We start from the raw sequence: 55,292 nt of genomic DNA, 5'->3' as shown, positions 1-55,292 counted from the left end.
CCGCACGCTCGGCTTGGCCTGCGGCAGCAAGGTACTGGTCGGCTCGCCGGAGACGGTCGCCGAGCAGCTGCTGGACCTGCACCGCGAGACCGGCGTCCGCGGGTTCATGTTCCTGCCGGTGATGTACGACGCCGAGCAGATCCAGCTGATGGGCGAGGTCTTCCCGTACCTGCAGAAGGCGAACGTCTGGACCCCGCCCGCCGAACGCGGCTGGAGCTGGTGACGACGGCCGTGGGCCGGCCGCCGTTTCCGTGACCCGCGGGGTCACCTCTGGGGTGTAGCCGCCGCCTGAGCCCGTTTCCGTTCCAGCAGCGCCTTTTCCGCGGTGTTGCCGGTCAGTTCGATCGCCGTCGTGTACGCCGCGACCGCGTCCTCGGTCCGGCCCACGCGGTCGAGCAGGTCCGCGCGGATCGCGTAGAACAGGGGGAACGCGGCGAGGTCGAGCGCGTCGACCAGGGCCAGCGCGTCGGCGGGCCCGTCGACCTCGGCGACGGCGACCGCCCGGTTCAGCGCCACCACCGGGGTCGGGGTGAGCGCGAGGAGCTGGTCGTAGAGCTGCTTGACCTGCGCCCAGTCCGTGGGGGCGTCGCTGTGCACGGCGTTGATCGCCGCCTGGACCTGGTACGGGCCCGGCTGGTTGCGACGCAGGCAGCGGCGGACGATCTCCTGCCCCTCGGCGACCAGGCCGGCGTCCCACCGGGAGCGGTCCTGGTCGCCGAGGAGGACGAGGTCGCCGTCGGCGGTGGTGCGGGCGGCGCGCCGGGAGTCGATGAGCAGCATCAGCGCGAGCAGGCCCCAGACCTCGGGTTCGTCCGGCATCAGGCCGTTCAGCGCCCGGGTGAGGCGGATCGCTTCATGGCACAGGTCTTCGCGGACCAGCTCGTCGCCGGCGCTGGCCGTGTAGCCCTCGGTGAAGATCAGGTAGAGCACGGCGAGCACCGCCGACAACCGGTCGGGCAGGTCGGCGTCCTGGGGGACGCGGTACGGGATGCCCGCGTCGCGGATCTTGTTCTTCGCGCGGACGATGCGCTGGGCCATCGTCGGTTCGCCGACCAGGAACGCACTCGCGATCTCGGCGGTGGTCAGGCCGCCGAGCAGCCGCAGGGTCAGCGCGACCTGACTGGCGCGGGCCAGCGCCGGGTGGCAGCAGGTGAAGATCAGCCGGAGCCGGTCGTCGGGGACGGCGCCCTCCTCGACCGGTTCGGCCTCGGCCTGCAGCAGCGCGGCCTGGGCGTGCTTGTCCTCACGCGCGGCCTCGCGGCGCAGCCGGTCGATGGCCCGGTTGCGGGCGGTGGTGATGATCCAGCCGGCCGGGCTCGGCGGCACGCCGGTGTCCGGCCAGCGCCGGACGGCCTCGGCGAACGCGTCCTGGACGGCTTCCTCGGCGACGTCGATGCTCCCGAAGACCCGCACCAGCACGGAAACCGCCCGGCCGTACTCCTCGGTGAAGACGCGTTCGACGCTCATGCGCCGTCGTTGAAGGGCCGCACCTCGACGGGCAGCGGCGCGACGGCGTCGGCGAGCCGGCGACCCCACACGAGGGCGGCGTCGAGGTCGGGCGCGGTGATGATGGTGAACCCGCCGAGGTGTTCCCGCCCTTCGGTGAAGGGCCCGTCGGTGAACAGGGGCTCCCCGGCCCGCACCACGGTGGCGGACGACGGCGGGTGCAGTCCCCCGGCGAACACCCACGCCCCGGCGGCCTTGAGATCGGCGTTGAGCGCGTCGAGCTTCTTGGTGACCTCGGCCAGTACCTCGGGCGGAGGGGTCGGGCCGTCGGGCTGGTAGATGCTGAGCAGGTAGTGCGTCACGGCAGGATCATGGCATGAGGATTCACGCTTCCGACCACGAAACGACGGTGACCGTCCGCGGCACGCGGGGGCCCGCCGTGCTGCTGGTGCACTCCCTCGGCCTGGACCGGCGGATGTGGGACCCGGTGCTCGACCGGCTCGCCGAGGGGCGCCGGGTGTTCGCCTACGACGTCCGCGGCCACGGGACGGCGTCCGACGCGCCGAAGCCGTTCACGACGACCGCCACCGCTGCCGACCTGGTGGCCGTGCTGGACGCGCTCGAACTGGAGACCGCGCACGTCGCCGGGCTGTCGCTGGGTGGGGCGATCGCGCAGGCCGCCGCGGTCGCCGCACCCGGGCGGTTCGCGTCGCTGACGCTGATGGCCGCGCCCGACCGGCCCGTGCCCGAGGCTTTCGAACAGCGGGCCCGGATCGCCGAACCCGAAGGCATGGCCACGCTGGTCGAACCGACCCTGGAGCGCTGGTTCACTTCGGCCGCACTCGCCGCCGACACCGAAGGCGTGCGGTACGCCCGTAAGTGCGTCGCCTCGTTCGATCCGGCCACCTGGGCGTCGATCTGGCGCGGTTACGGCGGCCTCGACGTCTACGAACGCCTTCGCGGCTTCCCGGCGCCCGCGCTGGCGGTCGCCGGCGGCGCGGACGCGTCGATCCCGGTCGACGGCATGGCCGCCATCGCCGCCCGGATCGGGAGTGGGGCGCGGTTCGAGGTGCTGCCCGGCGCGCCACACATCCAGACGCTCGAATGCCCCGAAGCGGTGGCCGACGCCCTGGGCGGGTTCCTGCCCGCGGAGATCGACATCCCGTAACCTCGGCGCGTGCCTGGCGACCTGGAACCGGTGACCGACGCGGCCCTGGCCGCCGCGAGCCCGGAAGACCGGCTCGCGCTGCTGGACGAGGCCGCCGCGCGGCACGTCGACGGGCAGCGGCCGCCCAACACGCTCAAGGCGTACGCGCAGGACTGGCAGGTGTGGCAGGACTACACCGCCGAGACCGGGATCCCGCCGCTGTCGGCGTCGATCGGCGCGCTGACCGGGTTCGTCGTGTGGCTCGAACGCGGGCGGACGTTGCGCCCGGACGAACGCGCCGTGCCCGAGGTGCCCGAGCGGGCGGCCCCGGCGGCGCCGTCGACGATCGAACGGCGGCTGACCGGCGCTCTCGCCGGGCTGCGGCACCACAAGGTCGTCATCGACACCGAGGCGAGCCGCGCGGCTTGGCGGGCGTTGAAGGGCTATCGGCAGCGGCTCGCGCGGGAAGGCGTCAAACTCGGCCGCGGCAAGGCCACCATGGTGACGTTGGCTGATCTGCGGGCGATGTCGCGGGCCTGCCCGGACACCCTGGCCGGTGCGCGTGACCGGGCGATGCTGCTGATCGGGTTCCCGATCGCCGCGCGGTGCTCCGACCTGGCGAACCTGCTGGTCACCGACGTCGAGCCGGTCGACGACCGGGGCCTGTCGGTGACCGTGCGGCACGGCAAGAGCACCGGTGACATGGTCGTGCCACGCCGGGAAAGCCCGGACACCGATCCCGTCCGGGCGTGGCACGCGTGGCGCTCGGGTGCCGGGATCAGCGAGGGGCCGGCGTTCCGCCGGGTCGACCGGCACGGCAACGTCGGCGTGCCGGCGCTGAGCACGACCGGCGTCAACCAGATCCTCACCCGGGCCGGCGTCCGCGCCGGCCTGCCGTACCCGGTAACCGGGCACTCCCTGCGGTCCGGGTTTGCCACCGAGGCGCGCCGGGCCGGGGCCGACGACCTCGCGATCGCCGACCAGGGCCGCTGGGTGCGCGGCAGCCGCGCGCTGTACGAGTACATCCGCCGCGTCGACCAGTGGGACGACAACGCCGCGGGCGTGCTCGACCTCTGATTCACCGGGTCAGCTGCCCTTTCGTCGCGCCGACGACCTGGCCGTCGAGGCGGGCGAGCCAGCTGCCGCAGACGCAGCGCACGTACTCGAGCCGGCGGGAAACGGGCTGGGCCGCGGGCAGTTCGGCGAGCGGCCAGCCGCAGCGGGGGCAGCGGTGGATGTCCATGCCCCGATCGTGCTGTAATGACTTAGTGCACTTCAACCCTTACGGCGGCCCGGCCGCGCAGGTCGCCGCCGACCTGGTCAACACGGGGCCGGCGGGCGAGCTGGTCGACGCGATGGTCCGCAACGGCATGTCCATCACCGCGCTGACCGGCGACGAGGCCACGCGCATCGGCGCCTGGGCCGCCCGCCTGCGCCCGGTGTTCGCCGCGACACCCGCCGAGCGCGTCGGCCTGGTCAACGAGCTGCTCGCGGAGTCGGCGTGCCGGCCGTACATCACCAGCCACGACGGCAAACCGCCCCACCTGCACTACTCCGAAGAGGACGCCGGCCCGGTCGGCCGCGTCCGCGCCTACACCTCCGGCGGTCTGGCCCACCTGGTGTGCGAGGCGCCGGACCGCCTGGGCATCTGCGGCCGCGAGGGTTGCGAAACGGCGTACGTGGACACGTCTCGCAACGGCCGCCGCCGGTTCTGCTCGACGCGCTGCGCGACCCGCGTCCACGTCGCCGACCACCGCGCCCGTCAGGTCACGGCTTAGCCGAACACCTGCGCCAGCCACGTCTCCCAGTCACGGACGTCGGTGCCGCCGAAGAGGTGCCGTCCCACGCCGATCGGCCAGCCGAAGGCGTTGCGGCCGTAGAAGCGGTAGAGCGCGTCCGCGGTCCGGACGCCGAGGAACGTCGGCGTCACGTAGTCGACGACGCCGTCGAGGTCGGTCACGTGGTCTCCGACGCAGACGTCACCGGGCACGCCGAGCGCCTTCTTCAGCTTGGTGAAGCCGTCCGGGCTCGCGGACGACGCGGGAGCCTCGGTCATCGCGTATTCGACGGGGCGGCCGTTGAAGTGCTTCAGGTACTCGCCGAGCGAGTGGTAGTAGAACGCGGTGTGCCGGCGGCAGGCGTCGTAGTTGGTGTCCCAGTCCTCGAGGAACACGCCGCGGTGCACGAACTTCAGGTGGGTGCCGTCGCCGCGGCGTTCGAAGGTGTAGTCGAGCTGGTTGAACCAGCCGTCCTTCTCGCAACGGGTCGCGAAGCGCTCCCCCGGTTCCCACACGGTGACCTCGCCGCCGTAGAACGTCAGCCCGGTCTCCCGCCCGCCGACGCGCGGCTCGTACCGGATGGGCCACGACCAGCTCCCGGCGTCCACGGTGATCGCGCGCCAGCAGTCCGCCGGCGTGGCGGCCAGCGTGCCTTCGAACCCGACTTCGAATTCCTTGCCCATGGTGCCCAGCTCCCTCGTGTGTCGTCACGAGGACGTCATCCGGGCGCGATCGGATTCGACAAACCGGCCCGGAGATTGTTTCGCGCGCCAGGCCAGAACCATCGGGCTGGGCTCGCCGCCCTCGGCGAAGCGCTCGAACGTCAGGCCCGCGTCGAGGACCGCGTGCAGCAGTTCGGGCAGCGGCAGGTGCGCGGCGCCGACCTTGTCGCGCAGGCCCTGGTCGGTCCACGACGCCGTCGTCCAGCCGGCTTCCCGGTAACCGGGCCGGATCACGACGGCGGGCAGCGCCCCGGAAGCGAACGGCAGGGCCACGGCGTCACCGCGCGCGACCGGCAGCCGCCCGGACGCGTACCGCAGCATGCCTTCGGAGACGTCGACCCCGAGCGGGGTCCGGCCGAGTGACCGGATCAGCTCGGCGTGGACACCGGTCCCGCAGCCCACCTCCAGGCAGGGCCCGTCGCCCGGTCCGAGCAGCTCTCGCACGGCGGGCCGGATCGCGAGGGGATCTTCGCGCTGCCCGGCCAGGAAGGACGTCTCGTACCACTCGGCGATCGCGTCGTAAGCCGTCATGCTTCCCGTGTACCGGCCCGCGCCGACGCCGAGCCAGAGATTCCGCGACGGGCGGAACCGGGTCCATGGCCGACTCGGCGCCGTCGCGAGGAGCAGGGATCCGCTCCGGTGGAACACCCTGCAGAGTGACCGGCGTCGCTGCTTAGACTGGATCACATGAGCAAGCGCTTAGTGGCACTGGGGGACTCGTTCACCGAAGGCGTCGGGGACGACGATCCGGCCGCTCCGAACGGTGTGCGCGGCTGGGCCGACCGCGTCGCCGAGGAGCTCGCGGCCTGCGAACCCGCCTTCCGGTACGCCAACCTGGCCATCCGCGGGAAGCTGATGGGGCAGGTGCTCGCCGAGCAGCTCGAGCCGGCCCTGGCGATGGGGCCCGACCTCGTGACGCTCTACGCGGGCGGCAACGACCTGATGCGGCCCAAGGTCGACGTCGACGCGCTGACGGACGCCTACGAAGCCGCCGTCGCCCGGATTCGTGCGACCGGGGCCCGGCTCGTGCTGTTCACCGGGGTCGACGGGGTCGAGGACCCGCTGTTCCGCACGATCCGCGGCCGGGTCGCGATCTACAACGAGAACGTCCGCGGCATCGCCGCCCGCCACGGGGCGCTGCTGGTGGACATGTGGGCCATGCGGCAGCTGCGCGACCGGCGGCGCTGGGCCCCGGACCGCCTGCACCTCAACGCATCCGGGCACACCGAGGTCGCCATGGCGGTGCTGGACGTCCTCGGCGTGCCGCACCCGCTGACCGCGACCGAACTGGGTCCGCGCGAGGTGCTCAGCCCCGCCGAGCGGCGCAGCCAGAACCTCCGGTGGGCGCAGGAGCACGCCGTGCCCTGGGTGCGCCGGCGCCTGCGTGGCGAGTCGTCCGGGGACACCATGACCGCGAAGCGGCCGACGCTCGAGCCGGTCGGCTCAGCGGCTCTCCCCCGCTGACGCGCGCGGGCGCAGCCCGTCGAAGAGGATCGCCACGGCCCGGTCACGCAGGCGCGCGTCCGGGCCGGCGTACTCCGCGGCCCGCGCGGTGCCGATGATCACCGTGATCAGCTCACCGACGACGAGGTCGCCGCGGACCGCGCCGGCGCCCTGCGCCCGCGAGAGCAGCACGCCCAGCGATTCGATCAGCCGGGCGCCGACGTCGGACTCGGCCTTCGGCACGGTGACCCCGGCCGCGGTGAGTGCTTCGAAGTAGGCGTTCTTCGCGCTGGACATCTCGATCCAGCTGGTCAGGAACGTGAAGAAGGCGCCACCCGGGTCGGCGGAGTCCGCCGCGACGACGGTTTCGGCCTCGTCGACGAACCGCTGCAGCCGGTTGTAGAGCACGGCTTCGAGTAGCGCTTCCTTCGTCGGGAAGTGCCGGAAGACGGTGCCGATGCCGACGCCGGCCGCGCGCGCGACCTCTTCGGTGGGCGCGCCGGTGCCCTTGGTGGCGAACACGGTCTCGGCGGCGTCCAGCACGCGCGCCCGGTTGCGCCGGGCGTCCGCGCGCAGCGGCTTCGGCGCGTGGGGGTCAGCGGCGGCGGGGGTCACCACCCGATGGTAGCCGGGCCTACCCGGGCAGGGTGTCCAGCAGCCGGGCGAGGGCGCGCGGCACGTGGGAGCGCCAGCCGCCGCCCATGATCCGCCGGGACATCCGCTGGAACTCGTCGCCGGGATCGAAGCCCTCGTGGCTGAGGAAGAGCCGGGTGCCGCTGCCTTCGGGTTCGAGCCGCCAGGTGACCGTCCACTGCGGACCCCAGCGGATGCTGAGCTTGCGTTCCGGCTCGACCTCCAGGACCTCGCACGCCACCGGACCGCCGACGAACCCGGCCGCGGGCACCGGCTCGGCCAGCAGCTCGAACCGGTGCCCCACCACGGGTTTGATGTCGTTGGGCATGTTTATCCAGCGCTCCAGCAGGTCCGGTTCGGTGAGCGCGCGCCACACCTTGCGGGCCGGGTGGGCGAGGAACTGGTCGACGTGGATGGCCGTCGGGTCGTCGCCGGTCACAGGTCCTCCTCCTCGTCGAGCAGGTCACGCAGGTTGGCGAGCTTGCTGCGCCAGAAGCGTTCGTACGGCGTGAGCCAGTCCGCGACCTCTTCAAGCGGGGCCGCTTCCAGCCGGTAGACGCGGTTGCGGCCCTGCCGCTGCTCGTCGACCAGGCCCGCTTCCCGAAGCACCCGAAGGTGTTCCGAGAGGCTGGGCCGGGCCATCGCGAACCGCTCGGCGATCGCGCCCGCGGCCATCGGGCCGTCGAGCAGCAGCCGCAGCACCTCCCGGCGCGCGGGGCTGGCCAGCGCGGCGAAGACGTCGTCGTTGACCGGCATCAGCGCGGCCAGTTGCCGAAGTCGGACGCCTCGAGCAGGCCGACACCGTGGCCGTCGACGTCGTGGAACGAGGTGGCCCGGCCCCACGGCCGGTCCTCCGGCTCGGCGACCTCGACCCCGGCCGCCCGCAGCGCGGCGACGTCCGCGTCGAGGTCGGTGGTCTGCAGCTGGAAGTGCCGCGGCCCGGCCTCGATCCCGGTGACCTGCTGGTCGGTGAGCACCAGGCCGGTCTGCGCGCCCTGGGGGGCCACCATGACGAAGTGGCCGCCCTCGGGCGTGCGCCGGTCGACGAGCGCCTCGAAACCGAGCTTCCCGACGTAGAAGTCCCGCGCGCGGGCGTGGTCGGCGACGGGCAGGGTCAGGAACTGCACGTGGGTGATCGTCATGCGACCGACATTACGTAGGAGATCTCCTACATGTCAACGAGGGTGCCGAACCACCGCTCCAAAGCCGCACGCAGCGCCTTGCGTTCGGCGTCGCCTGGCTCCGCCGCGCTCGTCGCCCAGGCCACGTACCCGTCGGGCCGGACCAGCAGCGCGGTCGCCTCCGGGACGGCCTTCCCGGTGACGGCGTCGACGCGGTCGGTCCAGCCGCGCAGCTCGTCACCGAGACACGCCGCCGGGGTCAGGTCCAGCAGCAGCGGCCGGGCCGTCCTGGTCAGCTCGGCGAGCCGGACTCCGTTGTCCAGCAGCAGATCCGGGGCCCACCGGCCGTCGAGCGGGTGGTCGGTGCCCGGCTCGTAGCGGACGTCGGCGCCGGACATCAGGTCCGCGATGTGCTGCACGGTGCTCGGCTGCCGCAGCAGCTCACCGAACAGCTCCCGCAACGCCGTGACCTCGCCGCCCGGCGCGATGAGCGCCGACTGGGCCTGCGTGTGCATGACGACGCGCTCGGCGACCGGACGGCGTTCGGCTTCGTAGGTGTCGAGCAGCCCTTCCGGTGCCCAGCCCCGGATCTCGGCGGCAAGCTTCCAGCCGAGGCCGGCGGCGTCCTGCAGCCCCAGGTTGAGCCCGGGCCCGCCGATCGCCGAGTGGACGTGCGCCGCGTCGCCGACCAGCAGCACCCGGCCGGCGCGGAACCGGTCGGCGAGCCGGGTGTTGCGGCCCCGGAGCCGCCGCAGCAGGTGCGGGCCGTCGCCTTCGGGCGGGCCGATCGGCAGGTCGAAACCGAGGACCCGGCGGACGCTCGCGCGGACCTCGTCCAGTGTCACGGGGCGGTCGTCGTCCTCGTCGTCGTCGTCGGCCCACTCGATGGCGGTGACGCCGGTTCCGGTGGGCAGCGGCGCGTAGATGAAGAGGCCGTGCTCGGTGCGGTAGTGGAACAGCGGCGGGATCACGCCGTGGCCCGGCACGCGCAAGCCGCCGGTTTCGGCGTCGATCATCTCCGCGGGCACGGTGGCGCTCGCGCTGTAGGAGATCGTGCGGTCCTCGGTGACGCCCGGAAAGCCGATGCCGGCGAGCTTGCGGGTGACGCTCTTCCCGCCGTCCGCGCCGACGACGTACCGCGTGGTCAGCTCGTACGGCCCGTCCGGACCGGCGACCTCGAGGGTGACCTGTTCGTCGTCTTGGGTGAGGCCGGTCAGTGCGTGGCCGCGGCGGACCTCGACGCCGAGTTCGGCCGCGCGCTCGCCGAGCGCCGCTTCGATCCGCCGCTGCGGCACGGGAAGGATGTTCAGCGGATTGGGCTCGGTGAGCGTCAGGTCGAGCCGCATCGCGCCGAACACGAAGGCGGGCACGGGCGGGCCGATCGGGCCGGCCAGCCGCTCGTGCAGGCCGCGGCGGTCGAGCAGGCGCACGACCTGGCCGACGAGCCCGTTGGCGCGGGGCATCAGGCTCGGTTCGGGCAGCTGTTCCAGGACAACCGGGCGGACTCCGGCCAGGGCCAGCTCGCAGGCGAGCATCAGCCCGTTGGGGCCGGCTCCGGCGATGACAACGTCTTCCATGGCGAAACTCCTTGTGGTGGCAGGAAAAGGGCACGACGAACTCGCCCGGCGGGTGCCGGGCGCCCCAGGTGGTGCGCTGTGGTGCGCTAGATCAGCGCGGTTCGGGCAGGCCGGCGGCGAGCCGGCCGAACACGTCCCGCAGCAGGGATTCCATCGACGGCGGCGGCTCGGTCCCGAGCCACTGCTGGATCACGACGTGGTGCGCGGCCCCGATCACGGCCGCCACGAGCTGCGGGTAGACGTCCGTGGCCGCGTCGGTGCCGGTGCGTTCGGCGACGGCGAGGGCGAACTCGGCCTGCCCGGCGGTCACCGCTTTGTGCATCTCGCCCTGCAGCGCGGGTTCCGCGACCATCAGCCGGACGCCTTCGAGCCACGCCTGGTCCGGCGTGTGCCGGTCGGTGACGGGCTCGCCGAGCGCGAACCCGGTGAGCACGGCGTGGGTGATGGCGTCCCAGAGCGGCTCCCCGGCCGGCCGCTCGCGCAGGGCCGCCGCGATCGCTCGCGACCGGTCGTACTGGCGGGCCGCGATGGCCTCGCCCTTGCTGCCGAAGTAGTTGCTGAAGGTCCGGGTGGACACCCCGGCCTCGGCGGCGATGTCCTCGATCCGGACGTTGTCCAGCCCGCGTTCGACGGTCAGCCGGATGGCCGCCCAGCTCAGCGCGATGCGGGTCTCCTGCTTCTTGCGCTCACGGAGTCCGCCGGTGTCGAGGTCCATGCCTCCAAGGTACAGAAACTTGCCGAATCTGCAAACATGCAGATTCGGCAAGTTCACGCCTGCTAAACTCGTTTCGTGACGCAACGAAACGAACGCGCCGAGCTGGCGCGCGCGGTCATGGACCTCATCGACCAGGGACACCGCCGGATCTCCCGGCACCTCGACCTGACCCGGCTGCGGATCCTGGGCACGGTCGCCGCCCGCGGCCCGGTCCGGCCGGGCACGATCGCGGCCGAGCTCGGGCTCACCGCGTCGGCCACCAGCCGCCACCTGACGGCCCTCGAACGGTCGGGTCAGGTCACCGTCGAGCCGGACCCGGACGACCAGCGCACCTTCCTCGTCCGGCAGACCGACTCCGGCGTCGCCGAGACCGACGCGGCCGTCGAAGCGGGCGCGGCGGTCTTCGCCGAGGTCATCGCCGACTGGCCGGACGAGGACGTCGCCACCGCGCGGCGGCTGATCACCCGCCTGAACGAAGCGTGGGCCCGGCGCCCCGAGTCACCTCAACCGCGGCCGGTCCCCCGCTGGCGCCGGAGCATGCCGTGACCGCGCCGGTCCGGTGGGCGCGTTGGCTGCTGGTGCTGGTGGCGCTCAGCCATGTCGTCGTCGCGGTGGTGCTGTGGACCCGGCAGGACGTGCTCCGCAATGAGATCGCGGCCCAGCACCCGGATTTCGGCGCCGACGAGGTCGCGCGGTCCGCCGCCATCGCGGTGACGTCGGGCGCGGTCTTCCACGGCGTCCTGCTGGTCGTCTGCCTGCTGCTGGCGTGGAAGCTCGCGACCGGGCGGCCGTGGACCCGGCGGCTGACGACCGTTTCGCAGCTGCTGTCGGTGGTGTTCAGCGTGTTCTCGTGGTCGTCGTCGCCGATGTTCCACGTCGTCATCCCACTCGTGGGCGCCGTCCAGGTCGCCGTCGTGGTCCTGTTGTGGGCCCCGCCGGCGTCGCGTCGGTTCTTCACGGAGTGAACAACTTCCGAGCCATCGATCGCCGAATTCGTCGAGAACCGTCACACTGTTGTGTGACGTCGGTCACCGGAGGTGTTGCGAGATGGTCCTCGGAGACAATGGAATCACTCACAAGGTGGAACCGGACAGCAAATCGGGACGGGTGCAGGTACGGCGTGCGGCGCTGGCGAGCGCGATCGGCACGACCATCGAGTGGTACGACTTCTTCCTCTACAACACCGCCGCGGCGTTGGTCTTCCCGCACCTGTTCTTCCCGGCGTCGAGCGCGTACGCCGGGGCGATGCAGTCCTTCGCGACCTACGCGGTCGGGTTCGCCGCCCGCCCGGTCGGTGCCGCGATCTTCGGGCACTGGGGTGACCGGATCGGCCGCAAGACGACGCTGATCGTCACGTTGCTGTTGATGGGTGTCTCCTCCGGGGTGGTCGGCCTGCTGCCCGGGACGTCGGCGATCGGGTTCGCGGCGCCGCTGATCCTGGTGCTGCTGCGGCTGGTCCAGGGCATCGCGATCGGCGGTGAGTGGAGCGGCTCGGTGCTGCTCGCGATGGAGTGGGGCGATCAGAAGAAACGCGGGCTGCTCGGCAGTTTCGCGCAGATCGGCGTCCCGGTCGGGCTGGTGCTGGGCACCGGCGGCATGACGCTGCTGTCGGCGACGCTCTCCCCCGAGGCGTTCGACTCGTGGGGCTGGCGGCTGCCGTTCCTGGCCAGCCTGATCCTGGTCGCGATCGGCCTGGTGATCCGGCTGAAGATCCTTGAGACGCCGATGTTCGCCAAGCTCGTCGAGAAGGGTGAAACCGCGAAGACCCCGGTGCTCGACGCGATCCGCCAGCACTGGCGCGAAATCCTGCTCTCGTCCGGGGTGCGGTTCAGCGAGCAGATGCCGTTCTACCTGTTCACCAGCTACGTGCTGATCTACGTCGTGGCGCGGCACGAGTTCAGCAAGACGTTCGTGCTCAACGCGGTGCTCGTCGGCGCCGCGCTGGAGCTGCTGATGATCCCGTTGTTCTCGCAGCTGTCCGACCGGTACGGCCGCAAGAAGGTGTACCTGACCGGGGTGGTGCTCACCGGGCTGATTGCGTTCCCGTACTTCGCGATCCTGACCAGCGGCGGGCACGCGCTGGTGTTCGTGATCGTGGTGGTGTCGTTTATCCCGCACGCGCTGCAGTACGGCCCGCAGGCCGCGCTCATCGGCGAGAGCTTCCCGACGCACCTGCGCTACGGCGGCGCGGGCCTGGGCTACCAGCTGGCGTCGGTGTTCGCGGGCGGCCCGGCGCCGCTGCTGGCGACGTGGCTGCTGCACCAGACCGGGACGCCGTACTCGATCTCGGGGTACATCGTGCTGTCGGCGATCGTCTCGGTGTTCTGCGTGATCTGGCTGAAGGACCGCTCCAACGCCGACATCGACGACGCGAGCGTCTACCGCCGCGCTCGCGCCTGAAACGCCGTGAAGGCCACCTTGAGGGACACAGAGTCCCTCAAGGTGGCCTTCACGGACCAACGTCAGCGACGCGGTCCACTACGTCAGCGGCGCGGGCCGCCCTGGGGGCCGCCGAACGGGGGCTGTTGCGGGAACGGTCCGCTGCCCGGGTTCTGCTGGCCGCCGAACTGGCCCGGCGGCGGGGTCTGCGGCGGCGGGCCCTGCTGGTACGCGCCACCCTGCGGCGGTTGCTGGGACTGCAGCGGCGACTGCGGCTGGGGCAGGCCGGCCGGCGGCGTCGAAGGCGGCTTCGGCGGTGCGGGCGTGACCTCGGTGCCGCGGTCCTCGTCGGCCTCGGGTTCCGGTGCGGGCGCCTGCTGCTGTTGCTGCACGGGACGCGGGATCTGCGGCCGCGCCGGCGGCGCGCCGCTCGGCACCCCGAGCGCCGGGACCTCCTGGCGGGCCACGGCTTCCGCGGCCGCGACGGCCTCGGCGACCTTCGGGTCGCTCTTCGTCTCGAACCAGTCGGCGACCTCTTCGTCCTCGAGGTCGGGCTTGGCCGGGACGTCGTCGTCCTTCGGCGGCTCGTAGCGGAAGACGCCGTCGTCGCCCGGGGCACCGAGGGCGCGGGCGAAGCCTTCGAGGGCCTTGCCGTAGTCGCTCGGGATCATCCAGACCTTGTTCGCGTCGCCCTGCGCCATCTGCGGGAGCGTCTGCAGGTACTGGTAGGCCAGCACCTCCGGCGTCGGGCGGCCGGCCTTGATCGCGGCGAACACCTTCTCGATCGCCTTCGCCTGGCCCTGCGCCTGCAGGTACCGCGCGGCGCGTTCACCCTGCGCCCGCAGGATCCGCGACTGCCGCTCGGCCTCGGCGGCGAGGATGGTGGCCTGGCGGGCACCTTCGGCCGAGAGGATCTGGCTCTGCTTCTGGCCTTCCGCGGTCTTGATCGCGGATTCCCGCTGGCCTTCGGCGGTGAGGATCATGGCGCGCTTCTCACGGTCGGCGCGCATCTGCTTCTCCATCGAGTCCTGGATGGAGGGCGGCGGGTCGATGGCCTTGAGCTCGACGCGGCCGACGCGGATGCCCCAGCGGCCGGTCGCCTCGTCGAGCACGCCGCGCAGCTGGGTGTTGATCGAGTCGCGCGAGGTCAGCGTCTGCTCGAGGCTCATGCCACCGACCACGTTACGCAGCGTGGTGGTGGTCAGCTGCTCGACACCGACGATGTAGTTCGAGATCTCGTAGACCGCGGCCCGCGAGTCGGTGACCTGGAAGTACACGACGGTGTCGATCGAGACCGTCAGGTTGTCCTCGGTGATGACGGGCTGCGGCGGGAACGAGACGACCTGCTCGCGCAGGTCGATCCGGGCGCGCACCTTGTCCAGGAACGGCACCAGGAAGGTCAGGCCCGGCGACGCCACCGTGCGGAACCGGCCCAGCCGCTCGATCACGGCCGACTGCGCCTGCGGAACGACCATGATCGCCTTGGCCACCGTGATGATCACGAAGAGAGCCAGTAAGACGACCACGATGATCACAGTGGTGGTCAAGAGATCTTCCCCTTACCTAGTACCATTCTTGCGCGGTTGACGGAGTTCCGGGCGCCTCCGGCGGGCTCACCGTGAGCGTGAGCTCCTTGGTGGTGATCCCCCAGCGTCCTGTGGTGTCGTGCAGGACCGTCCACACTGTACGGTGCAGGTCCTCCGGCGCGGCGACGGCGCGCTCGGCGGTCGTCAGGCCGGTTTCCCGCCGCAGCGCGGTCAGGGCCAGCTGTTCGATCGCGATGGCCGGGTTGCCGATTTCGTAGGTGGCCAGCCGCGGGTCCGTGACGGCAAAAGTGACCTCGACGCCGACGAGGACCTCCTGCCCGTCGCCCGCTTCGAGGGACCGCGGCGGGCACGACAGGACCTGGTCGCCGAGGTCGACGCGCGCCCGGACGGTGTCGGCGAGCGGCGTCACGAAGTGCCGGCCGGGGCCGAGCACGGTGCGGAAGCGCCCGCCGCGTTCGATCACCGCGGCCCGGCCCTCGGGGACGATGACGATCCCGAGGCTCACGGCTCGGCCGACACGACGGCGGTGGCGCCGGCGATTTCGACGACGGTGACGGACGTGCCGGGCGCGATCGGCTCGTGGTCCTCGGAAAGGCTGCGCGCGGACCAGACGTCGCCGGCCAGCTTCACCTGCCCGGCCTCGAAGTCCACTGTGGACACGACGACGGCGCGGGCGCCGATGAGGGCCTCGATGCCGGTGCGGTGCCCGGTGCCGGCGAGGAAGCGCCGCTTCAACGCCGGGCGGATCAGCACGAGCATCCCGACCGAGGCGACGGCGAACACGGCGACGTCGATGAAGATGTTCCCGGTGAGCACGTCGGCTCCGGCGCCGAACAGCGCGCCGACGCCCAGCATGATCAGCACGAAGTCGCCGGAGACGACTTCCGCGATCATCAGGGCGATGCCGACGATCAACCAGACCACTGCCCATGCCATGGCTTCATGCTCTCAGATCGCGCCGGTCGGCACCGGCGGAGTGACGGGACGTGACCCACGCGTGACCTTGGACAAATCAGACATTCAGTCCTCTTCCGCCGGCTCCGTGACGAAGTCGATGAGCCGTTCCACGGCCCCGATGAGCGGGGTCTCGAGGTCGCGGAAACTGCTCACCCCACTCAGCACACGTTGCCAGCCCTCGAAAGGTTGCCCCCAGCCGAGCGCGTCGCAGATCCCCTGCTTCCACTCGGTGCCGCGCGGGATCTTCGGCCACGCCCTGATGCCGACCGCCTCGGGCCGCACGGCCTCCCAGACGTCGATGTAGGGGTGCCCGGTGACCAGCACGTTCTCGTCGCGGACGCCCTCGACGAGCCGCGACTCCTTGCTGCCCGGGACGAGGTGGTCGACGAGTACACCGAGGCGCCGTCCGGGGCCGGTGCCGAACTCGGCGACCCGGTCGGAGAGCACGTCCACCCCATCGAGGGGTTCCACGACGACGCCTTCGACACGCAGGTCGTGGCCCCAGACGCGTTCGACCAGCTCGGCGTCGTGCTTGCCCTCGACCCAGATCCGCGAGTCGCGGGCGACGCGCGCCTGCAGGCCCTGCACCTTGACCGAGCCGGACGCCGACACCTGCTTGACCGGCGCCTTCACCGTCTTGACCGGCACGAGCGTGACCGGCTTGCCCTCCAGCAGGAACCCGGCGGGTTCGAGCGGGAACACGCGGTGTCGGCCCTTGCCGTCTTCGAGCACGACGTTGCCGTACTCGATCTTGATCACGGCGCCGCAGAACCCGCTGGCCGGGTCTTCGACGACCAGGCCGGGCTCGGCGGGGACTTCCGGCACCTTCTTGCGGCGTCGGCCGGCGAGCACGTCGTCATAGGAGTGGGAGCGCACGACCAGCGAAGGTAGTGGCCGGAGTGACCCCGGTGGGTGACGCCACGCCGGTCAGCGGGCCAGTTCCAGGACGGCGTCGGTGAACGGCGTCCGCTCGCCGCGGCGCAACGGCGACAGAGCCACCAGCGGGGCCATCGCGACGCACCAGGCGCGGACGCGCTCGGCGTCGAAGCCGGTCACGTGCGGGGCGAGGGCCTTGATGCCGTCGTCGATCGTGCCGCCCCGGGCCAGGGGGACGAACATCCAGTCGACGGCGTCGAGGGCAGGGTCCCCGAGGCCGGGGCGCGGGTCGATGGCGACGGCACCGCGGCCGGGTCCGGCGTCGAGGACGTTCGCGGGGTGCAGGTCGCCGTGGATCAGCGTGACCGGCCCGCTGGTGGCCAGCTCCATCGCTCGCGCACGGCCCTTCTCCAGGACTTCGGCGCTCAGCCGGCCGGCGGCCGGGGAGGCGCGGCGGCGGCGTTCGGAGAGGGTGAAGATGAACTCGATCCCGTCGGCCAGCCGCCCGAACTCGCCGACCGGCTCGGCCGCGTGCAGCTGGTCGAGCATTTCGCCGAGTTCGGCCCACGGGACGTCCCCGTCGACCTGGGTGCCCGGGACCAGGCCTTCGAGGAGGATCGCGTGCACGTCGAGGTCGGCGTCGAGCACCTGGACGACCCGGGAGCACCCGGCCCACGCGCTCAGCCCGGCGAACTCGAGCCGGGCGACTTCGGGGTCCGGTGTCAGCTTGAGGACCCGCAGGTCGCCGCCGGGGCCGCTGCACAGCAGGGTGCGGCCGGTGTTGCCGGGCCGCGCCTCGCGGACTTCGAGACCCCACCGCGCGCTCAGCCGGGCGACCAGGTCCGGGAGCGCGTCGCACCAGGGTTCGGCCAGCTCCGCGCCGAAGCGGTCCGCCAGCCGGGCGCGGGCCGCGTCGTCGATCAGAACAGGGGCCACGGGATCGCGCGCCAGTCGTCGCCGGGCTCGGGGAAGATCCCTTCGGCCAGCAACAGGTCGGTGCGCTCGGCCAGGGCCCGGATCTCGAACTTCGTGATGTGCTCGGCCAGTGTGGTGCCGAGGCCGCCGTCGAGTTCCGAGCGCAGCTTCCGGAGCTTCTCGACGGTGTCCGGCGGCACCGGCTCGCCGATCCAGCCCCAGAGCACGGTCCGCAGCTTGGGGTCGGTGTGCAGGCAGATGCCGTGGTCGACGCCGTAGACGCGGCTGTCGACCCCGGCCAGCAGGTGCCCGCCCTTGCGGTCGGTGTTGTTGACGACGATGTCGAGCACGGCGAGGTCGCGCAGCCCGGGGTGGTCGGCGTGGGCCAGCACCGCGGGCTCGCCGACCCGGTCGTGGGCGTGCAGCACGACCCGCCAGTCCTCGGGGACCTCCTCGGGCGCGCGGACGTCGACCAGGTCGTCCTCGGTCGTCTCGATCCAGAGCTGGACCATGCCGGGGCCGAACGGGCCGTCGCGCAGCACGGTCGGCGGGATCGAGCCGATGCCGCTGGCCTCGGCGATGATCGCGGTGGCGACCTCACGGCCGGCGAGCGTGCCGTCGGGGAAGTCCCAGAGCGGCCGCTCCCCCGACACCGGCTTGTACACGACGGTGCCGGTGACGCCGTCCAGCTCGATGGCGCAGAACAGCGTGACGTTGGAGGCGTCGACGAGGCGGCCTTCGACGTCGATGCGGCCGTGGGTGACGAGCTCGCGGGACGCCGGGTCGGCCGGGTCCGGCTGTTCCGCCGGCGTGTCGGCCATGGTCAGTCTTCGCTTGCGTCGGTGTCGCGCCGGTAGCCGTTCTGCCGGGGGCAGATGTGCCCGGCCGGGTCGAGCGGCTCGCCGCACAGCGGGCAGGGCTTGCGGCCGGCGTTGACGACGCGGTCGGCGCGCTCGGCGAAGGCCCGCGCGGCGGCCGGGGTGAGGAAGACGCGGACGGCGTCCGGGCCCTCTTCGGTGTCGTCCAGCACGACCGTCTCGTCGACCTCGCCCTCGGTGATGGCGAGCAGCTCGATGACGACGGCGCTGCTGTCGGCGTCCCAGCCGAGGCCCATGGTGCCGACGCGGAACTCCTCCTCGACCGGCACCGTGAGCGGCTCCAGGTCGACGAGGTCGTCGGGCGCGTCTTCGGGGACGTCGGCGCCGAAGCGGCTGGCGACCTCCTCGAGCAGCGAGCCCAGCCGTTCCGCGAGGACGACGACCTGCTGTTTTTCGATGGTGACACTGATCGTCCGCACGTCCTCCGAGGCTTGGAGGTAGAAGGTGCGGTCGCCGGGCTCGCCGACGGTGCCGGCGACGAAGCGATCCGGCTGGCGGAAGACGTGGATTACGCGAGACATAGCACCAACGACCCTAGGCCACCGGCGCATGATCGGCATCCGCCGCCCCACCCTTCGCGGGCCGCTAGCCTCTGGGGGTGTCTCGGATCTCGCCGTACGGAACCTGGTCCTCGCCCATCACCGCCGCCGACGTGGCCGCCGCCGGTGGCGGCCCGCAGTGGCTCGACGTCGTCGGGGACGAGGTGTGGTGGGCCGAAGCAAGGCCTGGTGAACAGGGCCGGGTGGCGCTGGTGCGGGCCCTTCCGGGCGGTGGGACCGAGGACGTGCTCCCGGCGCCGTGGAACGTCCGCAACCGGCTGCACGAGTACGGCGGGCGGCCGTGGGCGGCCGCCGGAGGTGTGGTGGTGTTCACGCACTGGGCCGACCAGCGGGTGTACGCGAAGCGGCCCGAAGGTGTGGTGGCGCTCACTCCGGAGCCCGCGGAACCCCAGGGCGTCCGGTACGGCGACCTGCGCGCCGGGTTGCCCGGTGAGGTGTGGGCGGTGCGGGAGCGCAGTGTCGGCGAGCGCCCGGCCGACATCGAACGCGAGCTGGTCGCGATCGCGGTGGCCGACGGCGCCGAACGGGTGCTGGGCGCGAGCCACCACTTCCTGACCGCGCCGAAGTTGTCTCCGGACGAGCGGCACGCCGCCTGGTTCGGCTGGGACCACCCGGCGATGCCGTGGGACGGCACCGAGCTGTGCGTCGCTCCTGTCGCCGAGGACGGGACGTTCGGGCCGCATCGGGTGGTCGCGGGCGGCGCAGACGTCGCCGTCTGCCAGGTCGAGTGGGAGTCGGCGGACACGCTGCTGGCGCTGCTGGACCCGGACGGCTGGTGGAACCTGCACCGCGTCGGGCTCGACGGGACGCTGACGAACCTCGCGCCCGTGGAGCAGGAGCTGGGCGGGCCGCTGTGGAAGGTGGGCGCGCGCTGGTTCGTCCCGCTGGGCGGCGGCCGGCACGCGGTGCTGGTGTCGGGGCGGCTGGCGGTGCTGGACGAGGCGGACGGCTCGGTGACGACCGTGGCGCACCAGCTGACGGCGTGGTCGAGCACCGGGTTCGCCGCGCACGACGGCGGGGTCGCCGGGGTCGCGGTGGGGCCGATCCGCGAGTCCGCGGTCGTGCACTACGCGATCGGCGCGGACCTGCTGACCGACCTGACCGAACAGCCGGAGCTGGCCGTGTCGCACGTGCCGGTGCCGGACGAGCGGGTGTTCACGACGGCGGACGGTGAGACTGTGCCGGTGGTGCTCTACCCGCCGTCCAACCCGGAGTTCGCCGCGCCCGAGGGTGAGCTGCCGCCGCTGCTGGTGCACGTCCACGGCGGGCCGACCGGCCAGCACCTGCCGGTGCTGGATCTGGAGCTGGCGTACTTCACCAGCCGCGGGTTCGCCGTCGCGGCGGTCAACTACGGCGGGTCGACCGGCTTCGGCCGGGCCTACCGGGAGCGGCTGCGCGGGCAGTGGGGCCTGGTCGACGTCGCCGACTGCGTCGCGGTGGCCGAGGCGCTGGTGGCGGCCGGCCTGGCCGACGGCGAGCGGCTGGCCGTGCGGGGTGGCAGTGCCGGCGGGTTCACCGCGGCGGCGTCGATGACCACGACGACGACCTACCGCGCGGGCACGGTGCAGTACCCGATCCTCGACCTCGCCGGGTGGACCGGCGACGGTGGCGAGACGCACGACTTCGAGTCGCGGTACCTGGAGGGGCTGGTCGGTGAGCTGCCCGCGCAGCGGCAGCGGTACGTCGACCGGTCGCCGCTGGCGAACGCCGGCGCGCTGGCCGGGCCGGTGCTGCTCCAGCAGGGGCTGGAGGACCGGATCTGCCCGCCGGAGCAGGCCGACCGGTTCGTGGCCGGGCTGGCCGGGCGCGGGATCCCGTACGCCTACCAGCGGTTCCCCGGTGAGCAGCACGGGTTCCGCCGCGCGGAGACGATCGTCGCGGCGATGGAGGCCGAATTGTCCTTCTACGGCCAGGTTTTCGGGTTCGAGGCGCCGGGTGTGGCGCGGCTGGAGCTGTCGCGATGAGGCCGCCGCGGTTGCGGGCGGGCGACACGATCGCCCTGGTGGCGCCGGCCGGTCCGGTCCCCGCCGACCTGCTGGAGAAGGCGATCCCGGTCCTGCGCGGCTGGGGTGTCGAGCTGCGGATCGGGCCGTGCGTGCGCGCTTCGGCCGGGTCGCCGCCGTATCTGTCCGGTTCGGACGCCGAGCGGGCGGCGGAGTTCACCGACGCGTGGTGCGACCCGGGTGTGCGGTGCGTGCTGGCCGCGCGCGGCGGCTACGGCGTGCAGCGGATGCTGGACCTGGTCGACTGGGCGGCGTTGCGCGAAGCGGGACCGAAGGTGCTGGCCGGGTCGAGTGACGTCACGGCGTTGCACCGGGCCGTGGACGTCCACTTGGGACTGTCCACTTTGTTCTCCCCGATGCCGGCGAGCGTGCTGTTCGACGACTTCGCGGTGGAGCACCTGCGGCGGACGCTGTTCGAGCCGGAGCGCAACCTGGTGGTGCGGGGCGCGACGGCTTCGCCGTTGGTGCCCGGCCGGGCGTCGGGCACGCTCGTGGGCGGGAACCTGTCGTTGCTGGCGGGCGGGATCGGGACGCCGGAGCACGGGTCGGCGCGGGACGCGGTGGTGCTGCTGGAGGACGTCACCGAGAGCATCTACCGGCTGGACCGGATGCTGACGCAGCTGCTGCGCAGCGGCTGGTTCGAGGGGGTGCGCGGGATCGTGCTGGGTTCGTGGGCGGCGTGCGGCGCACCGGAGGACGTCGAGGCGCTGCTGCTGGAGCGGCTGGGGCCGCTGGGGGTGCCGATGCTGGGCGAGTTCGGGTTCGGGCACGTGGCGTCGTCGCCGACGTTGCCGCTGGGGGTGCCGGTCACGCTGGACGTGGAGCTGGGGACGCTGACGTTCGACTCCCCCGTGCTGACGTGAAGCTGTCTTCTGCGGAGGCGCGCACCCGCTTCGCCGCCGCGCGAGTGGCCCGGCTCGCGACGGCGTCGGCGGCTGGGGTGCCGCACCTCGTCCCGGTGACGTTCGCGGTCCAGGGCGACCAGGTGGTGTTCGCCGTGGACCACAAACCGAAGTCGACGACGTTGCTGAGGCGGCTGGCGAACATCGCGGAGAACCCGGCGGTGTGCTTCCTGACCGACGGCTATGACGAGGACTGGTCGCGCCTGTGGTGGGCCCGCGCGGACGGCGTGGCGAGGGTCCTGTCGAAGGCGGACCGCGCCGAGCCGGTCTCATGGCTGGTGGCGAAGTACGAGCAGTACGCCGAGCGGCCGCCGGAGCACGCGGTGGTCTCGACCCTGGTGCACACCTGGCGGGGCTGGGCCGGGTCGTGAGACTGCTTCAGTCGCGGAGGAACTTCTCCGGGCGGCGCCACGCGTCGATGAGACCGAGCGGGTCCGGGCGCAGTAGGGACGCCGCCGAGTAGAGGCTGGCCACGACGACCAGGGCGATGAACCACCAGTCGTAGAGGGCCTGCTCGCCCGTCGGGTAGTAGACCAGCGTCACGAACACCACGACCGCCACCACCATGGCGAGGTGCCGCGGCTGCCACTTGAACGCCGACAGCAGCACGAAGCCCCAGGTCAGGTACCACGGCAGGGTAGGCGGCATGAGGATGGCGACGGCCAGCAGCGAGATCCCGGCGCGGTAGACCGCCTCGCCGCCGCGGGCGAGCCACCACTGGCGGACGCCGAAGGCGATCAGCAGGAGCATGCCGACCGCGCGGGCGACCGTGACGAACGGCGAGACCTGGACGTCGACGATCAGGTGGACGAGGTTGTAGAAGACCTCGCCGATGCCGGTGGGGATGTTCAGCCAGTTCGCGATGAGCTGCGGGGCCTTGAGCCCGGACCACCAGCCGAGGTTGAGCGAGCCGAGCGAGATCCACGTGCCCGCGACGAACACCGGCAGGAACAACCCGACCGAGGCGGCGCCGGCGCGCAGGAAGTTGCGGACCTTCGACTCGCCGGCCATGTGGTTGGCCCACATCCAGACGATGAACGGCAGGGCGATCGCCGCCGTCGGCTTGATCAGCATGCCGATCGTGACCAGGACGACCGCGACGACGTGCTTGCGTTCCAGGGCGGCGAGGACGCCGATGGTGAGGAACGCGAGCATCATCAGGTCGTTGTGCGGGCCGCCGAACAGGTGGATGACCATCATCGGGCTGGCCACCGCGAGCCACAGCGCGACCGGGAGCTTGCCGCCGAGGTGCTTGACCAGCCGCGGCAGTGCCCACAGCGTGCCGGCCAGGCCGACCAGCAGGACCAGGCGCATCAGGATGACGCCGAGGATCATGTTGTCGCCGGTGGTGGCGACGACGCCCTTGGAGATCAGCAGGAACAGCGGCCCGTACGGCGCCGGGGTGGTCTGCCAGAGCGGGTGGACGTTCTGCACCACGTTCGGCAGCACGTCGAGCTCGGCGGGCCCGTTGGCGTACGGGTCGAGGCCGTAGAGCAGCTGGGCGCCCTGGCCGAGGTAGGAGAAGACGTCGCGGGTGAACAGCGGCGGCGAGATCAGCAGCGGCGCCATCCAGCAGCCGGCGGCGATCAGGATGGGGCGGCTGCCGACGCGGCCCTGCAGCACGTAGCGGCCGAGCCGGACCCAGGCCCACACCACGAGGCCGAAGCCGGTGTAGAGGACGGCGTTGGCCAGCATGCGCCCGTGGCCGTAGCGGATCCACGAGAGCGGGCCGTGGCCGAGCACGGGGTCCTTGATCAGGATGCCGCCGGCGCCGAAGGCGGCGAGCATGAGCAGCGTGCTGCCGACGGTGCCCATCGCGATCGTGCGGTACGGGAATCGCGAGGGCACGAGGAGGCGCTCGGCCAGTCCGGTCGAGGACGTCTGCGCGGGGTCGGTGGTGGTCGCCATTTCCGTTCGGAGGTTACACAACCGGCCTGGGTGACCTTCCCGCAGTGCCGGGTTTCCCGGCCGCGGTGCCGCCGGGGAGGGCGGCCAGCAGGGATTTCGTGTACTCGTGGTGCGGGTCGAGCAGGACCTGTTCGACGGTGCCGGTTTCGACGAGCTCGCCGCGGTACATCACGGCGACGCGGTCGGCGATGTTCCAGGCGAGCCCGAGGTCGTGGGTGATCACCAGCCCGGCCAGCCCGAGTTCGCGCCGCAGGCGCAGCAGCAGCCCGAGGATCTCGCCGCGGACGGACGCGTCGAGCGAGGCGACCGGCTCGTCGGCCACCACGACCGACGGCTCCAGCGCCAGGGCCCCGGCGATCACGACGCGCTGGCGCTGGCCGCCGGACAGCTCGTGCGGGAGCCGGTCGGCGTACTTCTCCGCGGGCCGCAGCTCGGCGGCCTCCAGTGCCCGGTGGACGACCGCGCGCTCGTCGGCCAGGCCGTGGATCCGAGGACCTTCGGCGACGGCCTCGTAGACGGTGTGGGCCGGGTTGAGCGCGCTGGTCGGGTCCTGCAGCACCAGCTGGACCTGGCGGCGGTAGGCCTTGAGCCCGGCGCCGCCGACCGGGACCGGTTTCCCGGCGTAGCGGACCACGCCGGAGTCGGGTTTCTGCAGGCCGAGCAGGGTGCGGGCGAGCGTCGTCTTGCCGGAGCCGGACTGGCCGACCAGCGCGACGATCTCGTCGCGCGACACCGTGAGGTCGACGCCGGCGACCGCGTCGATCCGCTTGCCGGTGCGGTCGCGGAAGGACACCCGCAGGTTCTCCGCTTCCAGCAGTGGCTCGGTGCCGGCGCCGCGGGAGGCCGGTTCGGGCGGCAGCGGGGTGCTGGTGGCCGGGGCGAACCGGGACACCGGGTCGCCGACGGTCGGGAACGCCGCGGCGAGGGCCTGGCTGTGCGGGTGCCGCGGGTCGGTCATCAGCTCGGCGCTGGGCCGTTCCTCGACGATCTCGCCGTCGTACATCACAGCGATGCGCTCGCAGGTGGCGGCGAGCACGGACAGGTCGTGGCTGATCATGATCAGCCCGATGTCCTGTTCGGCGACCAGCCGCGAGAGCAGGGCGAGGACCTGGGCCTGGACGATGACGTCGAGGGCGGTGGTCGGCTCGTCGGCGATTATCAGCCGGGGCGAGCAGGCCAGGGCCATCGCGATCATCACGCGCTGCTTCTGCCCGCCGGACAGCTCGTGCGGGTAGGCGCCGGCGCGGCCCGGGGGCAGGTCGACCTGGGTGAGCAGTTCGGCGACGCGGGCGTCGACCTCGGCGTCGGTGGGGGTCCTGCCCTCGGGCGGGTGCAGCCGGATCGGCTCGGCGATCTGCTCGCCGATCTTGCGGACCGGGTTGAGGGCGTGCATGGCGCCCTGGAACACCACGGACGCCTCGGCCCAGCGGACCGCGCGCAGCCGTCCCCACTTCATCTCGGTGACGTCTTCGCCGTCGAGGAGGATCTCGCCGCTGATCTTCGCCGTGCGCGGCAGCAGCCGCAGCACGCTCATCGCGACGGTGGACTTGCCGGAGCCGGACTCCCCCGCGACGCCGAGCGTGCCGCCGGGGTCGAGGGTGAGGCCGACCCCGCGCACGGCCGGGATGTCGCCGCCGGCCGTCTCGTAGGTGACGGTGAGGTCTTTGAGCTGCAGCAGCGGGGTCACTTCTTCAACCTCGGGTTGAGCACGGTCTCCAGTCCCCGGCCGACCAGGGTGAAGCAGAGCACGACGAGCACGATGGCGATGCCCGGCGGGAGCAGGTTCCACCAGGCGCCGCGGGTGACGGCGCCGTTGTTGAGCGCGGTCTCCAGCATCGCGCCCCAGGACACGGCGTTCGGGTCGCCGACGCCGAGGAACGCCAGGGTGGCGTCGGCGATCACGGCGTTGCCGACGACCAGGGTGGTGTTGGCCAGCACGAGCGGCAGGACGCCGGGCAGGACGTGCTTGCCCACGACGTGCAGGTGTCCCCCGCCCAGAGCGCGGGACCGCTCGATGTAGGGCCGGCTTTCGATGGTCAGCGTCTGGGCGCGGACCAGCCGCGCGGTGGTGGGCCACGCCGTCAGGCCGATCGCGACGATGACCGTGGTGGTGCCCTGCGGGAGCACCGCCGAGAGCGCGATGGCCAGCACCAGCGACGGGAGCACCAGGAAGAAGTCGGTGAACCGCAGCAGGATCGTCGAGGTCCAGCCGCCGAAGTGGGCGGCGATGATGCCGATGAGCGTGCCGATCAGCACGGACAGGACGGTCGCGGAGAACCCGACGAGCAGCGAGATCCGGGCGCCCCAGAGCGTCATGAGCAGCACGGACCGGCCGTCGATGTCGGTGCCGAGCCAGTACCGGCCGCTGGGCGGGTGCAGCGGGCCGCCGTCCGCCTTGGTGACGTCGAGGCCGCCTTCGTCGCTGATGACCGGCAGCAGCAGGGCCATGACGACGGTGACGGCGAGCAGGATCAGGCCGGCCAGCGCGCCCTTCTGGGTGGCGAACTCGGACCAGGTGCGGGCCACGGCCTGGCGACGGCGGCGCCAGGCGATCGTCCGCGGCGATTCGATCGTCTCGGTGGTGGTCATGACGTGCGCACCCTCGGGTCGAGCACGCGGTAGAGCAGCTCCGCGAGCAGGTTCATCAGCACGACGGCGGTGGCGAGGACGACGAAGACGCCCTGCAGCACCGGCCGGTCCGGGCCGTGCAGGGCCTGGTAGGTCAGCTGGCCGAGGCCGGGCCAGCTGAACACGGCTTCGACCGACACCGCGCCGGAGACGACCATGCCGAACTGCATGAACACCAGCGTGGTGGTGGGCAGCAGCGCGTTCGGGACGGCGTGGCGGCGGCGGACGAGGTCGTCCTTCAGCCCCTTGGCGCGGGCGGTGGTCAGGTAGTCGGCGTTCATCTCCCCCAGCAGCGACGAGCGCATGATCAGCATGTACTGGGCGTAGAACACCGCCAGCAGCGTCACGCACGGCAGCACCAGGTGGTGCAGCACGTCGAGGGTCTGGGAGAAGAAGTCCGGCGCGGCGTCCGGGGAGTGCATGCCGCGGCTGGGGAACAGGCCGTTGGTCGCGACCAGCAGGATCAGGCCGAGCCAGAACTGCGGGACCGACCACAGCGTCAGCGCGATGCCGGTCTGGGTGCGGTCGAACGCGCTGTCGCGGCGCCAGGCCGCGCGCGTGCCCAGCCACAGCCCGAGGGCGACGGCGAGCACGGTCGCGCTGCCGACCAGCAGGATCGTCGGCCAGAGGCGTTCGCCGATCATGTCGGCGACCGGGCGCTGCTCCAGGTAGGACATGCCGAAGTCGCCGTGCAGCAGCTTCCACAGGTAGTCGCCGAACTGCCGGAACACGGGCTGGTCGACGCCGAGGCGTTCCCGCAGCTCCGCGATCTGCTTCGGGTCGGTGGGCCGGTCGCGGATCATCGTCGCGACCGGGTCGCCGGGCAGCACCCGGAACAGGAAGAAGAACAGCACGATCACCAGCAGGATGCTGACGAGCGCTTCGACGACCTTCTTGAGGACGAACCGGGCGGTGCCGGTCCCGCCGCGGCGCTCGTCGGGGTCGACGAGCGCCGCGGCTTGTTCGGGGGCGGTCATGCGTTACTCGCGGTCTTCGGAGGTCTTGTTGCGGCGGCTGATGATCACCAGGCCGCCGACCACGATCACCACGACGATGACGCCGACGACGATCCACACGACCGTGCCGCTGCTGCCGGAGTCGGCCGTGGCCTCGGTGCCAGCCGGGGTGGCGCCGTAGACGCCCCAGTAGCCGGACTGCTCGAGGATCGCGCCCTTGGGCTGCGGCTGGGTGGTGAAGCCGGAGAACTTGTCGGAGCGGTAGGCCTCGAGCGCGTTCTGGTAGTCGAGCACGACGTTGACGGCCTGGCTGGCCAGCCGGGCCTGGGCCTGCTTCACCGTGGTGGCGCGCTGGGCGTCGTCGGTCTCGGTGAGCTGCTTGGCGCGCAGGGCGTCGAACTCGGGGTCGCAGAAGAACGTGTCGGTCGTGGCGCCCTTGCCCTGGGCGTTCGGCCGGGCCGCGCAGGTGTGCAGCTGCAGTGCGGAGTCCGGGTCCGGGTTGGTGGCGTAGCCGGAGATGGCCAGGTCGTAGTTGCCCGCGGTGGTGCGGTCGTTGAGCTCGTCGTCGGAGACGAGCTCCTGCTTGACCGTGATGCCGATGTCCTTGAGCCAGCCCGAGACGTACTGCGCGAGGCGCTGGTCGTAGGGCCGGTTCGAGTGACCGGTCAGGCGCAGCTCGAGCTTGGCGCCGCCGGGGGCGGTGCGGACGCCGTCGCCGCCCTTGACGTAGCCGGCCTGATCGAGCGCGGTGTTGGCGGCGGCCGTGTCGAACTTGACCTGCTCGGCGCCCTGGGGCTCCCAGTGGTACGCCTTGTAGATCGGCGGGACGATGCCGGTGCCGAGCTCGGCGTGGCCGCCGGCGACGCGGTCGACGATCGTCTGCTTGTCGATGGCCTGGACGATCGCCTTGCGCAGCCGGATGTCCTTGAGCGCCGGGTTGCCGTTGCCGATCGGCTGGTTCTGGTTGTTCTGGACGCCGAAGTTGAGGCTGATCTCGTCGTAGCGGCGGCTGGGGGCGGCGTTGGTCGCGATGTTCGGCTGGCCGTTGAGCGAGTCGAACTGGGTCGGGGTGAGCCGGTTGATGACGTCGACCTCGCCCTGGCGCAGCGCGTTCACCGCGGCCTCGGCGTCCTTGAAGATGAGCAGCTGCAGTTCGTCGACCTTGGGCGCGCCGCGCCAGTAGTTCTTGTTGGCCTTGAACTTCACGTACTCGTTCTGCTTGTACTCGGTGAGCTGGTAGGGCCCGTCACCGACGCCGACGACCGAGATGTCGTCGGTCTTGGGGTCGTTGAGGTCCTTGATCGGCGCCCAGACGTGCTCGGGGACGATCGGGACGTCGAGCAGGTTCATGTCCGACTGCACGGTCTTGGTCTTGATGACCAGCGTGGTGTCGTCGGGCGCGGTGACCGTGTCGAAGTTGGTCACGTAGCTGCCGTTGGCGGTGCGGGCGTTCTCGTCGGTCAGCATCCGGTTGAACGTGAACGCGGCGTCCTTGGCCGTGACCGGCTGCCCGTCGCTCCACTTGGCACCGGAGCGGATCTTGAACGTCCAGGTCAGCTTGTCCGGCGAGGGCGTCCACGACTCGGCGAGCGCGGGCGAGGCCTGCGCGGTCTCGGCCGAGGGGATGGTGAGGAACTCGTAGACGAAGCGGCCGACCTGGGTGGACGCGGCCAGCGACGCGGTGAACGGGTTCAGGTGGTCGATGCCGGTGGTCAGGGCGACCCGGAGCACCTTGCCCTGCTGCGCCTGCGCGGGTGCGGCGAGCGGAATCGCCGCCAGTGCCGCCGCGGCCAGTACCGCCGCCACGCGGCCGAACCGGCCGACTCTGCCGTGGAAATGCACCAAAAACCACCCCATCGTCTCGCTGTGAGCCTCCCCAAGGACGAGAAGTAACCACATACCCGGACAACCGCGCAATATGTTGCCGCCTCGGCAGGTGTCCGATCGTTATCGACCGGACAATTGTCACTCAGCGTGACATTCGGCGGGTGGGATTCGGTGCTCGCGGGTCGCGCGGGCTGGTTAGAGTGCCCCGCATGCGCATCATGATCTCGGCGGACATGGAGGGCGCCACCGGCGTCACCTGGACCGACGACGTCGTGCCCGGTTCGCCGCCGTGGGACCGCTTCCGGCGGCTGTTCACCGGCGACGTCAACGCGGTGCTCGCCGGGCTGTTCGAGGCCGGGGCCAGCGATGTTCTGGTGAACGAGGCCCATTCCTCGCAGCGGAACCTGCTGCTGGAGGACCTCGATCCGCGGGCGCGAATGCTGACCGGGCGGCACAAGCCGCTGTCGATGATGCAGGGTGTCGACTCCGGTGTGGACGGTGTCGTCTTCCTCGGTTACCACGCCGGTGCGGGGTTCGACGGGGTGCTTTCCCACACGTACCTGGAGAACCAGATCACCGGGGTGTGGCTGGACGACGTCCCGGCGAGCGAGGGCCGGTTGAACGCGGCGATGGCCGCGGAGTACGGCGTGCCTGTCCTGCTCGTTTCGGGTGACGACGAAACGTGTGAAGACGCGCGTGATTACGCACCGGACGCGGAGCTGGTCCAGGTGAAGGAGTGCGTCAGCCGGTACGCGGCGATCTGCCTGCCGCCTGCGCGCACTGCGGAGCTGCTGACCACCGCGGCGGCCGACGCGATGGCGCAGGCCGGCCGGCTCGAGCGCCGCGTGGGGCCGCACCGGATCGAGGTGGAGTTCGACGCGAGCCACCTGGCCCAGGCGACGGCGGTGATCCCGACGGTGGAGCAGATCGGCGTGCGCCGCGTCGGGTTCGACGCGGCGACGATGACCGAGGCGATGAAGGCGTTCAAGGTCGTGACGGCGATCGCGGCGGGGGCGGTGCAGGGCATCTATGGCTGACGTCGTCGAGCTCTGCGCGGACCTGATCCGGTTCGACACCACCAACCGCGGCGGGGGCGACGCTTCGCCGGAGCGGCCGGCGGCGGAGTACGTCGCCGCGTTCCTGGACGGGCTCGGCATCCCGTCGAAGATCTACGAGGCCGCGCCCGGCCGGGCCAGTGTGATCGCGCGGGTCGTGGGCACCGATCCGTCGTTGCCGGCGCTGCTGGTGCAGGGGCACCTGGACGTCGTCCCGGCGGACGCCGCGGACTGGTCGGTGCCGCCGTTCTCCGGTGAGGTCCGCGACGGGTTCCTGTGGGGCCGCGGCGCGACCGACATGAAGGACTTCGTCGCGATGGTGCTCGCGGCGCTGGCCGGCGGGGTGCGGCCGCGGCGTGACGTGGTGCTGGCGTTCGTCGCCGACGAGGAGGACCGCGGGGACTACGGCGCGCACTGGCTGGTGGCCAGGCATCCCGAGCTGTTCGAAGGCTGTGCGGCGGCGATCAGCGAGTCGGGCGGCTACACCTACCACGTGCCGACCGCGGACGGCCGGATCGTGCACCTCTACCCGGTCGGGACGGCCGAGCGCGGGACGGCGCACCTGCGGCTGACCGCGCGTGGCCGGGCCGGGCACGGCTCGCGCCCCAACGACGAGAACGCCGTCACCCGGTTGGTGGGCGCGTTGCACCGGATCGCGGCACACCGCTGGCCGGTGTCCCTGACGCCGACGGTCCAGGCGTTTCTCGAACGGACGGGCGCGGCGCTGGGCGTCTCGGTGGATCTGTCCGATGTGGACGCGACGGTCGCGGCGCTGGGCCCGGCGGGGTCGCTGGTGGTACCAACCGTCCGCAACAGCACCACCCCGACGATGCTGGACGCGGGCTACAAGGTGAACGTGATCCCGTCGACGGCGACCGCGCAGGTCGACGTCCGGGTGCTGCCGGGCACCGAGGAGGCGTTGTTCGCGGCGCTGGACGAGCTGCTCGGCGAGGGCGTCACGCGGGAGTTCGTCGCGCACCAGCCGCCGGTGCAGGCCCCGGTGGACTCGCCGTGGTTCTCCTCGATGGCTGCCGCTCTGCAGGCCGAAGACCCCGAGGCGGTGGTGGTGCCGTACTGCATGGGCGGCGGCACCGACGCGAAGGCGTTCGCCCAGCTGGGGATCGCGAACTACGGCTTCGCACCGCTGTGGCTGCCGGCGGGCTTCCCGTACCGCGCGATGGCGCACGGAGTGGACGAGCGGGTGCCGGTGGAGGGCCTGCACTTCGGGACACGGGTGCTCACCCGTTTCCTGGAGAGCTGTTAGACCTGGGACTCCGCGCCGACCTCGGCCACGGCCCACACGACGCACCGCACCCCGGGCTGGTCGGTGAACCCCCGGGCGAGCATGTCGTCGTGGTAGCGGCGCGCGTTCGCTTCGTCGGCGTAGACCTGGATCATGTGGCCGTCGAGGGTCCAGGTCCCGTGGACGAACCCCGGCGTGCCGACCTTGCTCGAAGCCATGAGCGGCACCTGGGCGCGCAGCTCGTCGAGCTTCTCCGGCGCGATGTCCCAGACTCCGATGACGGCCCACATGCCCCTTGAGTCGCGGCCGGGCCGGGCACGTTACCGGGTGAAGGTGGCCCAGTAGCGGAGGCCGTCGTGGATGGTCTCCAGGCTGACCAGCCGTACGCCGCCCTGGGCGACCGACTCGATCTCCGCGCGGCTGAACGGCCACGGCGGGCCCGGCTCCGGGGCCACGTTCTCCTCCGCCACCTCCGACACCAGTGCCGTCCCGCCGGGCGCGAGGAAGCCGGCCAGGGAGGTGATCGCCGCCGCGCGGAAGTCGCGGGGCATCGCCTGGATGTTGATGATCTCCACCACCAGGTCGAACGCCTGGTGCCACTCCCCCGGCGGGTCCAGCAGATCGGCCACCACGTAAGCCACCGAGGACTCCGGGAAGCGGGTACGGGCGGCCTCGACGGCGGTCGGGGCGACGTCGAACGCCGTCACCGCCCAGCCGGCCGAGGCGAGCAGTTCGGCGTCGTCGCCGAGGGCGCTGCCCACGACGAGCGCGCGGCGGCCTTCGCCGGGACGCAGCCAGTCGGCGAGCGCCGCGTTCGGCTTGCCGCGGGTCCACGGCACCTTCGCCTCACCGCGGGAAGCGGCGGTGTAGAGCTGCTCGAACCATGCGGTCGGGCTGCCTTCGGCGAGGGAGGCGCGGGACAGGACACGGTCGGCGGGCTCCGGCGGCGTCGGGGTCATGATCACGACCTTAGCGACGACCCCGGGCCCACATGACCGCTTTACGGCGCGACCGGCCCCGGCAGGCCGTAGAGGGCGTTCCCGGCCCAGTCGACGACGTCCCGGAACGGGGAAACCGGCGGGGGCTGGCGGAAGTTGGTGACGTCCCGGACCGGCGACACGGGCGGCGCGGCGTGGAAGTTCGCGGCGTCGTCGACGCTGCCGGTGCCGTCGTAGACCGCGCGCAGCGGGTACGGGAACACCGGGCGGGTGCGGGTGACGTTGCCGGCGTCGTCCCGGCCGGTCGCCGTGATGCGGGCCGGGGCGGTGCCGCGTTCGACCCAGGCGACCAGGTCGCGCAGCGGGTCGAACTCGGTGAGCGTGGTGCCGCCGCCGCAGTGGTAGAGCGACGGGACCATGAACAGCCGCGCCCAGTCCTGGCCGACCCCGTGGGTGAGCCGCTGGTAGTAGTCGAGCGTGCCGGACGGCGGGATGGCCTCGTCGGCCCAGCCGTGCCAGAGCACGAGCTTGCCGCCGCGCTGCCGGAACGCCGAGAGGTCGGTGCTCATGGCGTTGTAGCGGACGCCGACCGGGGTGAGCCGGTCGAACTCGCTCCGGGTGAAGGCGAAGGTGTCGACGGTGGAGGCGGGCGCGCCGATCGGGTAGCCGAGGTAGCGGAGGTAGTTGTCGGCGAGGCTGCGGGCGAAGGAGACGCCGCCGGTCTGGGGCAGGCCGATGATCCACCCGGCCCAGGACAGCTCCGAGCCCTTCGGCTCGCCGCCGGGGTAGAGCAGGGTGCCCCGCGGGTCGGTGGGCGGTGAGTAGAGCTTGCGGGTGGCGGTGACCTGGGCCGGGGTGAGGCACGCCGGGGTGTCGGGTCCGGCGCAGGTCAGCGCGGCCGGGTCGAAGCGGCAGGCGCGGGGGTCGTCGAGCTGGCCGTCGGTGAGGCCGTCGAGGCGGTCGCAGGTGGCGAGGACGGCGCTGTGCAGTGCGGGCAGTTTCGCCGCGGTGAGGATCGGCGATCCGTCGGCGGCGGTGTTGACCCGCGCCAGCCAGGTCTGGAACTCGAGCAGCGGGCTCCAGTAGCCGGCCGGGGCGCCGGCGACGATGCCGTCGAAGTCCGCGGGGTAGCGCTGGGCCAGCTGGAGGGCTTCGCGGCCGCCGTCGGAGCAGCCGCTGAAGTAGGACTTCCTCGGGGGCGCGCCGTAGAAGGCCTGGATGATCGCCTTGGAGGCGCGGGCGACGACGTGCGAGGCGCGGAACTCGAAGTCGTCGCGGGCGGCTTGGTCGTGCGCGCCCCAGCGGCCGTCGTCGACGACGCCGGGGGTGCGTCCGACGTGCCCGTCGTCGGTGGCGGCGACCGCGACGTCGCCACCGTGGGGCAGGCCGCAGTCGGCGAGGACGGGTGGGGTGACGACGCCGCAGAAGCCGCCGCAGCCGTACTGCAGGTACCGCCCGGCGTAGGTCCGGGTGGGCAGCCGCAGCTCGAACCGGACGGCGGGTTCGACGTAGCCCTGGACGCCGCAGTACTCGGGGTCGGTGTCGGTCGCGGGGACGACGGCGGCCGCGGTGACGTGCGTCCCGGCGCCCGGCAGGGTGAACCCGCGGACCAGGTCGCCGCAGGCGGTGATCGGCCGGACGGGCGAATCGGCGACGGCCGGGGCGGTCGCGGTCGCGTCCGGCCGGACGGCGGGGTCGTCGGTGGTGGCGGCCGCGGAGGCGAATCCGGTGGTGGCCAGCGCGAGTGCCGCGATCGCGCCGATGGTCCGGACGCGTCTCATCTGGTCTCCGTTCCCTCGGTTGTCCAGTTCTGGCCAGGTTTGCCGACCGGTCTTGACATCGATGTCACCCGCGCGTTTGTCTTCCTGGGCGCCGCCAGGTTCCCCGCCCGCGCGGTGCCCTTGTTCATCCCTCCAGAGCTTGGAGCAATGATGCCCCGAAGCGCCAGACCACCGGTCGCCATGATGCTGGCCGCCACCGTGGTCGCCGCCGGCCTGGTCGCCCTCCCGGCGGCCGCGTACGCCGCCGAGGACGCCCTCCCCGCCGACTTCTCCTCCTCGTTCGAGGCCGGTGACACCCAGCCGACGTGGACCGACACCGTGGACACCGACGCGGCGGGCAAGCCCCGCGCGTTCGGCGTCAACGGCGCGAACGGCACCGCGATCCCGGGTGACATCCGCGGCAAGGTCACCGAGACCAGCGCGAGCAGTGAGAACACCGACGGCGGCGAGGTGGTGTCGAACCTCGTCGACGGCACCACCGACACCAAGTGGCTGTCCTGGGACCCGACCGCGTGGGCGCAGATCTCGCTGTCGGAACCCACCTCGATCACACACTACGCGCTGTCGTCGGCCAACGACTTCGACGAGCGCGACCCCAAGGACTGGACGCTGCAGGGCTCGAACGACGCCCTCGCCTGGACCGACCTGGACAAGCAGGCCGGGCAGGCGTTCAGCGCGCGGTTCCAGCAGAAGGACTACAAGCTGGCCGCGCCGACCGCGGCGTACAAGTACTTCCGGCTGAACGTCACGGCCAACAACGGCGGGCCGATCCTGCAGCTGTCGGAGCTGCTGCTGGCCAACGACGACCCGGCACCGCCGCCGCTGCCGAACATGCGCAGCTTCGTCGACTCCGGCCCGACCAGCGGTTACACGAACAAGAACCGCGTGGGCTTCACCGGTCTCAAGGCGTTCCGCTACTCGGGCAGCCAGACCGAGGCCGGGCACGGCTGGTCGTACAACAAGATCTTCGACGTGAACGTGCCGGTCGTGGCTTCGACCGAGCTGTCGTACAAGGTGCAGCCGCAGTTCATCACCGGCGACCTGAAGTACCCGAGCACGAACGTCGCGATCGACCTGGCCTTCACCGACGGCACGTACCTGCGCAACCTCGGCGCGACCGACCAGTACGGCTTCCCGCTGACCCCGGAGGGCCAGGGCGCCTCGAAGGTGCTCTACGCCAACCAGTGGAACCTGGTGCGCTCGGCGATCGGGCAGGTCGCCAAGGGCAAGACCATCGACCGGATCCTCGTCGGGTACGACAACCCGAACGGCCCGGGTTCGCTGCAGGGCTGGCTGGACGACGTGAAGGTGTCGGCGACCCCGACCCCGCCCGCGAGCGCCCGCCCGAGCGACAACGTGGTCACCACGCGGGGCACGATGGCCAACAGCACGTTCTCCCGGGGCAACAACTTCCCGGCCACGGCGGTGCCGCACGGGTTCAACTTCTGGACCCCGGTCACCGACGCCGGCTCGGGCAGCTGGCTCTACAACTACAGCACCCAGAACAACGCGCAGAACCTGCCGCAGCTGCAGGCGTTCAGCGTGAGCCACGAGCCGAGCCCGTGGATGGGTGACCGGCAGGCGTTCCAGGTGATGCCGTCCGCGGCCGCCGGGGTGCCCGACGCCAACCGCGACGCGCGGGCGCTGGCCTTCAAGCACAGCGACGAGGTCGCGCGGGCGCACTACTACGGGGTGCAGTTCCAGAACGGGATCAAGACCGAGATCGCGCCGACCGACCACGCGGCGATGATGAAGTTCTCGTTCCCGGGCGCGGACTCGAGCCTGATCTTCGACAGCGTCAACAACTCGGCCGGGCTCACGCTCGACCCCGCCACCGGCACGCTCTCGGGCTACACCGAGACCAACGTGTACGCCGGTGCGGGCCGGATGTTCGTCTACGCGACGTTCGACAAGCCCGTCACGGCCGGGGGCAAGCTGACCGGTCAGGGCCGCGACAACGTCACCGGGTACCTGCGGTTCGACGCCGGTGCCGACAAGACGGTGAACATGAAGATCGCGACGTCGCTGATCAGCGTCGACCAGGCGAAGAAGAACCTGGCGATGGAGATCGCGCCGGCCGCGACGTTCGACACCGTGCGCGACGCCGCGCAGAAGGCGTGGGACGACCAGCTGAAGGTGATCGAGGTCGAGGGTGCGTCGAAGGACCAGCTCACGACGCTCTACTCGAACCTCTACCGGCTGTTCCTGTACCCGAACACCCAGGCCGAGAACACCGGCACCGCCGACAAGCCCGCGTACAAGTACGCGAGCCCCGTGTCGCCGAAGACCGGCACGGACACCGCGACCCAGACCGGGTCGAAGGTGGTCGACGGCCAGATGTACGTCAACAACGGGTTCTGGGACACCTACCGCACGACCTGGCCGGCGTACTCGCTGCTCACGCCGGACATGGCCGGGAAGATGGTCGACGGGTTCGTGCAGCAGTACCGCGACGGCGGCTGGATCGCACGCTGGTCCTCCCCCGGTTACGCGGACCTGATGACCGGCACCAGCTCGGACGTCGCGTTCGCCGACGCCTACCTCAAGGGCGTCAAGAACTTCGACGTCAAGTCGGCCTACGACGCGGCGCTGAAGAACGCCACGGTGACGCCGCCGAACTCGGCGGTCGGCCGCAAGGGTCTGGACCAGGGCATCTTCCTCGGCTACACCCCCAACACCGCCAGCGAGGGCTTCTCGTGGGCGATCGAGGGGTACGTCAACGACTTCGGCATCGCCAACCTGTCGAAGAAGCTGGCCGACGAAGCCGCGCCGAACGACCCGCGCAAGGCGGAGTACCAGGAGAACTACGAGTACTTCACCAGCCGCGCCCAGCAGTACGTGAACCTGTACGACCCGAGCGTCGGGTTCTTCCAGGGCAAGGACGCGAACGGCAAGTTCACCAAGACGAAGGACCAGTACGACCCGCGCTCGTGGGGTGGTGACTACACCGAGACCGACGGCTGGGGCATGGCGTTCACCGTGCCGCAGGACGGCAAGGGCCTGGCGAACCTCTACGGCGGTCAGGCGGGCCTGGCGAACAAGCTGGACCAGTTCTTCGCCGACCAGGAGACCGCCAACTACCCGGGTTCCTACGGCGGCGTGATCCACGAGATGCGGGAGGCGCGGGACGTGCGGATGGGCCAGTACGGCCACTCCAACCAGCCGGCGCACCACCTGCTCTACATGTACGACTACGCGGGTCAGCCGTCGAAGACGCAGGCGAAGGTCCGTGAGGCGCTCTCGCGGCTCTACAACGGTGCCGAGATCGGCCAGGGCTACGCCGGCGACGAGGACAACGGCGAGATGTCCGCGTGGTACATCTTCAGCGCGCTGGGCTTCTACCCGCTGCAGATGGGCAGCCCGAACTACGCGATCGGGTCGCCGCTGTTCAAGAAGGCGACGATCCACCTGGCCGGCGGCAAGAACCTGGTGATCAACGCGCCGAAGAACAGCGCGAAGAACGTCTACGTCCAGGGTGTGAAGGTCAACGGCAAGGCGTACAGCTCCACGTCGCTGCCGCAGGACGTCATCTCCCGCGGTGGGGTCATCGACTTCGACATGGGCCCGAACCCGTCGAAGTGGGGCACCGGCCCGAACGACGCCCCGGCGTCGATCACCAAGGACAACGCCGTCCCGACCCCGCTGCACGACGAAACCGGCGACGGCAGGGGCACGCTGTCCACTTCGGACGGCTCGAACGCGGGTGCGCTGCTCGACAACACCTCGCGCACCCAGGCCGCCGTCACCGGGGCCGTGCAGTACCAGCTCAACTCCACCGACGAGGCCGTCAGCCACTACACGCTGACGTCCCAGACCGGTGCGGGTGACCCGAAGAGCTGGACGCTGAAGGGTTCCTACGACGGCAAGACGTGGGCGGTCGCGGACCAGCAGACGAACCAGAGTTTCGCCTGGCGGCAGCAGACCCGCGCGTTCAAGGTGGCCAACCCGGCGCACTACGCCTACTACAAGCTCGAAGTCACCGCGACCAGCACCGGCGCCCCGGCGCAGCTGGCCGAGTTCGAGTTGCTGGGCAAGCCGGACGCCTCCTGCACTAAGACGATCACCGGTGCGTCTTCCGGGCCGCTCAACGTCTCGAGTGGCACGGTGTGCCTGCAGGACGCGACGGTGTCGGGTCCGGTCACCGTGGGCGGCGGCGCTTCGCTGATCGTCCGCGGCGGTGAGATCAAGGGCCCGCTCGCCGCGACGGGTGCCGCCCAGGTCGTGCTCAACCGCACCAAGGTGGACGGCCCGGTGGCGATCACCGGGGTGACCGGGCAGGTGTCGATCGAGCTGACGACGGTCGGCGGCCCGGTCGCGCTGACCGCCAACCACGGGCCGGTGCTCACGTCGAGCACCATCGGCGGCCCGCTGGCCTGCGCGATCAACTCGCCCGCCCCGACGGACTACGACCTCCCGAACACCGTCCGCGGCCCGTCCGCCGGTCAGTGCGCGAAGATCTAGTTCCTGAGTAGTTTCGTGAAGGCCTCCCGCCGCCCGGCGGGAGGCCTTCACGCTGTTCGGAGGTGGGATGGAGTTCTTCTGCTACCACCGGGACCGGCCCGGGTCGGCGGGGTTGCGCGGGGAACTGCTGACGGCGCACTGGTCCTACATGGACCGGTTCCCGATGATCGCCCGCGGCCCGACGGTGGACGGGGACACACCCACCGGCAGCGTGCACGTCGTCGACCTGCCGGATCCGGCGGCCGCCCGGGCGTTCGCCTTCGACGAGCCCGGGTACCAGGCCGGGGTGTACCGGGACGTGCTGGTGCGCCGCTGGCGCAACACGCTGGGCCGCACGATGTGGGACTTCCCGGGCGGCCGCACCGGCGGTCACCGGTACCTGGTGCTCGGCTTCGGCGCCGGGGAACCGGCCGACCTCGACGTCCCGCCCGGGCGGGACGAGCTGATCGCGTACGGGCCGCTGCTGTCCGACGACGCCACCGCGTGGCTGGGCACGGCGGCGCTGCTGCGGGCCCCGGACCCGGACACCGCGCGAGCCGTCCTCACCGCAGGCCACTACGCCGCGATCGAGGTCCACGCCTGGCGGTTCGGCGGGCGGCCGGGCTGAAGCGGGTGTCAGTTCCCGATCTGTTCCCCGGCGCCGTCGATCGCCTGGGCGGCGACGGCGTTCGGCGTGATCAGGCGCGGCGCAGGCCGGTCAGCTCCTTGGTGAGCACGTCGGCGAAGAGGGCCGGTTCGGCGACGAAACCGAAGTGGTCGCCGGGGAACTCGACGCAGCGGCAGGCCAGGTGCTCGGCCTGGACCCGGGCGCCGCGGGTGTAGTACTCCTCGCGGCTGACGGCGCCGGTGGCCGTGACCACCGGGATGCCGGTGCGGCGGACCGCGTCCAGGTCCGGGTGGTGCCACGCGATCGGCAGGAACTCACGGCGCAGGAAGTGGTCGGCGGCCTCGGGGCGGGGGAAGTCGGCCGGGGACGCGCCCCACAGCGCCAGTGCCGCCGCCGCGCCCCGGCTCTCGTAGGTGGCCCGGATCTCGCGGGCGAACGCCAGGCGCTGCGGGGCGTCCGGCAGCAGCGGGATGCTCGGTGCTTCGTGGACGACCAGCTCCGCGACGACGTCGGGCAGGTGCGCGGCCAGTTCGAACGCGATCGAGCCGCCGCCGCCCTGGCCGAACACCGCCGCCCGCGCGGCGGCGGGGCGGGCGGAGTGGATGACCGCGGCGGCGTCGCGGGCCTGCTGGGCCATGTCGAAGTCGGTGTCGCGGCCGGCGCTACGCCCGGTGCCGCGGCGGTCGTAGGTCAGCACGGTGAACTCGTCCGCCAGCTGCCGCGCCAGGCCGGCGAAGCGGGCGCCCTCGCCGCCCTGTCCGGCGATCAGGAGCAGGAGCGGGCCGGAGCCCCGCAGGTCGTAGGTGAGTTCGGCACCCTCGTGCCGGACGGTGTGCGTGCTCACCGCCGCCTCCCCCCACGTCCGAGTCTGCCGGGCCACACGCTACGCCGATCGGCGGATACGGTGGGCGCATGCCCGACGCCGTGTTCTTCTCGTCCTTCGAAACCGGTGAGCCGCAGCCCGCGGACCCCGCGCTGCGGGTCGACAGCGGCCCGGACCGCTCCCCCACGGCCAAGACCGGAGTCGGCTTCACCGGGGCCCGCGCCCTGCGCTACAGCGAGCGGCCGCGCAGTGTCCTGTTCGAACTCGACGTGGCCGTCACCGGCCGCACCGAGCTGTCCTATGTGGTCTTCCCGCAGTCCGACGGCGAGATCCCGGCCTACCACGCCACCTGGGTGAGCCTGGACGTCGAGTTCGCCGACGGCACGTCGGCCGGGTTCGCCCCGGTGGACGACAAGACGCTCTGGGTGGACCAGTGGAACCTCGTCCGCCGCCCGCTCGGGGCGTTCGCCGGGCGCCGGATCAGCCGGATCGTGCTCCTCACCGCGGCGCCGGAGGGCGAGATCACCGGCTGGGTCGACGACGTCCGCGTCGGCGAGCGGGCCGAGGCGCCGCGCGAGCCCGTCGACCTGGTCCGGACAACCCGCGGTTCGCACTCCAGCGGTGACTACTCCCGGGGAAACAACTTCCCGGCGACGGCCGTCCCGCACGGGTTCAACTTCTGGACCCCGGTCACCGACGCGAAGGTCACCAACTGGATCTACTCCTACCACCGCCACAACGACGACCGGAACCGCCCGGCGCTGCAGGCGCTGGCGCTGAGCCACCAGCCGAGCCCGTGGATGGGCGACCGGCACACCTTCCACGTCATGCCTGGCACCGGCCCGGTCCAGCCCGACCGCCGCAAGCGCGCGCTGGCCTTCTCCCACGACGACGAGACCGACTCGCCGTTCCACTACGGCGTCCGCTTCGCCAACGGGATGACCGCGGACCTCGCCCCGGCCGACCACGCGGCGATCATGCGGTTCACCTTCCCCGACAAGCACGGCTGGCTGCTGTTCGACAACGTCGGCCTCCGCGGCGGCCTCCGCCTCAACGCCGACACTGGGGTCGTCACCGGCCACACCTGGGTCCGCAGCCGCCTGTCGGCCGGCGCGCGCCGGATGTTCGTCTACGCCCGGACCGACGCCCCGGCCACGCGCGGCGCCAAGTACCGCCGGCCGTGGCGGCGCGTCTCGGGCTACTTCGAGTTCGACGGGCCCGAGGTGACGCTGCGGATCGCGACGTCGCTGATCAGCCTCGCCCAGGCCAAGCGCAACCTCGAGCTGGAGATCCCCGCCGGGACGACGTTCGAGCAGGTCCGGTCGCAGGCGCGGGAGCTGTGGCGGGAGCAGCTCGGCCGGATCGAGGTCGAGGGCGCGAACGAGGACCAGCGGACCACGCTCTACTCGAACCTCTACCGGCTGTTCCTGTACCCGAACAGCGCGCACGAGAACACGCCGAAGGGGATCCGGCACGCGAGCCCGGTGCTCGGCCGCCGGTGGCCGAGCACGCGGCGGCGCACCGGCGCGAAGGTCGTGGACGGCGAGATGTTCGTCAACAACGGCTTCTGGGACACCTACCGCACCACCTGGCCGGCGTACGCGCTGCTCACCCCGGCCCACTGCGGCCGGATGATCGACGGGTTCGTCCAGCAGTACCGCGAAGGCGGCTGGATCTCCCGGTGGTCGTCCCCGGGGTACGCGGACCTGATGACGGGCACCAGCTCCGACGTCGCGTTCGCCGACGCCTACCTCAAGGGCGTCCGGAACTTCGACGTCGAGGCCGCCTACGACGCCGGGCTGAAGAACGCCACGGTCACCCCGCCGCACCGCGCGGTCGGCCGCAAGGGCCTCGACCAGTCGATCTTCCTCGGCTACACGCCGACGTCCGTCCACGAAGGACTGTCCTGGGCGCTGGAGGGCTGCGTCAACGACTTCGGCCTCGCCAACCTGTCCGACGCCCTCGCCCGGGAGAGCGAAGGGCCGCGAGCGCGGATGTACGCCGAGTACGCCGCCTACTTCCGCGAGCGCGCGAAGCACTACGTCCACCACTTCGACCCGAAGATCGGCTTCTTCCAGGGCCGCAAGCGCGACGGCAGCCGCAAGTTCGCCCCCGAGGGGTACGACCCGGCGGCGTGGGGCGGCGACTTCGTCGAGACCAACGCCTGGAACACCGCCTTCACCGCCCCGCACGACGGCCCCGGCCTGGCCGCGCTGCACGGCGGCAATGAAGGTCTCGAAGCCAAGCTCGACGAGTTCTTCGCGACCCCGGAGACCGGCCGGCGGCCCGGCGCGTACGGCGGGCTGATCCACGAGATGACCGAGGCCCGCGACGTCCGGATGGGCCAGTACGGCCACTCCAACCAGCCCTCGCACCACATCCCCTACATCTACAACCTCGCCGGCGCGCCCGCGAAGGCCCAGCGCGTCGTGCGCGAGGTGCTGCGGCGGCTCTACCTCGGCAGCGAGCTGGGCCAGGGGTACCCCGGCGACGAGGACAACGGCGAGATGTCCGCCTGGTACGTCTTCAGCGCGCTGGGGTTCTACCCGCTGGCCGTCGGCAGCCCGCGGTACGCGATCGGCTCACCGCTGTTCGAGAAGGTGACCGTGCACCTGGGCGAGGGCAAGGAGCTCGTCGTCCACGCGCCCGGCAACACCGAGGAGACGGTCTACGTCCGCGGCCTGACCGTCGACGGCGAACCGCACGAGTCCACGACGATCTCCCACACCACCCTCGCCGGCGGCGCCGAACTCGTCTTCGACCTCACCACCGAGCCGACGACCTGGGGCGCCTCGCCGCCGGAAGCCGAGCAGCCGGAGCCGATCACCGACCTCACCGGCACCGCGACCAGCGCCGACGGCACCCGTGTCGACGCCCTGTTCGACGACACCACCGGCACCCAGGCCACCTTCCGGAGCGCCACCCCGTCGATCGAGTTCACGGTCACCGGCGAGCCCCGCGAGGTCACGATGTACACGCTGACCTCCGGCACCCGCGGCGGCGACCCGAGCGCCTGGATGCTGGAAGGCTCGGACAACGGCACCGACTGGACCACCCTCGACGAACGCACCGAGGTGCTGTTCCGCTGGCGCCGCCAGACCCGCCCGTTCGTCCTCGCCACCCCGGCCGCGCACGCGCGCTACCGCCTGCGGGTCACCGCCGCCCGCGGCCGCCGGGCCACCCTCGCCCAATGGGAGCTGCTCGCCCGATGAACCGCTTCCGCACCGCCGTGCTCGACCGGTTCGCGGCGGCCGACCCCGGCCTGGTCCGGCTGCGCCTGGCCGGCTCCGCGGTCCTCGGCATCATCCTGGCCGTCGGCGCGCTGCTCCCGGTGCACCTGCCGCTCACCGTGATGCTGGTGGGCGCCATCGCCGCGATGATGACGGCGTTCACCGTCAACGACGCCACCCCCGGCGGCCAGGCGATCACCCTCGGCCTCGCGTTCCTGACCGGGGCAGCGTCGATCACCGTCGCCAGCCTCGGCTCGGCGCTGCCGCCGATGGACAGCATCGTCTTCGTCATGCTGATCTTCGTCGCGGTCTACGCCCAGCGCTTCGGCCCCCGTGGCACCGCGCTCGGCTCAATCGGGTTCTTCCTGTTCTTCTTCCCGATGTTCCTGCAGACCCACCTCAAGCAGGTCCCGCAGCTGCTGCTCGCGCTCGTCGTCGGGGTGCTGGCCAACGCCCTCGTCCGGTTCGTGCTGCTGCGCCACAATCCCGAGGCGGAGTTCCTCCGGGTACGCCGTGCTTTCCGCGCCCGGCTCGCCGAGGTCGTCCGCGCCACCGAGGCCTACCTCGCGGTGAACGGGAGCGAACGCACCCGCAAGCAGCTGCGCCGCTCGATCAGCCGGCTCCACGAGTGTGTCCTGCTCATCGAGGACGCCGCACCCGACGTCGTCGACGCCCGCGCCGCCGACGTGCTGCGCCGCCGCGCCATCGAGGTCGAGCTGGCCGTCGGCTGGCTCACCAGCACCGTGCAGCGCACCTGTTCCGACGAGCTGACCGCCGAGGTCCGCGACGACCTCATCGCCCGGCTCGCCCGCTTCCGCGCCCTCATGGAACGCGACCCGCGCGAACTGCCGCTCATCAGCCAGACCGGCGAGTACAGCCGGATGCTCGTCGAAGGCAGCCGCATCGACGAGCACGCCGCCCCGGGCGACGGCGTCCGGAAGGCGCTGGCCGAGCTGGCCCTGGCCGACGACCGCGCCCAGCGTGCCGCCGTCCCCGAAACCACGGCCGACCCCCTCGACGAGGACGACGAACCGACACCGCGGTTCGCCTACGACAACCAGACCCGCAGCGCCATCCAGGCCGTCGTCGGCGGCGGGCTCGCCGTGCTCGGCGGGGAACTCGTGTCCCACCAGCGCTGGTACTGGGCCGTGCTCACGGTGTTCGTCGTCTTCATCGGCGCCTCCAGCGCCGGCGCCACCTTCGTCAAGGGCGTCCGCCGCCTCGGCGGCACCCTGATCGGCATCTTCGGCGGCGTCCTGCTCGCCTTCCTGGTCGCCGGCAGCACCCCGGCCACGCTCGCCCTGATCCTGGTCTGCGTGTTCGGGATGGTCTACACCGCACGCGTCTCGCAGGTCGTGATGGCGTTCTTCGTCACCAGCATGCTGGGCCTGCTCTACAGCCTGCTCGGCACGTTCAGCTTCGCGGTCCTCTGGATCCGCGTCGCCGAGACCGCCGTGGGCGCCGCCGCCGGCATCCTCGCCGCGATCGTCATCGTCCCGGTCCGCACCCGCTCGGTCATGCTCGACGACATCACCGAGGTCCTCGACGAGCTCGCCGAGTTCCTCGAACACGCCGAGGGCCTGCTCGCCGGGGAGGAGAACGTCAACATCATCGAGCTGTCCCGCGACCTCGACCGCGCCGTCGAGCAGGTCCGGACCACGATCGAACCCCTCACCCACCCGGTCAACTTCCGCAGCGCCCGCCGCGACTACGGCTGGCACGTGCTCACCACCCTGGAGACCATCGCCTTCCGGGCCCGGCACGTCGCCGCACGCGCCCAGCCCGGCCAGCTCGCCGGCGGCGACGTCGACCGGCTGCGGCAGTTCACCGGACGGCTGCTGGCCAACATCGACGTCCTGCGCAAGGCACTCGAAGACCCGGGTGGCCCGGCACCCGGGACGCTCGTGCGCGACGACGGCACCCCGGTGTCCGACCGCGTCGAACAGGCCGAAACCCGCGCCGTCCTCTCCAGCCTCAGCCACCTCGACGAAGGCCTCGTCTCCCTCGGCCGCGTCTTCCACGTCGAGGCCACCGATCCCCGCGTCCCCGCGAAATGACCGGAAGGGCGGCGCGGTCCCCGACGACCGCGCCGCCCCGCTCATCGGTGCGCTACGGGCAGACCAGCCACGCGAAGTGGTACGTCGTGGTGATGCTGCCGTCGGTCGAGTCCATCGTGACGAAACTGGTCGTCTTCTTCGGATCCGACGTCCCCGCCGCCGCACGCAATTCCGTGTTGATGTTCAGATTGCGTTCCTCACCGCACGGCTTGAACACGATGGCCCCGACCTCCGTGGAATCGGTGAAATGCCAGTCGTCCTCGAACGCGCCGGTCAGCGGATGCTGGATGTACGCCGTCGGCGAATTCCCCTGGAAATAGTAGTTCGCCCGCTCCAGACCCGTCGCGCCGCGTTCCAGGTGCGCGAAACCGCGGTAGTCGGCCTGGGCGATCCCGTAGGTGAACCCCTGCGGGACGTGCACCCGCAGGCCGATCTGGCAGTTCTTCCTCCCGTCCAGCGGGCCGGCACCGACGCCCACCAACGCCGTGTAGGCGCTGTAGGTCACGGTGAACGCCGTGTTGTCCTGCGAGACCGCCACCGCCGACGTGCCGAGCGGGCAGCCCGTGCCGTTCGCGTTGACGACGTCGATGACAATTTTGTCCGGCGGCGGAGGAGTGTTCCAGGAATGGGGAGTCACCACAGAGGACAGCGCCATTACGGCAGCAACGACCGCAGAAAGCATCAGAATCCTTCCCAATACAATCCGATTGGGGACCGGGGCCGGACCATGGTAGCGAAAGGATCATGGTCCGAAACCCCGCTAAACGGAGCAACACTGCGTAGTCGCCCCAGCACGCGCAAATCGCTCAGATTACGACAACCACCGAGACTATTGATTCCCCGGCGACCGGAAATGTATCCGGAAAACGATTTCGCGCCGGTGGATCACCGTTTACCCGGAACGATCACCCCCACGACGTCCGGTCAGTCCAGTAAGCCCGCGACCCGCCCCAGCGTCTCGACACCCGCCACCGACCAGGGCCCGGCCGTGATCACGACCGCGTGGTCGATGCCCCACGCGGCGAAATCCGTGCACCGGTGAGCGAACGACTCCGCCGACTCCCCGGGCGAGAGCCGCGTGCTGAGGGTCTTCTCGATCTCCCCGTACGGCCGCCCGGCCTCCTCGCAGTGCCGCGCGAGCACCGCCAGCTTGTGCCGGACCGTGCGCCCGCCGTCCGGGACGTCGAAGACGTTGCACGCGTCGGCGTACCGCGCGACCAGCCGCAGCGTCTTCCGCTCCCCGGCGCCGCCGATCAGCAGCTTCGGCCGCCGCGCCGGCCGCGGGGTGCCGATCGGCCGTTCCAGCCGGTAGTGCGTGCCCTCGAACGGCGAGGTGTCCCCGTCCCACATCCGCAGTGCCAGCTGGACCGTCTCTTCCATCCGTTCGAACCGTTCCCCCACCGGCGGGAACGGCAGGCCCATTGCCCGCGCCTCGCCGTCGTGGTGCCCGGTGCCGATCCCGAACCGCGCCCGCCCGCCGGACAGCACGTCCAGCGTCGAGACGGCCTTGATCAGCAGCGCGGGCGGCCGGAACGTCACCGCCGACACCATCGTGCCCAGCCCGACCCTGCTGGTCCGCGCGGCCAGGAACCCCAGGGTCGTGTACGCCTCGAGCATGGCCGAATCCGCCGTACTGTTCGGGTCGGCCTGCAGCAGGTGGTCCGCGACCCACACGGTGTCCAGGCCGGCGTCCTCCGCCGCCACGGTCACCGCCGCCAGCTCCTCGGTGAGCTTGTCCGGCCACGAGAAGTCCGTGATCCCGATGCTGAACCGCATGACACTCCCCTCTCAGGCTCGCGTGAGCAGTTCCATGTTGTGGCCGTCGGGGTCGGCGAAGTAGACACCCCGGCCCCCGGCCTCGTGGTTGATCTCGCCCGGCATCCGGTGGAACGGGTCGGCCCAGAACGCCACCCCGGCCACCCGCAGCCGCGACAGCGCCGCGTCGAACTCCCGGTCGCCCACGAGGAACGCGTAGTGCTGCCCGTGCACCTTGCCCTCGGCGGTCGCGAAGTCCAGCGTGACGCCGTTCGCGACCGGCAGCGGCCGGAACGGCCCGTCCACCGGTCCCACCGGCAGCCCGAGGATCCCGGCGAGGAACTCCGCCGACGCCTCCCGGTCGGTCGCCCACACGATCGTGTGATTCAGTTCCACGCTCATCACGCGGCACCCTTCCCGGCGGGCGTGAACGGCGGCGGCCCGCCGATCGCGCTGAGGTGGATGCCGGCCAGCCGCCAGCCGCCGTCCTCGCGCACCAGGACGTGCGTGGCCCGGAACCTGCCGTCCGCCGGGGTGCCCTTGAACGACGCGGTCTGCTCGTGGACGCCGATCGCGATCGCCGTCCCGCCGAACTCCCGCACGTCGACGTCGTGCCAGTCGAGGGACTTCGTGACCAGCTCGCCGGTGCGGTAGCGCGCCAGCCACTGCGGCCGGTCCAGCACGAACCCGACCGGCCCGACCAGCCGGAACCCGTCGGTGACCAGCGCGCCCAGCGTCTCGGTGTCCCCGCGCACCTCGGCGTCCGCCCAGCGGCGTCCCAAGGCCTTGACCTGCTCTTCGGTGCTGCTCATGATCCCGCTCCCATCCAGTCGGCGACTTGATGAGGAAAACGTTAGAAGTCTAACCGTTCGATGTCAAACGCTTAGACCTCTCGTCTTCTGCGGTACGGTCACCCCGTGCCACCACCCGCCACCGCCCCCATCGGCGTCGTCCTCGCCCGCACCGCCAAGACCGCCGCGCGCGCCTTCGACCACGCCCTCGCCACCGCCGGCAGCTCCCAGCCGATCTGGCAGATCCTCATCTCCCTCAAGACCAGAACCGTCGCCAACCAGCGCGAACTCGCCGACGCCGTCGGCATCCAGGGCGCCACCCTCACCCACCACCTCAACGGCATGGAGACCACCGGCCTCGTCACCCGCCGCCGCGACCCCGACAACCGCCGCGTCCACCTCGTCGAACTCACCGACCAGGGCGAGCAGCTCTTCCACCGGCTCGCCACCGCCGCCATCGCCCACGACAAACGCCTCCGCACCGGGTTCACCGACGACGAGATCACCCTCCTGGCCAGCCTCCTGCACCGCCTCGCCGCCAACGTCACCGACGAACCCGCCCCGTGAATCGATCCAGCGAGAGTGACTGGACGCACCCGTACGGCCACCACGGAGAGGGATAGGCTCCCAGGCACAAGCCAAAGTCGTCTCAAAAGCAAGCTGGAGTAGCGCTATGACCCAAGCCCCCGTCAACGTGACCGTCACCGGCGCCGCCGGCCAGATCGGCTACGCGCTGCTCTTCCGCATCGCGTCCGGTCAGCTCCTCGGCCAGGACGTCCCGGTGAAGCTGCGGCTCCTCGAGATCCCGCAGGCGGTCAAGGCGGCCGAGGGCACCGCCATGGAGCTCGACGACGGCGCCTTCCCGCTCCTGGCCGGCATCGACATCTTCGACGACCCCAAGCAGGCCTTCGAAGGCACCAACATCGCCCTCCTCGTCGGCGCCCGCCCCCGCAGCAAGGGCATGGAGCGCGGCGACCTCCTCGAGGCCAACGGCGGCATCTTCAAGCCCCAGGGCGAAGCCATCAACGCCGGCGCCGCCTCCGACATCAAGGTCCTCGTCGTCGGCAACCCGGCCAACACCAACGCCCTCATCGCCCAGTCGCACGCCCCCGACGTGCCGGCCGACCGCTTCACCGCGATGACCCGCCTCGACCACAACCGCGCGCTCGCCCAGCTCTCCAAGAAGCTCGGCGTCTCCGTCACCGAGATCAAGAAGCTCGCCATCTGGGGCAACCACTCCGCCACCCAGTACCCCTCGGTCCAGCACGCCGAAGTCGCCGGCCAGAGCGTCGACGTCGACCAGGCCTGGCTCGAGAGCGACTTCATCCCGACCGTCGCCAAGCGCGGCGCGGCCATCATCGAGGCCCGCGGCCTCTCCTCCGCCGCCTCGGCCGCGTCCGCCGCCATCGACCACGTCTACACCTGGGTCAACGGCACCGCCGACGGCGACTGGACCTCCGCCGCGGTCGTCTCCGACGGCTCCTACGGCGTCCCCGAGGGCATCATCTCCTCGTTCCCGGTCACCGCCGCGGGCGGCGAGTACAAGATCGTCCAGGGCCTCGAGATCGACGAGTTCTCCCGCGCCCGCATCGACGCCTCCGTCGCGGAGCTCGTCGAGGAGCGCGACACCGTGCAGAAGCTCGGCCTCATCTGAGCCGATCTCCCGCAGTGAAAGGGCCGCCGTCCCGTGTGGACGGCGGCCCTTTCCGCGTCAGTACGGGATCCGCGCGAGCTTCCCGACCTCCAGCGCCGTCCACAGTGCACCGTCCGGCCCCACGGCGATCCCGTGCGGCTCCGACCCCGGCGTCGGCAGCTCCAGCTCCGTCACCCCACCGTCCACGGTGACCCGCGCGACCCGGTTCGCACCCCACAACGTCACCCACAACGCGCCGTCCCCACCCGCGACGATCGCGTGCGGCCGCGAAGCGCGATCCGGCAACGGGAACTCCACGACAGCGCCGTCGACGTCGATCCGGCCCACCTGCCCGGCCCCGATCTCCACGAACCACAACGCACCGTCCGGCCCGGCCGTGATCCCCACCGGCGCCGCCGCCTCGGTCGGCACCGGGTACACCGAGACCTCGCCGTCCGTCGTGATGCGCCCGATGGCGTTCGCCTGGTTCAAGGTGAACCACAACGCCCCGTCGGACCCCGTGGTGATCATCGACGGGAACGCGCCCGACACCGGCAACGGGAACTCCGTCACCTCACCCTCGACGGTGATCCGGCCGACCCGATCGGCGTTGATCTCGGTGAACCACAGCGCCCCATCGGGACCCGCCGCGATCCCGTACGGCGTCGGCACCCCGAACGACGACACCGCACCGCCGGTCGTGATCCGCCCGATCCGGTTCCCCTGGTACTCCGTGAACCACAACGCGCCATCGGGCCCCGGCGCGATCACCGTCGGCCCGGTCGACGCCGGCTCCAGCTGGAACACCGACACCTCCCCCGCCGCGAACCGGCCGATCTGTCCGCTGTGGACCAGCGTGAACCACAACGCCCCGTCCGGCCCCGTCACGATCCCGTACGGCCCCTGACCCGGCACCGGGAACTCTTCGATCGACGGCATCCCCACCCCCATTCCCGGTGATCGCCCGGAGCGAAACTCGCACGCCCACAGCGAACGACGATCACCACCACACCCCCAGCACCCTACGGTCGGCCCCATGACCGTTCTCGCCGTACCCGACATGCAGGCACCCGGCCAGTCCTTCACCGACTCCGTCAACGAACAGCTCCTGCGCGACCGCATCGTCTTCCTCGGCACTGAAGTCACCGACGACGTCGCCAACCGCATCGTCGCCCAGCTGCTCCTGCTCGCCGCCGACGACCCCGCGAAGGACATCACCTTCTACATCAACTCACCCGGCGGCTCCGTCACCGCCGGCATGGCCATCTACGACACCATGCAGCTCGTCAAACCCGACGTCTCCACCTGGGGCCTCGGCTTCGTCGCGTCCATGGGCCAGTTCCTGCTCTCCTCCGGCACCCCCGGCAAGCGCTACCTGCTGCCCAACACCCGCGTCGTCATGCACCAGCCCTCCGCCGGCATCGGCGGCGCCGCCGCCGACATCGCCATCCAGGCCGAGGTCTTCGGGAAGATGAAGCGCCGCATGGCCGAGCTCACCGCCCAGCAGACCGGCCAGACCGTCGAACGGATCACCGCCGACGCCGACCGCGACCGCTGGTTCGACGCCGACGAAGCCCTCGCCTACGGCTTCGTCGACCGCATCGTCACCGCCTGAGAGGCACTGAGAACCTCTGACACGCCCCGGCGGGGGACGCCAGCGCGCTGTGCGTCCCCCGCCAGCGTCCCCCACCAGGCTCGACCACATGACGATCACCCTGAAGCCGGACAGCACCGTGATGTTCACCGGCGACTCCATCACCGACCTCTGGCGACCCGAAGGCGCCGACCGCTGCGGCTACCCCGTCCTCGTCGCCGGCGAATGGTGCTTCCGCCACCCCGGCCGGCCCGTCACCTGGCTCAACACCGGGCACGCCGGCGACAAGGTGCAGGACCTCCACGCCCGCTGGCAGGCCGACGTCCTCGACGCCCGCCCCGACGTCGTCTCGATCCTCGTCGGCACCAACGACAATGCCTGGCACACCCTCGACCCCCGGGGCCGCGTCATCTCCGCCGACGAGTTCGCCGCGGGCTACGACCGCCTCCTCGCACCCCTCGCCGCGACGGGTACGCAGCTCGTCCTCATCGAGCCGTTCCTCCTGCCGGTCCACGGCGTCATCGAGGCCGGAATCCACCACGACGACGAAACCCGCGGCGTACGCATCGGCCCGGACCAGCGAGCGGACTGGCGCGCGACCCTCGGCCCGAAGATCCAGGCCGTGCGGGACCTCGCCGCCCGCTACGACGCCCACCTGCTCGACGCCGACCGCATGTTCACCACCCTCGCCCGCACGACCGAACCGGAACGCTGGTCCGAGGACGGCGTGCACCCGACACCGGCGGGTCACGCCGCACTCGCGGAAGCCTGGCTCCGCTTGGTGGACTGACTCCCTGCTCTCTGCTGTGTTCATTGCTGCGACTCGATTTTTTCCAGACTCGGGCCACAGTATAGGGCGTTATACACTTAAAGATCGGATGCCGGCGATGTCCCGGCGGGACGATGCGCGGCGGGCTGCACCCTTTCTCGCCGCGGTCGGCGCCGACCTGCTCCCCCAACGGCGTCCGCGACGACACGCTCACCGGATCGGGCGATCTCGTCGCACCTCTCCCCTGCCGGTCTTGAAGCAGTACCGCCGGGCGACCTCCAGGAGGTCGCCCGGCAGTATAGGCCGTTATACAGGTGAAGATCAGACTCCGTTGATGCCCCGGCGGGTCAGCAGGGGCTCGATCTCGGGGTCGCGGCCGCGGAACGCGCGGAAGGCGTCCATCGGGTCGACGCTGCCGCCCTTCCCCAGCAGGGTGCGGCGGAAGTGGTCGCCGTTCTCCCGGGTCAGGCCACCGCTCTCCCGGAACCACTGGACGGTGTCGGCGTCGAGGACCTCGCTCCAGATGTAGGAGTAGTACCCGGCGCTGTAGCCACCGCTGAAGATGTGGGCGAAGTACGTGGTGCGGTAGCGCGGCGGGACGCTGTCGAGCGCGACGCCGGCCTTCACGAGGGCGTCGACCTCGAAGCGCTGCACCTCCCCCACGTGGTCGTCGACGCCGAGGCCGTGCCAGGCCTGGTCGAGCAGCGACGCCGCGAGATATTCGGTGGTGGAGAAGCCTTCTCCGTACTGCTGGGCGGCGAGGAGCTTCTCGACCTGCTCGGCGGGCAGGGGCTCACCGGTGACGTGGTGCTTGGCGTAGTGGGCCAGGACCTCCGGCCACAGCATCCACATCTCGTTGACCTGGGACGGGTATTCGACGAAGTCACGGGGCACGTTGGTGCCGGAGAACGTCGGGTAGCGCACCGCCGACAGCAGGGCGTGCAGCGCGTGCCCGAACTCGTGGAACGCGGTGACGACCTCGTCGAAGGTCAGCAGGGTGGGCTCCCCCGCCGGCGGCTTGCCGACGTTGAGGACGTTCACCACGACCGTGCGGTCGCCGAGCAGGTCGGACTGGTCGACGAAGGTGTTCATCCAGGCGCCGCCGCGCTTGGCGTCGCGGGTGTAGAGGTCGAGCAGGTACAGGCCCAGCGGGGTGCCGTCGGTGTCGAAGACCTCGAAGGTCCGGACCTCCGGGTGGTAGACGGGCAGGTCGTGCCGTTCGGCGAAGCTCAGGCCGTACAGCTTGTTCGCGGCGTAGAAGACGCCGTCGAGGTAGACGCGGTCGGCCTCGAAGTACGGGCGCAGCGCCTCGGTGTCGACGTCGAAGCGCTCCCGGCGGACCTGGGCGGCGTAGTACGGCCAGTCCGAGGGGCGCAGCGTCGCGCCCGGGACGTCGGCCTCCAGCAGCTGCTGGAGCTCCGCGGCTTCGGTACGGGCGTTCGCGACGGCCGCGGGCGCCAGGCGCTCGAGGAGGCCGGCGGCGGCTTCGGCGGTCTTCGCCGTCTCGTCCGCGATGATGTACGCGGCGTGGTCCGGGTAGCCCAGCAGCGCGGCGCGTTCGGCCCGCAGGTGCGCGATCTCGGCGACGACGGCGTTGTTGTCGAAGTCGTTGCCGCGGTTGCCCCGAGCCATCGAGGCGGTGTGGATCCGCTCGCGGACGTCCCGGTCGCTCAGGGTCTCCAGCGGCGAGGCCTGGCTGGTCGGCAGGGTGAGGTTGACGACGTACTTGCCGGCCTCGCCGCGGGCGGTCGCCGCCTCGGCGGCGGTGGCGATCGCTCCGTCGCCGAACCCGGCCAGCTCGGCGCGGTCGTCGATGACGACGGCCAGCTCGTTGGTGTCCTTCAGCAGGTTGCGCTGGAACCGGGTCTGCAGCGTCGAGAGCTGCTCGTTGAGCTCGCGCAGGCGGGCCTGTTCGGCCTCACCGAGCCCGGCGCCGGCGCGGCTGAAGTCGGTGTGACGGCGTTCGAGCAGCCGCAGCGACTCCGTGTCCAGCCCCAGCTCTTCACGCCGCGCGTGGAGCGCGTCGATCCGGGCGAACAGCCGCGGGTTGAGGTGGATCGCGTCGTGGTGGGCGGCCAGCTTCGGCGCGTACTCCGCCTGGATGGCCTGGAGTTCGTCGGTGCTGTTGGAGCCGGCCAGGTTGTAGAACACGCTCGCCACGCGGCTGAGCAGCTCGCCGGCGCGTTCGAGGGCCACCACGGTGTTCTCGAACGTCGGCTCGGCGTCCTGCGCCGCGATCTGCTCGATCTCGGCCGCGTGCTCGGTCAGGCCCGCCTCGAACGCGGGGCGGTAGTGCTCGTCGGAGATCCGGTCGAAGGGCGGCAGGGCGTAGGGCAGGTCGCTCGGTGCGGCGAACGGATTGTCCGGCGAAATCATCGGGGCAGGCTCCTGATCGGGGAAACACTCGGTCTTCCCACCCTACGGGCTCCCCCGGTGACGATGTCAGCGCTTTCCGTAGGTGGCCGAGGTCACCGCCCGGTGGTACCGCCGACCACCGCGTCGCTGCTCGCGGCGCCCTTCTTGCCCCGTTTCGACGGCTTCGGCGCCGGCGGCACGACGCCGCTCAGGTCGGCGCTGTGGTCGTTGACCCGCAGGACGAACGGGCGGGTCTCGGTGTACCGCACGACCGAGATCGACGACGGGTCGACGACGATCCGCTGAAAGGCGTCGAGGTGCTGGCCGAGGGCGTCGGCGATGATGGACTTGATCACATCGCCGTGGCTGCACAGCAGCCAGACGGCGTGGTCGCCGTGCTCGGCGGCGATCCGGCGGTCGTGGGCCCGGACGGCGGCCACCGAGCGGGCCTGCATCTGGGCGAGCCCCTCGCCGCCGGGGAACACCGCGGCGGACGCGTGCGCCTGCACGACGCGCCACAGTGGTTCCTTGGCGAGGTGCTTGAGCTCCTTGCCGGTCCAGTCGCCGTAGTCCACTTCGGACAGTCCGGGCTCGACCACCTTCTCGATCCCCCGCGCCGCCAGCAGCGGCGCAACGGTCTGCTTGCACCGCAACATCGGCGAGACGACCACGCCGGCCAGCGGAACGCCGTCGAGCCGCTCGACGAGCTTCTCCGCCTGCGCCCGGCCGGTGTCGTCGAGGTTCACCTTCGGGGACCGTCCGGCCAGGACGCCGGATCCGTTGGCCGTCGACTTGCCGTGCCTGACCAGAATGACCGTACTCACAGGCCCCACCCTACGTTGCCGCCGATCATCCTCCCGCCCGATGGGCGGCAACGTAGGGAATCTGGTGGGGATCAGGAGCCGACCGGGCCCGCGTTCGGGTCCAAGGCGCCGGTGAAGATCAGCACGAACAGCAGCACGCCCAGGACCAGGCGGTAGATCACGAAGGGCACGAAGCTGCGCTTCTTGATGTAGGCCATCAGCCAGGCGATCACCACGTAACCGACGCCGAAGGCGACCAGCGTCGCCAGGATCGTCGGGCCCCACTGGGCCGGGACGCCGCCCGAGCCGATGTCCTTGAGCTTGTACACCCCCGAGCCGAACACCGCCGGCAGCGCCAGGAGGAACGAGTACTCCGCCGCGTCCGCGCGGGTGTAGCCCATCAGCAGGCCCGCGCTGGTCGTGCCGCCCGAACGCGAGACGCCGGGGATCAGGGCCAGTGCCTGGGCGAAGCCGAAGCC

The 55,292-nt window shown here is 71.5% G+C and carries 56 protein-coding genes (2 of these 56 cut by a window edge); 21 read left to right on the top strand and 35 right to left on the bottom strand.

Annotated elements, in window-relative coordinates:
• Positions 1–223 carry the end of an LLM class flavin-dependent oxidoreductase gene (locus VA596_RS16705; protein WP_323328074.1) on the top strand. Its footprint begins 953 nt before the window's first position, so the window shows 223 of its 1,176 coding nt (coding positions 954–1,176); its start codon lies off the left edge, out of view; it ends in the stop codon at positions 221–223.
• A 41-nt stretch (positions 224–264) separates the two neighbouring features.
• Here the strand turns inward: VA596_RS16705 and VA596_RS16700 are convergent, their stop codons facing one another.
• Both VA596_RS16700 and VA596_RS16695 read right to left on the bottom strand, forming a co-directional pair.
• Complete coding sequence (locus VA596_RS16700; RefSeq protein ID WP_323328072.1) at positions 265–1,467, bottom strand: RNA polymerase sigma factor; 1,203 nt, start codon at positions 1,465–1,467, stop codon at positions 265–267.
• Positions 1,464–1,808, bottom strand: a complete 345-nt coding sequence (locus VA596_RS16695) for a YciI family protein (RefSeq protein ID WP_323328070.1) — start codon at positions 1,806–1,808, stop codon at positions 1,464–1,466. Before VA596_RS16695 ends, VA596_RS16700 begins: the two co-directional genes overlap by 4 nt.
• Before the next feature lie 14 nt (positions 1,809–1,822).
• On the opposite strand from VA596_RS16695, the gene VA596_RS16690 reads away from it, so the two are divergent.
• Both VA596_RS16690 and VA596_RS16685 read left to right on the top strand, forming a co-directional pair.
• Positions 1,823–2,614: an alpha/beta fold hydrolase gene (locus VA596_RS16690; protein WP_323328068.1), complete on the top strand. Its 792-nt coding sequence runs from the start codon at positions 1,823–1,825 to the stop codon at positions 2,612–2,614.
• 9 nt (positions 2,615–2,623) lie between these two features.
• Complete coding sequence (locus VA596_RS16685; RefSeq protein ID WP_323328066.1) at positions 2,624–3,670, top strand: site-specific integrase; 1,047 nt, start codon at positions 2,624–2,626, stop codon at positions 3,668–3,670.
• A 1-nt stretch (position 3,671) separates the two neighbouring features.
• Here the strand turns inward: VA596_RS16685 and VA596_RS16680 are convergent, their stop codons facing one another.
• Positions 3,672–3,836, bottom strand: a complete 165-nt coding sequence (locus tag VA596_RS16680; protein ID WP_323328064.1) for a hypothetical protein — start codon at positions 3,834–3,836, stop codon at positions 3,672–3,674.
• A 25-nt stretch (positions 3,837–3,861) separates the two neighbouring features.
• On the opposite strand from VA596_RS16680, the gene VA596_RS16675 reads away from it, so the two are divergent.
• Positions 3,862–4,371, top strand: coding sequence for a CGNR zinc finger domain-containing protein (locus VA596_RS16675; protein WP_323328062.1), 510 nt, complete (start codon positions 3,862–3,864; stop codon positions 4,369–4,371).
• Here the strand turns inward: VA596_RS16675 and VA596_RS16670 are convergent.
• Positions 4,368–5,054: an SRPBCC family protein gene (locus tag VA596_RS16670; protein WP_323328060.1), complete on the bottom strand. Its 687-nt coding sequence runs from the start codon at positions 5,052–5,054 to the stop codon at positions 4,368–4,370. The two genes, VA596_RS16675 and VA596_RS16670, sit on opposite strands and share 4 nt — an antisense overlap.
• Before the next feature lie 24 nt (positions 5,055–5,078).
• Positions 5,079–5,624, bottom strand: coding sequence for a methyltransferase domain-containing protein (locus VA596_RS16665; RefSeq protein WP_323328058.1), 546 nt, complete (start codon positions 5,622–5,624; stop codon positions 5,079–5,081).
• A gap of 156 nt (positions 5,625–5,780) precedes the next feature.
• Here VA596_RS16665 and VA596_RS16660 point away from each other — a divergent pair, with 156 nt between their 5' ends.
• On the top strand, positions 5,781–6,557 hold the full coding sequence (locus VA596_RS16660) for an SGNH/GDSL hydrolase family protein (protein ID WP_323328056.1): 777 nt from the start codon (positions 5,781–5,783) through the stop codon (positions 6,555–6,557).
• Here the strand turns inward: VA596_RS16660 and VA596_RS16655 are convergent.
• The 6 genes from VA596_RS16655 to VA596_RS16630 form a co-directional block, all read right to left on the bottom strand.
• Positions 6,537–7,151 (bottom strand): TetR/AcrR family transcriptional regulator, encoded by a 615-nt coding sequence (locus VA596_RS16655; protein ID WP_323328053.1) that lies wholly within the window; start codon positions 7,149–7,151, stop codon positions 6,537–6,539. The two genes, VA596_RS16660 and VA596_RS16655, sit on opposite strands and share 21 nt — an antisense overlap.
• A 19-nt stretch (positions 7,152–7,170) precedes the next feature.
• Complete coding sequence (locus VA596_RS16650) at positions 7,171–7,608, bottom strand: SRPBCC family protein (protein WP_323328051.1); 438 nt, start codon at positions 7,606–7,608, stop codon at positions 7,171–7,173.
• Complete coding sequence (locus tag VA596_RS16645; protein WP_323328049.1) at positions 7,605–7,925, bottom strand: metalloregulator ArsR/SmtB family transcription factor; 321 nt, start codon at positions 7,923–7,925, stop codon at positions 7,605–7,607. The genes VA596_RS16650 and VA596_RS16645 overlap by 4 nt, the downstream gene beginning before the upstream one ends.
• Positions 7,925–8,311, bottom strand: a complete 387-nt coding sequence (locus tag VA596_RS16640) for a VOC family protein (RefSeq protein WP_323328047.1) — start codon at positions 8,309–8,311, stop codon at positions 7,925–7,927. The genes VA596_RS16645 and VA596_RS16640 overlap by 1 nt, the downstream gene beginning before the upstream one ends.
• Positions 8,312–8,337: 26 nt before the next feature.
• Positions 8,338–9,867 (bottom strand): FAD-dependent monooxygenase, encoded by a 1,530-nt coding sequence (locus VA596_RS16635; RefSeq protein WP_323328045.1) that lies wholly within the window; start codon positions 9,865–9,867, stop codon positions 8,338–8,340.
• A 91-nt stretch (positions 9,868–9,958) separates the two neighbouring features.
• Positions 9,959–10,582, bottom strand: a complete 624-nt coding sequence (locus VA596_RS16630) for an acyl-CoA-like ligand-binding transcription factor (RefSeq protein ID WP_323328043.1) — start codon at positions 10,580–10,582, stop codon at positions 9,959–9,961.
• 75 nt (positions 10,583–10,657) lie between these two features.
• On the opposite strand from VA596_RS16630, the gene VA596_RS16625 reads away from it, so the two are divergent.
• The 3 genes from VA596_RS16625 to VA596_RS16615 all read left to right on the top strand — a co-directional run bounded on the left by VA596_RS16625 (position 10,658) and on the right by VA596_RS16615 (position 12,982).
• Positions 10,658–11,128: a MarR family winged helix-turn-helix transcriptional regulator gene (locus VA596_RS16625; protein WP_323328041.1), complete on the top strand. Its 471-nt coding sequence runs from the start codon at positions 10,658–10,660 to the stop codon at positions 11,126–11,128.
• The gene (locus tag VA596_RS16620; protein ID WP_323328039.1) at positions 11,125–11,547 is read left to right on the top strand and encodes a hypothetical protein; all 423 of its coding nucleotides are present in this window, start codon (positions 11,125–11,127) and stop codon (positions 11,545–11,547) included. The genes VA596_RS16625 and VA596_RS16620 overlap by 4 nt, the downstream gene beginning before the upstream one ends.
• An 82-nt stretch (positions 11,548–11,629) precedes the next feature.
• The gene (locus VA596_RS16615) at positions 11,630–12,982 is read left to right on the top strand and encodes an MFS transporter (RefSeq protein WP_323328037.1); all 1,353 of its coding nucleotides are present in this window, start codon (positions 11,630–11,632) and stop codon (positions 12,980–12,982) included.
• A gap of 83 nt (positions 12,983–13,065) precedes the next feature.
• On the opposite strand, the gene VA596_RS16610 is transcribed toward VA596_RS16615, so the two are convergent.
• From VA596_RS16610 to VA596_RS16580, 7 genes are all read right to left on the bottom strand, one after another.
• Positions 13,066–14,436 (bottom strand): SPFH domain-containing protein, encoded by a 1,371-nt coding sequence (locus tag VA596_RS16610; RefSeq protein ID WP_323328861.1) that lies wholly within the window; start codon positions 14,434–14,436, stop codon positions 13,066–13,068.
• 88 nt (positions 14,437–14,524) lie between these two features.
• Positions 14,525–15,013 carry an SPFH domain-containing protein gene (locus tag VA596_RS16605; protein WP_323328035.1) on the bottom strand — a complete coding sequence of 163 codons (489 nt, stop codon included), beginning with the start codon at positions 15,011–15,013 and terminating at the stop codon, positions 14,525–14,527.
• A complete protein-coding gene (locus tag VA596_RS16600) occupies positions 15,010–15,444 on the bottom strand; it encodes an NfeD family protein (RefSeq protein ID WP_323328033.1) in 435 nt (144 codons plus the stop codon). The genes VA596_RS16605 and VA596_RS16600 overlap by 4 nt, the downstream gene beginning before the upstream one ends.
• An 84-nt stretch (positions 15,445–15,528) precedes the next feature.
• Positions 15,529–16,341 (bottom strand): DUF3097 domain-containing protein, encoded by an 813-nt coding sequence (locus VA596_RS16595; RefSeq protein WP_323328031.1) that lies wholly within the window; start codon positions 16,339–16,341, stop codon positions 15,529–15,531.
• A 51-nt stretch (positions 16,342–16,392) separates the two neighbouring features.
• Positions 16,393–17,277 carry an aminoglycoside phosphotransferase family protein gene (locus VA596_RS16590; protein WP_323328029.1) on the bottom strand — a complete coding sequence of 295 codons (885 nt, stop codon included), beginning with the start codon at positions 17,275–17,277 and terminating at the stop codon, positions 16,393–16,395.
• Positions 17,262–18,077 (bottom strand): SCO1664 family protein, encoded by an 816-nt coding sequence (locus VA596_RS16585; RefSeq protein WP_323328027.1) that lies wholly within the window; start codon positions 18,075–18,077, stop codon positions 17,262–17,264. Before VA596_RS16585 ends, VA596_RS16590 begins: the two co-directional genes overlap by 16 nt.
• A gap of 2 nt (positions 18,078–18,079) precedes the next feature.
• Entirely contained in the window at positions 18,080–18,655 is a 576-nt protein-coding gene (locus VA596_RS16580; RefSeq protein WP_323328024.1) for a DUF3090 domain-containing protein, read from the bottom strand.
• A 77-nt stretch (positions 18,656–18,732) separates the two neighbouring features.
• On the opposite strand from VA596_RS16580, the gene VA596_RS16575 reads away from it, so the two are divergent.
• The 3 genes from VA596_RS16575 to VA596_RS16565 are packed head-to-tail and all read left to right on the top strand — an operon-like array spanning position 18,733 to position 21,970.
• Positions 18,733–20,658, top strand: coding sequence for a prolyl oligopeptidase family serine peptidase (locus tag VA596_RS16575; protein ID WP_323328022.1), 1,926 nt, complete (start codon positions 18,733–18,735; stop codon positions 20,656–20,658).
• Positions 20,655–21,560, top strand: coding sequence for a S66 peptidase family protein (locus VA596_RS16570; protein ID WP_323328020.1), 906 nt, complete (start codon positions 20,655–20,657; stop codon positions 21,558–21,560). Before VA596_RS16575 ends, VA596_RS16570 begins: the two co-directional genes overlap by 4 nt.
• A 2-nt stretch (positions 21,561–21,562) precedes the next feature.
• Positions 21,563–21,970 carry a TIGR03668 family PPOX class F420-dependent oxidoreductase gene (locus tag VA596_RS16565; protein WP_410171896.1) on the top strand — a complete coding sequence of 136 codons (408 nt, stop codon included), beginning with the start codon at positions 21,563–21,565 and terminating at the stop codon, positions 21,968–21,970.
• Positions 21,971–21,977: 7 nt separating this feature from the next.
• Here VA596_RS16565 and mptB read toward each other — a convergent pair whose 3' ends face one another.
• The 5 genes from mptB to VA596_RS16540 are packed head-to-tail and all read right to left on the bottom strand — an operon-like array spanning position 21,978 to position 28,948.
• Complete coding sequence (gene mptB, locus VA596_RS16560) at positions 21,978–23,507, bottom strand: polyprenol phosphomannose-dependent alpha 1,6 mannosyltransferase MptB (RefSeq protein WP_323328016.1); 1,530 nt, start codon at positions 23,505–23,507, stop codon at positions 21,978–21,980.
• A gap of 13 nt (positions 23,508–23,520) precedes the next feature.
• A complete protein-coding gene (locus VA596_RS16555; RefSeq protein WP_323328013.1) occupies positions 23,521–25,194 on the bottom strand; it encodes an ABC transporter ATP-binding protein in 1,674 nt (557 codons plus the stop codon).
• A complete protein-coding gene (locus VA596_RS16550) occupies positions 25,191–26,096 on the bottom strand; it encodes an ABC transporter permease (RefSeq protein ID WP_323328011.1) in 906 nt (301 codons plus the stop codon). The genes VA596_RS16555 and VA596_RS16550 overlap by 4 nt, the downstream gene beginning before the upstream one ends.
• Positions 26,093–27,112: an ABC transporter permease gene (locus tag VA596_RS16545; protein ID WP_323328009.1), complete on the bottom strand. Its 1,020-nt coding sequence runs from the start codon at positions 27,110–27,112 to the stop codon at positions 26,093–26,095. The genes VA596_RS16550 and VA596_RS16545 overlap by 4 nt, the downstream gene beginning before the upstream one ends.
• Before the next feature lie 3 nt (positions 27,113–27,115).
• Positions 27,116–28,948, bottom strand: coding sequence for an ABC transporter substrate-binding protein (locus tag VA596_RS16540; RefSeq protein ID WP_323328007.1), 1,833 nt, complete (start codon positions 28,946–28,948; stop codon positions 27,116–27,118).
• Between the two features lie 179 nt (positions 28,949–29,127).
• On the opposite strand from VA596_RS16540, the gene VA596_RS16535 reads away from it, so the two are divergent.
• Positions 29,128–29,955, top strand: a complete 828-nt coding sequence (locus VA596_RS16535; RefSeq protein WP_323328005.1) for a M55 family metallopeptidase — start codon at positions 29,128–29,130, stop codon at positions 29,953–29,955.
• Positions 29,948–31,237 carry a M20/M25/M40 family metallo-hydrolase gene (locus tag VA596_RS16530; RefSeq protein ID WP_323328003.1) on the top strand — a complete coding sequence of 430 codons (1,290 nt, stop codon included), beginning with the start codon at positions 29,948–29,950 and terminating at the stop codon, positions 31,235–31,237. Before VA596_RS16535 ends, VA596_RS16530 begins: the two co-directional genes overlap by 8 nt.
• Here the strand turns inward: VA596_RS16530 and VA596_RS16525 are convergent.
• From VA596_RS16525 to VA596_RS16515, 3 genes are read right to left on the bottom strand one after another with little or no spacing between them, the layout of a single operon-like run.
• Positions 31,234–31,506, bottom strand: a complete 273-nt coding sequence (locus VA596_RS16525) for a hypothetical protein (protein WP_323328001.1) — start codon at positions 31,504–31,506, stop codon at positions 31,234–31,236. The genes VA596_RS16530 and VA596_RS16525 overlap by 4 nt on opposite strands.
• Positions 31,507–31,536: 30 nt before the next feature.
• The gene (locus tag VA596_RS16520) at positions 31,537–32,175 is read right to left on the bottom strand and encodes a class I SAM-dependent methyltransferase (protein WP_323327999.1); all 639 of its coding nucleotides are present in this window, start codon (positions 32,173–32,175) and stop codon (positions 31,537–31,539) included.
• 41 nt (positions 32,176–32,216) lie between these two features.
• Positions 32,217–33,935 carry a tannase/feruloyl esterase family alpha/beta hydrolase gene (locus tag VA596_RS16515; protein ID WP_323327997.1) on the bottom strand — a complete coding sequence of 573 codons (1,719 nt, stop codon included), beginning with the start codon at positions 33,933–33,935 and terminating at the stop codon, positions 32,217–32,219.
• A gap of 150 nt (positions 33,936–34,085) precedes the next feature.
• Here VA596_RS16515 and VA596_RS16510 point away from each other — a divergent pair, with 150 nt between their 5' ends.
• Together VA596_RS16510 and VA596_RS16505 are read left to right on the top strand one after the other, a co-directional pair.
• Positions 34,086–38,396 carry a GH92 family glycosyl hydrolase gene (locus VA596_RS16510; RefSeq protein ID WP_323328859.1) on the top strand — a complete coding sequence of 1,437 codons (4,311 nt, stop codon included), beginning with the start codon at positions 34,086–34,088 and terminating at the stop codon, positions 38,394–38,396.
• 67 nt (positions 38,397–38,463) lie between these two features.
• On the top strand, positions 38,464–39,003 hold the full coding sequence (locus tag VA596_RS16505) for a YciI family protein (RefSeq protein ID WP_323327995.1): 540 nt from the start codon (positions 38,464–38,466) through the stop codon (positions 39,001–39,003).
• Positions 39,004–39,073: 70 nt separating this feature from the next.
• Here VA596_RS16505 and VA596_RS16500 read toward each other — a convergent pair whose 3' ends face one another.
• Positions 39,074–39,847, bottom strand: coding sequence for an alpha/beta fold hydrolase (locus VA596_RS16500; protein WP_323327993.1), 774 nt, complete (start codon positions 39,845–39,847; stop codon positions 39,074–39,076).
• Positions 39,848–39,915: 68 nt separating this feature from the next.
• On the opposite strand from VA596_RS16500, the gene VA596_RS16495 reads away from it, so the two are divergent.
• Both VA596_RS16495 and VA596_RS16490 read left to right on the top strand, forming a co-directional pair.
• Positions 39,916–43,038: a GH92 family glycosyl hydrolase gene (locus VA596_RS16495; protein ID WP_323327991.1), complete on the top strand. Its 3,123-nt coding sequence runs from the start codon at positions 39,916–39,918 to the stop codon at positions 43,036–43,038.
• Positions 43,035–45,113 carry an FUSC family protein gene (locus tag VA596_RS16490; protein WP_323328858.1) on the top strand — a complete coding sequence of 693 codons (2,079 nt, stop codon included), beginning with the start codon at positions 43,035–43,037 and terminating at the stop codon, positions 45,111–45,113. Before VA596_RS16495 ends, VA596_RS16490 begins: the two co-directional genes overlap by 4 nt.
• 52 nt (positions 45,114–45,165) lie before the next feature.
• Here VA596_RS16490 and VA596_RS16485 read toward each other — a convergent pair whose 3' ends face one another.
• The 4 genes from VA596_RS16485 to VA596_RS16470 all read right to left on the bottom strand — a co-directional run bounded on the left by VA596_RS16485 (position 45,166) and on the right by VA596_RS16470 (position 47,680).
• The gene (locus VA596_RS16485) at positions 45,166–45,795 is read right to left on the bottom strand and encodes a DUF4360 domain-containing protein (protein WP_323327989.1); all 630 of its coding nucleotides are present in this window, start codon (positions 45,793–45,795) and stop codon (positions 45,166–45,168) included.
• A gap of 242 nt (positions 45,796–46,037) precedes the next feature.
• Positions 46,038–46,889, bottom strand: a complete 852-nt coding sequence (locus VA596_RS16480; RefSeq protein ID WP_323327987.1) for an LLM class F420-dependent oxidoreductase — start codon at positions 46,887–46,889, stop codon at positions 46,038–46,040.
• A gap of 12 nt (positions 46,890–46,901) precedes the next feature.
• On the bottom strand, positions 46,902–47,270 hold the full coding sequence (locus VA596_RS16475) for a VOC family protein (RefSeq protein ID WP_323327985.1): 369 nt from the start codon (positions 47,268–47,270) through the stop codon (positions 46,902–46,904).
• Positions 47,270–47,680 carry a nuclear transport factor 2 family protein gene (locus tag VA596_RS16470; RefSeq protein ID WP_323327983.1) on the bottom strand — a complete coding sequence of 137 codons (411 nt, stop codon included), beginning with the start codon at positions 47,678–47,680 and terminating at the stop codon, positions 47,270–47,272. Before VA596_RS16470 ends, VA596_RS16475 begins: the two co-directional genes overlap by 1 nt.
• Before the next feature lie 105 nt (positions 47,681–47,785).
• Between VA596_RS16470 and VA596_RS16465 the strand changes: the two genes are divergently transcribed.
• Both VA596_RS16465 and VA596_RS16460 read left to right on the top strand, forming a co-directional pair.
• Entirely contained in the window at positions 47,786–48,226 is a 441-nt protein-coding gene (locus VA596_RS16465; RefSeq protein ID WP_323327981.1) for a MarR family winged helix-turn-helix transcriptional regulator, read from the top strand.
• A 106-nt stretch (positions 48,227–48,332) separates the two neighbouring features.
• Positions 48,333–49,313, top strand: a complete 981-nt coding sequence (locus tag VA596_RS16460; protein WP_323327978.1) for a malate dehydrogenase — start codon at positions 48,333–48,335, stop codon at positions 49,311–49,313.
• A gap of 57 nt (positions 49,314–49,370) precedes the next feature.
• On the opposite strand, the gene VA596_RS16455 is transcribed toward VA596_RS16460, so the two are convergent.
• The gene (locus VA596_RS16455) at positions 49,371–50,231 is read right to left on the bottom strand and encodes a Vgb family protein (protein ID WP_323327975.1); all 861 of its coding nucleotides are present in this window, start codon (positions 50,229–50,231) and stop codon (positions 49,371–49,373) included.
• Between the two features lie 97 nt (positions 50,232–50,328).
• Here VA596_RS16455 and VA596_RS16450 point away from each other — a divergent pair, with 97 nt between their 5' ends.
• Positions 50,329–50,907, top strand: a complete 579-nt coding sequence (locus VA596_RS16450; protein WP_323327973.1) for a ClpP family protease — start codon at positions 50,329–50,331, stop codon at positions 50,905–50,907.
• 88 nt (positions 50,908–50,995) lie between these two features.
• Positions 50,996–51,676: an SGNH/GDSL hydrolase family protein gene (locus VA596_RS16445; RefSeq protein ID WP_323327971.1), complete on the top strand. Its 681-nt coding sequence runs from the start codon at positions 50,996–50,998 to the stop codon at positions 51,674–51,676.
• Between the two features lie 300 nt (positions 51,677–51,976).
• On the opposite strand, the gene VA596_RS16440 is transcribed toward VA596_RS16445, so the two are convergent.
• The 3 genes from VA596_RS16440 to VA596_RS16430 all read right to left on the bottom strand — a co-directional run.
• On the bottom strand, positions 51,977–54,031 hold the full coding sequence (locus VA596_RS16440; RefSeq protein ID WP_323327969.1) for a M3 family metallopeptidase: 2,055 nt from the start codon (positions 54,029–54,031) through the stop codon (positions 51,977–51,979).
• A gap of 92 nt (positions 54,032–54,123) precedes the next feature.
• Positions 54,124–54,834, bottom strand: a complete 711-nt coding sequence (locus VA596_RS16435) for a histidine phosphatase family protein (RefSeq protein ID WP_323327967.1) — start codon at positions 54,832–54,834, stop codon at positions 54,124–54,126.
• Positions 54,835–54,905: 71 nt separating this feature from the next.
• Positions 54,906–55,292: the final stretch of an undecaprenyl-diphosphate phosphatase gene (locus VA596_RS16430; RefSeq protein ID WP_323327965.1), read on the bottom strand. It continues 456 nt past the right edge of the window; only the last 387 of its 843 coding nucleotides appear in the window; its start codon lies off the right edge, out of view — the gene reads right to left on this strand; it ends in the stop codon at positions 54,906–54,908.

Source organism: Amycolatopsis heterodermiae, assembly GCF_034929455.1.
GTDB lineage: Bacteria > Actinomycetota > Actinomycetes > Mycobacteriales > Pseudonocardiaceae > Amycolatopsis > Amycolatopsis heterodermiae.
The sequence above is the reverse complement of the archived record's forward strand: the minus strand, read 5'-3'. Positions and strand labels throughout refer to the sequence as shown.

Excerpts from the sequence above, each read along its gene's own strand:
- VA596_RS16570 (WP_323328020.1), top strand. The coding sequence starts at position 20,655 with ATGAGGCCGCCGCGGTTGCGGGCGGGCGACACGATCGCCCTGGTGGCG.
- VA596_RS16585 (WP_323328027.1), bottom strand. The coding sequence starts at position 18,077 with ATGGCCGACACGCCGGCGGAACAGCCGGACCCGGCCGACCCGGCGTCC.
- VA596_RS16515 (WP_323327997.1), bottom strand. The coding sequence starts at position 33,935 with ATGAGACGCGTCCGGACCATCGGCGCGATCGCGGCACTCGCGCTGGCC.
- VA596_RS16630 (WP_323328043.1), bottom strand. The coding sequence starts at position 10,582 with ATGGACCTCGACACCGGCGGACTCCGTGAGCGCAAGAAGCAGGAGACC.
- VA596_RS16600 (WP_323328033.1), bottom strand. The coding sequence starts at position 15,444 with ATGGCATGGGCAGTGGTCTGGTTGATCGTCGGCATCGCCCTGATGATC.
- VA596_RS16525 (WP_323328001.1), bottom strand. The coding sequence starts at position 31,506 with ATGTGGGCCGTCATCGGAGTCTGGGACATCGCGCCGGAGAAGCTCGAC.
- VA596_RS16660 (WP_323328056.1), top strand. The coding sequence starts at position 5,781 with ATGAGCAAGCGCTTAGTGGCACTGGGGGACTCGTTCACCGAAGGCGTC.
- VA596_RS16665 (WP_323328058.1), bottom strand. The coding sequence starts at position 5,624 with ATGACGGCTTACGACGCGATCGCCGAGTGGTACGAGACGTCCTTCCTG.
- VA596_RS16545 (WP_323328009.1), bottom strand. The coding sequence starts at position 27,112 with ATGACCGCCCCCGAACAAGCCGCGGCGCTCGTCGACCCCGACGAGCGC.
- VA596_RS16510 (WP_323328859.1), top strand. The coding sequence starts at position 34,086 with ATGCCCCGAAGCGCCAGACCACCGGTCGCCATGATGCTGGCCGCCACC.
- VA596_RS16460 (WP_323327978.1), top strand. The coding sequence starts at position 48,333 with ATGACCCAAGCCCCCGTCAACGTGACCGTCACCGGCGCCGCCGGCCAG.
- VA596_RS16680 (WP_323328064.1), bottom strand. The coding sequence starts at position 3,836 with ATGGACATCCACCGCTGCCCCCGCTGCGGCTGGCCGCTCGCCGAACTG.
- VA596_RS16580 (WP_323328024.1), bottom strand. The coding sequence starts at position 18,655 with ATGTCTCGCGTAATCCACGTCTTCCGCCAGCCGGATCGCTTCGTCGCC.
- VA596_RS16535 (WP_323328005.1), top strand. The coding sequence starts at position 29,128 with ATGCGCATCATGATCTCGGCGGACATGGAGGGCGCCACCGGCGTCACC.
- VA596_RS16700 (WP_323328072.1), bottom strand. The coding sequence starts at position 1,467 with ATGAGCGTCGAACGCGTCTTCACCGAGGAGTACGGCCGGGCGGTTTCC.
- VA596_RS16640 (WP_323328047.1), bottom strand. The coding sequence starts at position 8,311 with ATGACGATCACCCACGTGCAGTTCCTGACCCTGCCCGTCGCCGACCAC.
- VA596_RS16490 (WP_323328858.1), top strand. The coding sequence starts at position 43,035 with ATGAACCGCTTCCGCACCGCCGTGCTCGACCGGTTCGCGGCGGCCGAC.
- VA596_RS16475 (WP_323327985.1), bottom strand. The coding sequence starts at position 47,270 with ATGAGCGTGGAACTGAATCACACGATCGTGTGGGCGACCGACCGGGAG.
- VA596_RS16690 (WP_323328068.1), top strand. The coding sequence starts at position 1,823 with ATGAGGATTCACGCTTCCGACCACGAAACGACGGTGACCGTCCGCGGC.
- VA596_RS16540 (WP_323328007.1), bottom strand. The coding sequence starts at position 28,948 with ATGGGGTGGTTTTTGGTGCATTTCCACGGCAGAGTCGGCCGGTTCGGC.
- VA596_RS16455 (WP_323327975.1), bottom strand. The coding sequence starts at position 50,231 with ATGCCGTCGATCGAAGAGTTCCCGGTGCCGGGTCAGGGGCCGTACGGG.
- VA596_RS16445 (WP_323327971.1), top strand. The coding sequence starts at position 50,996 with ATGACGATCACCCTGAAGCCGGACAGCACCGTGATGTTCACCGGCGAC.
- VA596_RS16645 (WP_323328049.1), bottom strand. The coding sequence starts at position 7,925 with ATGCCGGTCAACGACGACGTCTTCGCCGCGCTGGCCAGCCCCGCGCGC.
- VA596_RS16485 (WP_323327989.1), bottom strand. The coding sequence starts at position 45,795 with ATGCTTTCTGCGGTCGTTGCTGCCGTAATGGCGCTGTCCTCTGTGGTG.
- VA596_RS16495 (WP_323327991.1), top strand. The coding sequence starts at position 39,916 with ATGCCCGACGCCGTGTTCTTCTCGTCCTTCGAAACCGGTGAGCCGCAG.
- VA596_RS16530 (WP_323328003.1), top strand. The coding sequence starts at position 29,948 with ATGGCTGACGTCGTCGAGCTCTGCGCGGACCTGATCCGGTTCGACACC.
- VA596_RS16470 (WP_323327983.1), bottom strand. The coding sequence starts at position 47,680 with ATGAGCAGCACCGAAGAGCAGGTCAAGGCCTTGGGACGCCGCTGGGCG.
- VA596_RS16635 (WP_323328045.1), bottom strand. The coding sequence starts at position 9,867 with ATGGAAGACGTTGTCATCGCCGGAGCCGGCCCCAACGGGCTGATGCTC.
- VA596_RS16440 (WP_323327969.1), bottom strand. The coding sequence starts at position 54,031 with ATGATTTCGCCGGACAATCCGTTCGCCGCACCGAGCGACCTGCCCTAC.
- VA596_RS16615 (WP_323328037.1), top strand. The coding sequence starts at position 11,630 with ATGGTCCTCGGAGACAATGGAATCACTCACAAGGTGGAACCGGACAGC.
- VA596_RS16610 (WP_323328861.1), bottom strand. The coding sequence starts at position 14,436 with ATGGTCGTTCCGCAGGCGCAGTCGGCCGTGATCGAGCGGCTGGGCCGG.
- VA596_RS16550 (WP_323328011.1), bottom strand. The coding sequence starts at position 26,096 with ATGACCACCACCGAGACGATCGAATCGCCGCGGACGATCGCCTGGCGC.
- VA596_RS16480 (WP_323327987.1), bottom strand. The coding sequence starts at position 46,889 with ATGCGGTTCAGCATCGGGATCACGGACTTCTCGTGGCCGGACAAGCTC.
- VA596_RS16450 (WP_323327973.1), top strand. The coding sequence starts at position 50,329 with ATGACCGTTCTCGCCGTACCCGACATGCAGGCACCCGGCCAGTCCTTC.
- VA596_RS16505 (WP_323327995.1), top strand. The coding sequence starts at position 38,464 with ATGGAGTTCTTCTGCTACCACCGGGACCGGCCCGGGTCGGCGGGGTTG.
- VA596_RS16670 (WP_323328060.1), bottom strand. The coding sequence starts at position 5,054 with ATGGGCAAGGAATTCGAAGTCGGGTTCGAAGGCACGCTGGCCGCCACG.
- mptB (WP_323328016.1), bottom strand. The coding sequence starts at position 23,507 with ATGGCGACCACCACCGACCCCGCGCAGACGTCCTCGACCGGACTGGCC.
- VA596_RS16520 (WP_323327999.1), bottom strand. The coding sequence starts at position 32,175 with ATGACCCCGACGCCGCCGGAGCCCGCCGACCGTGTCCTGTCCCGCGCC.